Consider the following 57,671-nt stretch of genomic DNA (forward strand, 5'->3'; position numbering starts at 1 on the left):
TATCGATAAGCCCTAAACCCAAAAGCTCAGAGGTCATAATTTTACCAACTTCTCTATGGTATTCTTCCCATATCGTCCCAGGTACAAGCATTTTTGTGGCTTCGTTTTTCACATTTAAAACTGCTTGATAAACCGCTTTTTGACGTGCCGTAAAATGACCACTAACCGGGATAGTTCGCGTCATATCGCTGGAATAATTTGCATATTCTGCACCTACATCCATAAGCAACATATCCCCAGCCATACACTGCTGATTATTTTGAATGTAATGTAAAACACAAGCATTAAACCCTGACCCTATGATAGGAGTATACGCAAAGCCCTTAGATCTGTTTTTAAGAAATTCATGCGCATATTCGGCTTCAATTTCAAACTCCATAACGCCGGGTTTGACAAACCCGAGCACCCTTCTAAAGCCCTTTTCAGTAATGTCACAGGCCTTTTGAATCAATTCAATTTCTTCAAATTCCTTTACCCCGCGAAGAGCCTCAATTATTGGAAAACTGAGGTCCACTTTGTGGTTTGGAAATTTTTCCTTTGCTCGCTTAATGAAGCGATCCTCTCGAGTCTCCATTTCCACTGCTTGACGATAGTGGTTATTATTATTAAAATACAAAGTTTTAACCTCAGCCATAAGTTGTTCAAAAATACCCTCAAATTCATCCAACCAATAAATCGATTGTACGCCAGAAGTCTGTGTAGCTTGTTTTTTGTTGAGCTTTGCACCCTCCCAAATGGCAATATGATCATTGGTTTCTTTTAAAAATAAAATCTCCCGATGGGCTTTATTTGCTGCACTAGGACACAAAACAAGAATACTCTCCTCTTGATCGACTCCACTCAAATAAAAAATATTACGGTGTTGCTGAAAAGGAAGTGTACTGTCAGCCCCAGTTGAAAAAATATCGTTAGAATTAAAAACCGCTATGGAATTGGGGGCCATTTTAGCAGCAAATTTCTTCCTGTTCTTAATGAATAATTGAGCGTCAATTTGCAGGTATTTCATAGACAATTGTTTTTTTCAAATTTAAATATTTTCATATAAATCTACGAAGATTTTAAGCATTTAGAAAAAAAAGAAAATACAAGTCTATTTAAACCAATTCTTAATAAAAAAATTATAGCAAATCTTATTGTCTAAAACCGCTTCGTGTAGTACCTTTGCTTAGTTATAAAATTTTTAATCAGATGAGTGGATTTTTAAAGTCTTCAATTGGGCGAAAAATAGCCATGGCGCTTTCAGCTTTTTTCCTTATGGTGTTTATTTTACAACACTTCGCAATTAACATTTTATCTGTTTTTAACCCAGATCTCTTTAACGAAGCTTCACATTTTATGGGGAACAACCCTTTGGTGCAATTTGTATTACAGCCGGTCCTAATTTTCGGCGTTGTTTTTCATTTTGTGATGGGGTTTGTTTTAGAGTTTAAAAATAAAGCTTCGCGAAATGTTAGTTATGCCGTAAACAACGGGAATGCCAATTCAACTTGGATGAGCCGTAACATGATTTATAGCGGAGGGTTTATTCTAATTTTCCTCGTGATTCATTTTATAGATTTTTGGATTCCAGAAATCAACACAAAATATGTGTTGGGAGATTCTTCTGGTCTTTTAGCCGATGGCAGCGACTACCGCTATTTTGAAGAACTACAACACAAGTTTATCCCTCTTTGGCGAGTGCTTTTATATTGTGCTGGTTTTGTGTTTTTATCGCTCCACCTTTTGCATGGGTTCAGTTCTGCCTTTCAATCTGTTGGGGCAAACAACAAATATACTCAAGCACTGAAAGGATTCGGAAAAGCATATGCGGTACTCATTCCTCTTGGCTTTATAGTAATTGCTTTGTTCCACTTTTTTAATAATTCGCACTAAAACTATACCCTTATGGCTTTAGATTCTAAAATTCCACAAGGCCCATTGGCAGATAAGTGGACCAACCATAAAAATAAAATTGACCTTGTCAATCCAGCCAACAAACGATCTATTGATGTTATTGTTGTTGGGACTGGTTTGGCAGGAGGTTCAGCCGCTGCTACATTGGCTGAATTGGGCTATAATGTTAAAGCCTTTTGCTTTCAAGATTCGCCAAGGCGTGCGCATTCCATAGCAGCGCAAGGAGGCATCAATGCTGCAAAAAATTATCAAGGAGATGGAGACTCAACATACCGCTTATTTTACGATACAGTAAAAGGCGGCGATTATCGCTCGCGTGAAGCCAACGTTTACAGACTGGCCGAAGTATCCACAAATATCATCGACCAGTGTGTGGCTCAAGGAGTGCCTTTTGCCAGAGATTATGGAGGGCTTCTAGACAACCGCTCTTTTGGTGGAGTTCTTGTCTCGCGAACTTTTTACGCCAAAGGACAAACAGGGCAGCAGCTATTGCTGGGTGCCTATTCTGCGATGAACCGACAAATTGGACGAGGAAAAATAAAAATGTATAACCGCCACGAAATGCTGGATGTTGTAATTGTTGATGGGAAAGCGCGTGGAATCATCACTAGAAACCTTATTACTGGAGAAATAGAACGTCACTCCGCACATGCCGTAGTTCTTGGAAGTGGAGGGTATGGCAATGTCTTTTACCTTTCTACCAATGCGATGGGGAGTAATGTTACCGCTGCTTGGAAGGCACACAAAAGAGGTGCATACTTTGCAAATCCATGTTACACTCAAATCCACCCAACTTGCATTCCTGTTTCTGGAGATCATCAATCCAAATTGACACTCATGTCCGAGTCACTACGGAATGACGGCCGTATTTGGGTCCCTAAAAAACTAGAAGACGCTAAGGCTGTACAAAACAAAACATTAAAACCCACAGCAATTGCAGAAGAGGATCGCGATTATTTCTTAGAACGCCGTTATCCTGCTTTTGGAAATTTGGTGCCAAGAGATGTTGCGTCCAGAGCAGCTAAAGAACGTTGCGATGCAGGCTTTGGCGTTAACGCTACAGGAGAGGCTGTTTTTCTTGATTTTGCATCGGCTATCATAAGGTATGGAAAAGAACAAGCCCATGTCAAAGGCCTAGACGAAAATGATGAAAATTTAGTCAATAAATTAGGTAAGGAAGTTGTAAAAAGTAAGTATGGTAACTTATTTCAGATGTACGAAAAAATTGTAGACGAAAATCCTTACGAAACGCCTATGATGATTTATCCAGCGGTGCATTACACCATGGGAGGCATATGGGTAGATTATAACCTTCAAACCACAGTGCCAGGTCTTTATGCTGTTGGAGAAGCCAATTTCTCGGACCATGGTTCAAATAGACTTGGGGCCTCTGCATTGATGCAAGGTCTTGCTGATGGTTATTTTGTGCTGCCCTACACCATTGGTGATTATTTGTCTGATGATATTAGAACAGGACCTATAACTACAGACAGTAAAGAATTTGAAGAAGCTGAAGAAAATGTACGCAAACAAATTGACAGCTTTATCAATAACAAAGGCACAAAACCTGTAGATTATTTCCACAAACGCCTAGGAAAAATTATGTGGAATAAATGCGGAATGGCAAGAAATGAAAAAGAGCTTAAAGAAGCCATTGAAGAAATTTCTGAATTACGCGAGGAATTTTACAAAGAGGTACTTGTTCCAGGAGAGGCTAATGAATTCAATGAAGAATTAGCCAAAGCTGGACGCGTAGCTGATTTCCTAGAGCTCGGCGAACTCTTCGCCAAAGATGCTTTAGTCAGAGAAGAATCGGCAGGGGGTCACTTTCGCGAGGAACACCAAACTAAAGATGGTGAAGCACAACGAAGAAAAGAATTTCAATTTGTCTCTGCCTGGGAGTACAAAGGCGCACCAAAAGATGCGATACTCCATAAAGAAACATTAGAATACGAAAATATAGAAGTTAAAGAACGCTCATACAAATAGAAGTTGCTATGAATTTAACATTAAAAATATGGCGCCAAAAAAACGCCAATTCAAAAGGTGAAATTGTTGAATACCCAATAAGTGATATTTCGCCAGACATGTCTTTTTTAGAAATGCTCGATGTTCTAAATAGTCAACTTATCCCTGCTGGAGAGGAACCTGTAGCGTTCGATCACGACTGTCGTGAAGGGATTTGTGGGTCTTGTTCATTATACATCAATGGTGAGGCGCACGGCCCAGACCGCAGAGTAACGACTTGTCAGTTGCACATGCGTAAATTCAAAGACGGTGATACAATTTTCATTGAACCTTTTAGAGCAAATGCTTTTCCGGTTGTAAAAGATTTAGTAGTTGACCGTTCAGCTTTTGACCGCATTCAACACGCAGGAGGATTTATTTCAGTCAATACATCTGGAAATACTCAAGACGGTAATGCCATTCCAATTTCAAAACACGCAGCCGATGAAGCCATGGATGCAGCTACCTGCATTGGGTGTGGTGCTTGTGTTGCTTCATGCAAAAACTCTTCAGCGATGCTGTTTGTTGGCGCAAAAGTTTCTCAATATGCTTTGCTTCCCCAAGGTCAAGTCGAGGCAGCCGATCGTGTCCAAAATATGGTAGCACAGATGGATTTGGAAGGCTTTGGAAATTGTACCAATACCGGTGCTTGCGAAGTGGAATGCCCTAAGGGAATATCGTTAGAAAATATTGCGCGCATGAATCGCGAATTGGTCAAAGCCAACTTGAAAGGTTAATCGTCCAAAACAAACTCAGCTACTTCATCCCAGTTTGCACGAACTTCCACAGGTTCTTCAGCATAGCTCACCCGCTCTGGTTGGATTTTTTTAAGAAAATTGCCTGAATCGTATTTACCATTTCCATTGGTGTCAAAAACGGCTCTTAGAAAATATATTCCAGGATCAATATTCTTAAAATCAATTGGGCCTGGACCTTTAACAATTTGCTCCTCCTCTACATCCCCATTGCTAGAAACAAATTGAACGATGATTGGGTACTTTGCATTGCGAAGATCAACTCGTATGTTGCCATAATCCGTCAAAAGCTTTGTTCTTGCATTCAAACGTAATGTGTCATTTTCAGCTCCGTAAAAATCCTTAAATGCACCAGGCAAAAATAATATCTCGTAATTATTTGCCTCTGTCACATCAAATTTTAAGTTCGCTATATTGGGCATATAATCATCCATAGACAACACACCCTTTATACCCAATGAGTCTTTGTCCATAATCGATGTTTTAGACTCATCCAACGCGCTCAAAGGAACAGTCGAGCGCAACTGCAGTGCAGTACCTGGCTTTAATGAAAGATTAACAGCTGTCAGCTCTAATGAATCTTTGTCCATTGATTTCATACGCACAGAAACTGTATCTTTTTGAGAAAGGTAAGACACTTGAAAAAGTAAAGAATCCGCCTCAAACTTTGGACGCATCCAATAATTTAAAGTATCTTTTTCAAAAGCTTTTGTTGTAATAGAACTAAATTCTTCTGGAACTTCAGACAAAATCTTTACGCTTAGACTATCTGGGCTACCTTCATAAGCAAAGCCTATTCTATTCTCAGCCAATTGGCGAGCTCTAGAAAATTTAAATTCTGGATCTTGATTAAACAACCTTAGCACATAGGCTGTGTCAGAGGGTACAGTGATAAACTGACTCCTGAAGCCAAATTTATCGTCTTTTGGCTGATAGATATAATTAGTGTTCTCTTCTTTTAATGCGGTCAACAAATAGGTCCCTTCTTTTATGTTTTCTATAGAAAATTGTGATAGACTATCCGTAACCGAAATATATTTTGGTTTCTTCTTAAAGACTATGGAATCGGTATAGGTACTATCGACCTCGTGCAACAAAACCGATACAAGTTCTGGTGTCTCGTACTCAAAGGCTTCTGTAATTAGCCCTTTGACTAAGAGAGAATCTATAACTGGACCGGTAGAAAAAACATATCTGTAAAAAGGATATGGATTCCCTTCGTTATTGTCTTCAATACTTTGCCCGAAATTAAAAGCGTAGGTTGTATTGGGCTGTAAAGTATCCAAAATCTTGATGGAAATATATTTACTTGCTGTACTGATAGGAGTCAGTACAGGCTCAGGATCCATTGGCGGAGACACAATGAGTTGTTTTTGAATATTTTTAAATTTAATGTATTCATCAAAATAAATTCTGATTTCATCAGAATCAAAATTTATTGAAAAATTGGCAGGCTCCTCTTTTATTATAACAGGTGGCGTTTCGTCTCGCTCTCCTCCACTAGCAGTTCCTCGGTTGGCACAGCGAAAAAAAACCAAACTGATAGCAATAAAAAATAAAATATTTGAAAAGGCCTTTGACATATCTGTTTTTTGAGCAATACAAAGAAACAACTTATTTTAATTTTAGCGAAACATAGAAGAGGCTATTGCGATAGTGGCTAAACTCAACTGTTTCGCCTCCGCATTCAGTAATACTACAGCACAAGCTTCTATAGTTGACCCAGTAGTAATTAAGTCATCAACAAGCAATACATGTTTTCCAATGACTAGTGTTTTATTATTAACCTCAAAAGAATATTTTACAGACTTCCAGCGCTCGGCCTTAGTTTGAAAAACTTGAGTTTTTACATGTTTAGTCTTAATCAATACAGAATCTTCAAAAGGAACATCAAAAACATTTGCAATTGCCTTAGCAAAAGGGGAAACTTGATTGTATCCTCTCTCTTTTAATCTTTTTTTATGTAGGGGAACAGAAACAACTAAGTCAATAGAATGAAATCGATTAGAATCCTTCATTTCAAGAGCTAGCCAAGTGCCCAAAGTTATGCCTATAGATTTTTGACGTTTGTACTTGAGTTTATGAAGTAAGGATTGGACGCGACTATTTTTTTCAAAATAAAACAAAGAAGTAGCCGCTTCAAAGTGAATACGTCCAAAAAAAAGACGGGCTAAAGGCTGATCTTTCTGAAAATGATAATTGGTAAGGGGTAGGTGATGACGACAATCCACGCAAATTTCAAGTTCATGATCGCGCAAGACAGACGAACACGCTTGACATTGAGGCGGAAAAAACAAATCGACTATATAATTCATCAAATCTATGGAGATAAGGGATTACAAATTTAACAATAAACTTATATTTTTTAATTTCTCGCTATTTAATTTGTGGGGGTTTTCTATTTTTGTGGCATGAATAACCAAGGAGATCATTTTAAAAACGTTATTTCTCATGCTAAAGAATACGGGTTTGTATTTCAAAGCAGCGAAATCTACGACGGGCTTAGCGCTGTGTACGACTACGGCCAAAACGGTGCAGAATTAAAGAAAAATATACGCGAATACTGGTGGAAAGCCATGGTGCAAATGAATACTAATATTGTTGGCTTAGATGCTTCAATCTTTATGCACCCCACAACATGGAAAGCTTCGGGACACGTTGATGCGTTTAATGACCCCTTGATAGACAACAAAGATTCAAAAAAGCGATACAGAGCTGATGTTCTTGTTGAAGATTATTGTGCTAAGATTGAGCAAAAAATAGAAAAAGAAGTTAAAAAAGCTAAAAAACGTTTTGGTGATGCCTTTGATGAGAATGAATTCTTAAAGACCAATCAACGCGTACTAGCCTATCAAGACAAAATAGAAACCATCCTAAAGCGTATGGCTAGATCCCTTGAAAATGAAGACCTAGCAGATGTCAAAGCTCTTATAGAAGAACTCGAAATTGCTGACCCTGTTAGCGGTAGCCGCAATTGGACAGACGTTAAGCAATTCAACCTCATGTTTGGTACAAAACTGGGGGCCTCTGCTGAAAGTGCAATGGATTTGTATTTACGACCAGAAACCGCACAGGGAATTTTTGTCAACTTCTTAAATGTTCAAAAAACAGGCCGAATGAAAATTCCTTTTGGTATAGCGCAGACGGGGAAAGCATTCAGAAACGAAATTGTAGCACGCCAATTTATCTTCAGAATGCGTGAGTTTGAACAAATGGAAATGCAATTTTTCATCAAACCAGGAACACAAGGAGAGTGGTACAAACATTGGAAAGAAAAACGCCTAAATTGGCATCTTTCTTTGGGTATGGGTGAAGAAAATTACCGTTTTCATGACCATGAAAAATTGGCTCATTATGCCGATGCTGCAGCCGATATCGAGTTTAGATTCCCTTTTGGCTTTAAAGAACTTGAAGGTATTCATTCCAGAACAGATTTTGACCTCAGCCAACATGAAAAACACGCTGGCAAAAAACTTCAATTTTTTGATCCTGAAGAAAATAAAAACTATGTTCCTTATGTCTTAGAAACCTCTATTGGTTTGGACCGTATGTTTTTAGCCGTATTTTCCAACAGCCTAAAAAATGAAGAATTAGAAAACAACTCCACACGCACAGTGCTAAAACTTCCTGCGGTCTTGGCTCCAACAAAAGCGGCGATTTTACCCCTTGTAAAAAAAGATGGGCTTCCAGAAATAGCCAAAGAGATTTTACAAGAACTACAATGGGACTTCAATGTTGCCTATGACGAAAAAGACGCAGTGGGTCGGCGCTACCGCAGACAAGATGCCATTGGAACTCCTTTTTGCATTACCATAGACCATCAAACTATTGAAGACAATACCGTAACAGTTCGCTACAGAGACAGCATGAAACAAGAACGTGTAGCTGTGAAAAATTTAAAAACTCTAATTGAAGATCATGTTTCTATGAAAAATTGGCTGAAAAATTGTTAACTCGATAGCAATTTTACTGCATAATTTAATTAAAAAACTTCCGCTTGGTTTATTTTAAGTAGTGTATAGTAATTGTATTGTTTTTTTTGAATACAGAATCGTTTGCATGTTATAACTTAGGGTCAAAATAATTTAAGCTAAATTTACAATCAATTTATAACAACTTTTCTTTGAAAAATATTCCTCAAAATTGGTTCCCCGTTATCTTACTTTTGTTTTTGACAACAAAGGGGTATACTCAACTTAATGCTGTAATTCTTGGAAATGCTTCTTCAAATGGGAATAATTGTTACACAATTACAGAAGATTTGACAACACAATTAGGAGGAGTGTGGTATAATAATCCTATTGATTTCGATGAAGATTTTACCATTTATTATAAAAATAATTTTGGTTCAAAAGATTTTTATGGAGCCGATGGGATGGCATTGGTCTTCAAGAGAACATCTGCTTTTACAATAAATTCAGCACTAGGGAATTCTGGCGGGGGTGTTGGATATGGTGGAATTGGGGATCTTATTGTAGAATTTGATACTTATAGAAACATTGGCGGAAGTACAGGAGTTGAAGATTACGGAGATCCCGTATATGATCACATTTCAATTATGACCAATGGTAATCCGAATCATAACTCTGCAACAGATAATTTAGCTGGCCCCGTACAACCAACAAGTACAACCACTAATATGGAAGATGGTGTGGATCATAATATTAAAATTGTGTGGACTGCTTCAACACAGACTTTTGAAGTGTTTTTTGATTGTGAGTTACGATTATCGTTAAATAGAGATATAAGAGGAACTATTTTTGGAGGAGACAGCACGGTGTTTTTTGGGTTTGTAGGTTCCACTGGGGGGCTTTCAAATCTTCACCAGGTGTGTTTTAATAGCATCTCTTTTGTAGATAATCTATTGCTGCAACCACAAACTATTTGCAACGGTGAGTCAGCACAAGTTGATGCTGAAATTCCCAGTGGAAACACTTATACTTGGAGTCCTAGTACAGGAGTAAGTGATGTAAATATTCCAAACCCAACTCTTTCGCCTAACACTACAACTACATACACGGTAACAATAGAAGACGAATGTGGCGAAGCTACTATAGAAAGTGTTGAAATAACAGTTACACCACAAAACACAACAACTTTTGACCCAATTGACCCTATTTGTGAGGGCGATTCAAATCCCTTGCCTGCAACAGACATCAATGGCATAACAGGAAGCTGGGCTCCAGACTTCGATGCAACCACGACTACAGATTATAGCTTTACCCCTGATCCTGGACAATGCGCCACAACGCCTGCGCCTGTTCAAGTCGTGGTAAACCCTATTATCACAACAACTTTTGACCCAATTGACCCTATTTGTGAGGGCGATTCAAATCCCTTGCCTGCAACAGACATCAATGGCATAACAGGAAGCTGGGCTCCAGACTTCGATGCAACCACGACTACAGATTATAGCTTTACCCCTGATCCTGGACAATGCGCCACAACGCCTGCGCCTGTTCAAGTCGTGGTAAACCCTATTATCACAACAACTTTTGACCCAATTGACCCTATTTGTGAGGGCGATTCAAATCCCTTGCCTGCAACAGACATCAATGGCATAACAGGAAGCTGGGCTCCAGACTTCGATGCAACCACGACTACAGATTATAGCTTTACCCCTGATCCTGGACAATGCGCCACAACGCCTGCGCCTGTTCAAGTCGTGGTAAACCCTATTATCACAACAACTTTTGACCCAATTGATCCTATTTGTGAGGGCGATTCAAATCCCTTGCCTGCAACAGACATCAATGGCATAACAGGAAGCTGGGCTCCAGACTTCGATGCAACCACGACTACAGATTATAGCTTTACCCCTGATCCTGGACAATGCGCCACAACGCCTGCGCCTGTTCAAGTCGTGGTAAACCCTATTATCACAACAACTTTTGACCCAATTGACCCTATTTGTGAGGGCGATTCAAATCCCTTGCCTGCAACAGACATCAATGGCATAACAGGAAGCTGGGCTCCAGACTTCGATGCAACCACGACTACAGATTATAGCTTTACCCCTGATCCTGGACAATGCGCCACAACGCCTGCGCCTGTTCAAGTCGTGGTGAATCCGATTGTTACTCCAACATTCGATTCAATTGATCCAATTTGTGCTGGCGATAGTATTGCGCCATTACCAACAACTTCCAACAACGGAATTACAGGAACATGGAACCCAGCAACCATTGACAATACAACAACTGACGTATATACCTTTACGCCTGATGCTGGTGTTTGTGTAATTCCTACAACGATTGAAATTACAGTTTTACAACAAATAACGCCTACTTTCCTGATAGATGATATTTGTATTGGAGAAAGTACTGCACAGCTTCCTGTTGTTTCAGAAGAAAATATTTCGGGAAGTTGGTCTCCATCAACGGTGAATAATTTGATAACAACAACATACACATTTACTCCAGACCCTGGACAGTGTGCAAATACAACCACTGAAACCATTAATGTCAATCCAATAAATACGCTTTCAATAGCTACAGAAAACACTTCTGCCCCGTTCGATAGCAATCAAATAATTGAAGTTACAGTAACTGGTGGAAGCGGAAACTACGAATACCAATTGGATGGTGGAATTTGGCAAAACAGTCCAGTGTTTCAAAATGTAATTGGATGTCAAGAGCACATTGTAAAAGTCAGAGACGAGGAGGGCTGTAGTAACGAACCTGAGTCCGTAGTCACTATATTGTCCTATCCGAAATTTTTCACCCCAAATGGTGATGGATATAACGATTTTTGGAACATCGAATGTCTTAAAAACCGTACTGGACTTATTTCAATTTTTGATCGTTTTGGCAAGCTCCTCAAACAATTTAAAACAACAAGCTCAGGATGGAATGGAAGCTACAATAACACTTTAATGCCGACCAGTGATTATTGGTTTATGGTACGTTATTTTGATGAAAATGGGCTTGAAAAGGAATTTAGATCGCATTTTACATTGAGGCGCTAAAGCTATAATATATTAAAAATAAGCTTTCAACTGAACTGTTCCTGAATGAATTGTACGGCTTGTTTCACTTTTTCTGCCAAAGTAACTTAGATTTAAATCTAAAAATTTAGTCAATTTTTTTTGAGCAATTAAATTCCAAGTGAAGTTGATTCCTGGTTGAAGCCCCTCCATCATTTGATAAGCTACAGGGGTGTTAGCATCTCCTTGAAAGAGATTTGAAAAATAATTGAATTCCGCTGTTACAGACGCCTTTTGATTTTTAGTCATCACAGCAGAAAGGCCTAATTTGTGCTGCGTTAATTGTTCTTTTGCGCGAATTAAATTGTCCTTAGTTTGAAATTGATAAAAAATATCAAAACGCTTGTTGTCGTCTAGTAAATAAGAAATTTTTGGATTCAATAAAAACTGATCTAAATCAAAATTCTTTGAAGAATAATTTTCACTCTCAGACTTGTTGTTTTCAAGATTAGTTTGAATATTTAACAACCACTGCTGTCGGATTTTATGGGTGAAATTTACTTGATGCGCAAATCTCTTTTGTGCAATAGTGCCAAATGAGAGTACATTGTTTAGCTCTGATCCAGAAAAACTATAAGAAAAAGTGAAGTGTTGTTTCCCCCTGTTAAAAAATAATTGATTTCGAAAATTGGACTGCAAAGCCAATTGATTGTCTAAATCGGTTTGAAGTGGGTTTAGATTTATACTTTCACCGTCGTTCCGCTGTTTACGATCGATCAAAAATGTAGTTTGATTGTAAAAATGAGCCCAAAAACTTTTAGTTTTGTTCTTAGAACCGCTCCATTGTATAGGGTCAAATGTTAGGGTCTGACTCAAGCGATTTTGATGGGTTCGAATATACAGCTGATTTGGTAAAAGTACGCGGATATAAGTGGCTTGGTCCTGAAACTGAGCTACTTCAAACTCTTCCAATTCTTGAATACCATTGTTGTTGTAATCGAACCATACATAGCTTCCTTGTCCTGGTTCAACCGCTACATAAGTAAAGTCTTGCTGCGGGAGGCGGCCCGAGCTCGTTTCATAAACAGTTTGCCATTGGACTAAATTTTGTGCGAACTTTTGATCATAAGATAATCTAGAATTGAGGGTTTTTTGTTGAGCTCTTTGCTGGTCCTTAGGATGCAATATCCTATAATTCAAATAGGTCCTTAAGTTGGAATTTTGATTTTGAACAATTTGCGCGTTTAAGTAATAAGTATCAGAAGAATTTATGCGTTTGAGGGTGTTGTTTTGAACACTATCATTTAAACGTTTTATGTAGCCTGCTTTTACAAAAACTTTTGTTGAATCACCAACGCCGACAAAAGCTTCATAAGCAGTGAACCGCTGACTTTTCAAATCTAATATATTTGATGGAAGTTGAGTGATTTCGTTTTGCTCAGTAGAAAACTTTACTCCAGGCCAAATCATTTTTGCATCATATTTAAGTTCAGAAAGCGAACGAAAAAAGGTTGATTTAGACTGAGCTCCATCTGTATTCAACAGACTTGTATTTGTTCTAAATTTAAAAGAGTTAAATTCGAGATTAGCATCCAAAATATGGCGATTCCCATTAAACCTTTCAGAAAAATTAAGATGTTGAAATTGGTAGCTAATGTGGTTCATCTGTTCATTGCTGTAGGATGCTCCAGCGGTTACAAAAAGCTGATCTCCTAAATCTGCTATGACCTGATTGCTGGTGGGCAGTTCTAAATTCCAATCTCGATTAAATTCTGGACTATACAGCCCTTCAAGATTTCTAAAGTCTTTTTGTATATAGTCAAGTTCAGAGTCCACACGTATTTGCCATCCCTTCGTGGTTTTAAAAAGTTGTTGCTCCAAGGCATAGCGTGCAGCGATGCCATCATTATCTTCATCTGAAATTCCTGAAAACATGTTCAAGTCATTTTTACTCGCTGCTAATTCAAAATTCAAAGTTGTTTTTTCGCTGGGCTCATAAGTTCCATTGAGCACAGCAAGCTGCAATTGTACTGGCGCAACCAATTGGATAATAGGGGCATAACTCCCTTGTTTTTCTCCTGAGATAGGGGGAACATAGGAATAAATATTAGAAATTGCTGCTGAATTGGATACTATGTAATCTCCTTGTTGTGCTCCAACAAATAAAAAATTGACTTGATATAAATTGTCCTCTGGATTGTTTGAAAATACAAAAACTTCCGTACCCTCTATAATTTCTTTCTTGTATAAAATCCTATTTTCACTAAATTCAGCAGGACTAGCGGATGGGGCAATCATAAGTGAATTGTCATCCCCAGCATTGGCAAGAATACTCACCTGATCTGAATTTAAATTTTGTTGGAGAGGCTGATTCTTTAAATCATTCTCATTATAAAAAGATAAACCAAATTTTAATTTATCGGCATCATACTCAGCACCAGCATAACCTACAAATCGGGTGTAATTGCGTTCGCTATATTGGTAATCAACAGTAATCCGCATTTCTGAAGTAATAGGATAAGTCGGATTGAAAACAAGCTCACCCGCATTGTAATCAATTAAATAATCCTTTGTTGCGCCACGCTCTAGTGGAACGCCATTGACATAAACTGTCTCACTTCCGGAAACTACTAAAACAAATAACTCATTGTTAGGTCCTTTGAGCTTATAAGGGCCCTGATTACCTTCTTGAGCATTAAACTGACTAGTCACAAACTGCCCACGAACTAGCGCTCCAGAAGCATACGCCTTAATCTTGGCTTCTTGATAACTAAATGTGGACGAAACTGAAAGGCCTTGAACTCGCTTAGAAAATGCCCCAAAATAAGAACTATTGTTTTCTAAATCTATATCCCCTGCACGCAATGCCCATTGATCAGTAAAAGCTTCAATAAAAACTTGATCAAACTCATCTAAACGCTGCGAATATCCACTTTGTTGAAGCGGTATATTTGCATCCTGAATAGAAGCTCTTAAAGTTACTTTTTCGCTTATTTTACCACTAATCTGTAAATCCAATTCACTGTTTAAAACTGAGTTTTGGTTGTTGCCAATAGTCACACCCCGCGCGATACTTCCTGAAGTCGAGAGGCCATCAAATGGCGCCACACTTGTCGTATTGTTTGGCGTAGATAATTGATATAAATTTTGCAATACCCCAGTAGAGTTAACAATAACAGATTGATCAATTTGCTTGTAGGTTTTAGTCAAAAAACTGGGGTAATTTAAATAAGAAACTTGTATGGAATCTGTCAGCTTGGGCAGTATATTAAATTTCAGCTGAGCTTTGTTAAAGTCAACTGTATACAATGTAGAATCTATTATTTTGCCATTTTTATCTGCAACATTAAAGTAGGAGGGATTAATACTTAGGCTGTCTAAAACAACAACATTGCTTAGAGCAAATTTTTTAGTTTGAAACAAGCTATTTGCTTCCTGCGCCACAGCAAAAGAAGATGAAAATAGGAGTACAAAAATGAAGAACCTATGCATGTTTAGCTTAAACTAAAAAAAAAGAAAAATATTTTGTTGATACTTTTCTATAAATCTGTAAAAATTATTTAGTGTAAAAGTAAGGCTTTAATTATTTTAGCTGAAATAATCAATTCTATCTATGAAAATTGTTTCTTATAATGTCAATGGGATTAGAGCCGCACTAAAAAAAGGCTTTTTGGAATGGCTGGTGGCAACCGACCCTGATGTGATTTGTTTACAAGAAATAAAAGCCCAAGAAGAACAGTTAGATCTTGGGGTTTTTGAATCTGCTGGATATCCCTATAATTACTGGTTTAGTGCTCAAAAAAAAGGATATAGTGGTGTTGCTATTTTATCCAAAATAAAACCAAAAAACATAGTTTATGGCACTGGAATTGAATCCATGGATTTTGAAGGTCGTAATATTCGCGCTGATTTTTCTGATATTTCTGTCATGAGCATGTACTTGCCTTCAGGAACTAATATTCAGCGCTTAGAACATAAATTTGAATATATGGATCTACTCCAAAATTATGTTGACGAATTAAAAAAAGAATTGCCAAATCTTGTGATATGCGGCGATTACAATATATGCCACGAAGCGATTGATATTCACGATCCCGTTCGCAATAAAAATGTATCTGGATTTTTACCTGAAGAACGAGCATGGATGACAAATTTTTTAAAAAGTGGTTTTATTGATGCGTTTAGAGCCTTGAACAATGCACCCCATCAATACAGTTGGTGGAGCTATAGAGCCAATGCACGTGCCAATAACAAAGGATGGCGCCTGGACTATACATTAGTTTCGACACCTTTAAAAGAAAACATAAAAAGAGCCGTTATACTAACTGAGGCAGTCCACAGTGACCACTGCCCTGTATTATTAGAATTGAATCTATAAAATTAAAATTATGCTTAAAAACCTCATTTTGTTATCCGTATTTGCACTATTAAGTACATCCTGTGTGTCCTCTAAACTATACAAAGAATTAGAAGGCAAATACAGTAATCTTAAATCAGATTATGATGAATTGTCTAGTAGTAATGACCAAGAAATTCTTCAAAAAAAAGAATTAGAACAACAACTCAGCATGCTTCAAGCATCGTTCGAGGACGTACAATCGGAACGCGATCTACTGCTGCAAGAGTTAGCGGCACTTCAAAAAAAATATGACAATTTAGATGCTGCTTACACAGCTTTAGAACAAAACAGTTCAAAGTCAATAGAAGAAAATGCACAAAAAAATAGAGAACTTCTTGCGCAACTTGAGGCCAAAGAACAAGCCCTTGCCGCGGAGAACGAACGCTTAATGCGCTTGGAGGCCGATATGCAAGAACGTGCCCAACGCATCGCAGAACTTGAAGCGTTAATTTCAGCTAAAGACCAAGCCATGACAGCCTTGAAAAATGCCATATCAAATGCTTTAACAGCATTTGAGGGCAAGGGTTTAACAATAGAACAACGTGACGGGAAAGTATACGTATCTATGGAAAACAAACTCCTCTTCAAGTCTGGATCCTGGGCTGTAGGTACTGAGGGTAAAAAAGCAATTCAACAGCTAGGAAAAGTCCTTGGTGAAAACCCAGATATAGCCGTTTTGATTGAAGGACACACAGACAACGTTCCTTATTCATCAGGTGGGCAGGTAGCAAATAATTGGGATTTATCGACCAAAAGAGCCACTTCAATAATTGCTATTCTGAGCCAAAACGAAAATATCAAACTTGAAAATCTGACTGCTGCAGGACGAAGCGAATTTGCACCAATTGCAACCAATGAAACAAAAGAAGGAAAGTCTAAAAATAGACGCATCGAGGTTGTCTTGACTCCAAAACTTGATGAAATTTCAAAATTATTGAATACTAACTAATGGAGTACACCAAATTACCAAATACCAATATTAAAGTCAGTAAAATTTGTCTTGGGACCATGACTTGGGGCAATCAAAATACTGAAGATGAGGGTTTTTCTCAAATGGATTATGCTGTCGAGCATGGGGTTAATTTTATTGATACTGCTGAACTATATCCAGTACCCGCTTCCAAAGAAACGCAAGGACGTACAAGCGAAATTATTGGAAATTGGTTGAGCGCACGAAACAACAGAGATCAGGTCATTATTGCAAGTAAGGTAGCTGGCCCTGGAGATTATACAGCTCATATAAGAACAACAGGCTTCAAGGGTAGTTCCATTGAAGATGCTGTAAATCTAGAACTCAAGCGGCTACAAACCGATTACATCGATTTATACCAATTGCACTGGCCAGAGCGTCAAACCAACACGTTCGGAATTCGGGACTTTACTCCAAACCCAAATGATCCTTGGATAGACAACTTTAATGAAGTCCTCCACAAATTAACTAAATTGGTAAACGCAGGGAAGATAAGAGCTTATGGGCTCTCTAACGAAAAAGGTTGGGGAAGTATGCGCTACCTAGAAGAAGTTAGGAAAGATAATTTACCAAAAATAAGTACTATTCAAAATGCCTATTCATTGCTTAATAGGGTTTTTGAGGGTGACTTGGCAGAAATATCAATCCGTGAAAATATGGGGCTTCTTGCCTATTCCCCTCTAGCATTTGGGGTTCTATCCGGAAAATACATTTTAGGCACAGCAGCAGACAATGCGCGCCTCAAGCTGTTTCCGCGCTTTGCACGTTACAGCAGCGTAGAATCTACAGAGGCCACAAAAGAATATCTAGCTTTAGCTAATGATTTGGGTATTTCACTCACCTCCCTTGCTCTAGCCTTTGTAAACCAACGACCATTTGTCACGAGCAATATTATTGGTGCAACTACATTGAAACAACTCGAAGAAAATATAAACAGTATTGAAATAAAGTTGAGTGAGGAGACTTTAGCAAGGATCAATGAAATTCACTCAAGGATCCCAAACCCTGCCCCTTAGAAGGGCTGATAAAACTAAGCCTTATTTGCCAACTGGCCACAAGCAGCATCAATATCTTTTCCTCTAGATCGACGCACAGTAACTGTAATATTTTTGGCTTCTAACATACTTACGTACTGCTCAATAACTGAAGTTTTGGCTTGCTGAAAAACACCATCATCGATAGGATTATACTCTATTAGATTCACTTTACTTGGGGCAAATTTACAGAAATCTATTAAGGCTAAAATATCTTTAGTAGTATCATTAATACCGTCCCAAACCACATACTCATAAGTAATTCTACGCTTGGTCTTAGCGTACCAAAACTGAAGTGCTGCGCGTAAATCCTCAAGTGGAAATGTTTCGTTAAAAGGCATGATTTTGGTGCGGACCTCATCAATTGCGGAATGTAAAGAAACTGCTAAATTAAATTTAACTTGATCTTCGGCCATCTTTTTTATCATTTTTGGGATTCCAGAAGTAGATACAACAATACGTTTTGGTGACATACCAAGTCCCTCACTTGAAGTGATTTTTTCTATTGCTTTCAGCACATTATTATAGTTCATGAGGGGTTCACCCATACCCATAAAAACAATATTGGTAAGTTTTTTGTTGTGATAAAGGCGGCTTTGCTTATCAATAGCAACCACTTGATCGTAAATTTCATCCGGATTTAAATTACGCATGCGCTTTAGCCTAGAAGTGGCGCAAAACTTACAATCCAAGCTACAGCCCACCTGAGACGAAACACAGGCGGTAGTTCGTTTTGCGGTTGGAATCAAAACAGATTCAACAATAAGTCCATCGTGAAGGCGAACAGCATTTTTCAAGGTTCCGTCCTTACTGCGTTGCATGGTGTCTACCTCAACATGATTGATGCTAAACGACTGCTCCAATAATTGTCGTGTATGTTTAGAAAGGTTGGTCATATCTTCAAATTTATGCACTCCTTTTTTCCAAAGCCATTCGTACACTTGCTTGCCGCGAAACGCCTGATCCCCATTCTCAGAGAAAAAAGACATGAGTTGATCTTTGGACAAAGCGCGAATATCTTTTTTTAAGGTGCTCAATTGAAGAGTTCTTAGGTTAAAAAAAGCCTCAACTGAGGCTTTTTTATATTATAAAATTAGCATGGCATCACCGTAGCTATAAAATTTGTATTGTTCTTTTACCGCTTCCTCGTATGCCTTTTTTACAAAGTCATAACCTCCAAAAGCAGAAGTCATCATCAGTAAGGTAGACTTTGGAGTATGAAAGTTTGTAATCATGCAATTAGCAATTGAAAAATCGTAAGGAGGAAAGATAAACTTATTGGTCCAACCAGAAAATTCATTTAATGTACCACTAGAAGATACCGAGCTTTCAATGGAGCGCATCACTGTAGTTCCAACCGCACATATTCGGCGTTTTTCTTTCAACGCTGTATTAATAGTTTGAGTAGCAGGTCCATCGATTATAATTTCTTCACTATCCATTTTGTGTTTTGAAAGGTCTTCAACTTCTACAGGATTGAAAGTCCCCAAACCAACATGAAGGGTAACTTCGGCAAAGTTAATCCCTTTAATTTCCAAACGTTTTAAAAGATGTTTTGAAAAATGAAGTCCAGCGGTTGGCGCGGCTACAGCACCTTCATTTTTGGCATAAATTGTTTGGTAACGCTCCTCGTCTTCGGGCTCAACATCTCGCCCAATGTATTTTGGAAGTGGTGTTTGCCCAAGGTCATTCAATTTTGATCTGAATTCTTCGTAAGACCCATCGAATAAAAAGCGAAGGGTTCTCCCTCTTGAGGTTGTATTGTCGATAACTTCAGCAACCAAACTCTCATCGTCGCCAAAATAAAGTTTGTTCCCAATCCTAATTTTTCGCGCCGGATCTACCAATACATCCCAAAGGCGCTGCTCGGCATTAAGCTCTCTGAGCAAAAAGACTTCGATACGGGCTCCGGTTTTTTCCTTATTCCCAAAAAGACGAGCTGGGAATACTTTAGTGTTGTTTAGAATCATCACATCTTCTTCGTCAAAATAATCAATAAGATCCTTGAAGTATTTGTGTTCAATAGTTTGTTTTTCTCGATTCAACACCATCAATCGGGCTTCGTCTCTGTTTTCAGAAGGGTATTTAGCCAAAAGACTGTCAGGCAGTTCAAAGTTAAAATGTGATAATTTCATTAATTTTTTATTTTTTACAAGTTGCAAATATACAACCACAGAATAGGCGTTGTCAAGTAATTAGAGGTTTATTTTCTATTTAATTAAGTTCAAAACCAAGCGCTGAGAGGTCAGACCAAAAATCTGGATAAGACTTAGAAACCACTTCGGCATCGTCAATAAAAAGCTGAGTTTTGAGTCCAAGGGGAGCAAATGCCATCGCCATGCGGTGGTCATTATAGGTCGCAATATGTATACTGGAGTTTAATTTATTTGGAGATTTTAGGTGTAAACTATTGTCTGTAATTTCAATTGAAGTCCCTAACTTTTTTATTTCGTTTTGTAGAGCGACTAGACGATCTGTTTCCTTGATTTTTAGCGTATGCAGCCCCGTCAAATTACACCCTATCTCTAGTCCCAAGCAAGTTACAGCGATAGTTTGTGCTATATCTGGTGCATTGGCCAAATCTAAAGTCAATAGTTTTGACTGTGGTTCAGCTAATTTTTTTAAGGACAAGGTAGTTTCATTAAACGAACTTTCTACACCAAGTTCCTTATAAATATTTTTCAACACAGCATCCCCCTGTAAGCTATTAGATTTATAGGCTGAGAGATCAATTTGCGTTCCAATTGGACTTAAGGCAACAATACTGTAAAAATAAGATGCTGAGGACCAATCGGACTCAACTGTAAAGGTCTTATTGATGTTTTCAGCAAATGGAAGAACAGAAATCATTTGTCCATCGAAAGCAGTTTGCACGCCTAATTCTTTAAGTAATGAAAGTGTCATTTTTATGTACGGTACAGATGTTATATTACCTTCTAAATGCAGAGACAACCCTTTTGACAAGGTGGGTGCAATAAGCAACAATGCTGAGATGTACTGACTGCTGACATTAGCCTTTAAATACACCTTGTTGTCCGTGAGGCTTTTACCTTCTATTAGAAGTGGCGGATAACCTTCATTTTTTGTGTAAGTAATAGATGCACCTAAAGAATTAAGGGCCTCAACAAGAATTTTAATCGGCCGCTCTTGCATTCTGCTCGAGCCTGTCAAAGTTGTAGTAGTTCCAGATCGAGTTGCGAAATAAGCAGTAAGAAAACGCATTGCTGTTCCCGCATGGTGGATATCCACAGTTGAACTATCGGAAGCAAGTGCAGCTTGCATTAATTGGCTGTCGTCAGAATTTGATAAATTATTGATTTTGAGACCTTTGTATAGGGCCTGCAACAGCAAAACTCTGTTAGATTCACTTTTTGACCCCGTAATTTTAAGCGAAGAAAAGGGTTTAATTTCTGACTTGTTTATTGAGATTTGCACTTTTATTTCAGTTTTTTATTAGCGTGATGACGATCGTGATCTCGCTTAGTTTTTAGCGCTAATTTATGGTCAAAAGCAGCTTGTAAATTTACGCCTGTCTGATTGGCTAGACAAAACACCACAAACATGACATCCGCCAATTCTTCACCCAAATCTTTATTTTTGTCGCTTTCTTTTTCACTTTGCTCGCCGTATCGCCGGGCAATTATTCGTGCGACCTCACCTACTTCTTCAGAGAGCTGTGCCATATTGGTCAATTCATTGAAATAGCGTACGCCATGCGTTTTGATCCATTGATCGACAGTTTCTTGTGCATTTTGGATGTTCATAATAAGATTTTTTTAAGCTATACTAAAGTACTTAATGTCCATTTTGAAATCAAATAATTTCATATAAATTTATTCACGGTTTTTGGTGTCTATGATAAGAGTTACAGGGCCATCATTTAAAAGCGAAACCTTCATGTCTGCTCCAAAAATACCAGCTTGAATGTCTTGTTCTAAATCGTCTTTTAGTTGATTTAAAAATTGTTCGTAAATCGGCACTGCACGTTCTGGTCGCGCTGCTTTTACATAGCTTGGGCGATTGCCTTTTTTAGTTTTGGCATGAAGTGTAAATTGACTAATGACTAATATCTCGCCTTTTATGTCTTTTAAAGATAAATTCATGACACCTTCATCATCATTAAATACTCTAAGTTGTACAATTTTATTACTCAGCCATTGAATATCTTCCAAGGTGTCTTCACTGACAATACCTAAAAAGACCAATAGCCCTGAAGAAATTTTTCCTTTGATGGTTCCGTCAATCGAGACGTTTGCCTGAGTCACTCTTTGAATTACTGCTTTCATATGGGGTCGTGTACATCAGTTCTATAATTTGCGTCCTCTCCATCCAAAATTTGAATGTACGATTTGTAGCGCGAAGCGGCAATTTCATCAGCCTCAACTGCTTGTTTAACGGCACATTTTGGCTCATGAACATGTTGGCAATTATGAAATTTGCAATTGGATTTTAATTTAAAAAATTCAGGGAAATATTGATCCAGTTCTGCGGCTTCAATGTCAACAACACCAAAGCCTTTGATTCCTGGTGTATCGATAATGCGCGCATCAAAACTTAAATCAAACATCTCTGCAAATGTAGTGGTGTGCTGCCCTTGTTGATGAAGTTCTGATATGGCTTTTGTCTTCAAATTTAATGAAGGTTCAATAGCGTTTACCAGAGTCGATTTACCTATGCCTGAGTGCCCAGAAAACATACTTGTTTTGTTCTTCATTTTTATTTTTATTGGTCCTAGATTATCTGCTTTTTTAGCCGATATTTTTAAACATTCGTAACCAACATTTGAATAAATATGAATCAAATCCTCAACAATATTTTTTGTCTTTTCATCATAAAGGTCCATTTTATTGAACAACAAAATACAGCTTATGCCATAGGCCTCAGCACTTACTAAAAAACGGTCAATAAAACTTGTAAACGTAGGTGGATTATCTATAGTAATGAGTAAAAATACTTGGTCAATATTACTGGCAATAATGTGTGTTTGCTTAGATAAGTTGACTGATTTTCGAACAATATAGTTTTTTCGTGTTTGAATAGTTTTTATCACTCCAGTTTCTTTATTGTTACTGGTTTCTAAGTCAAAATCTACAACATCACCAACCGCAATTGGATTTGTGCTTTTGATTCCTTGCATACGAAATTTGCCCTTGATACGACACTCGTAAAAAGAACCCTCTAAGGATTTGACCGTATACCAACTGCCTGTAGATTTATAAACTGTTCCTGTCATACTATAACCTTCGTTATCAACACAAAGAAACAAATTTCTTTTTATTATGTGTTATAGGATATTTAAGTGTATTAAAAAAGGGTGACTCAACACCCTTTTTTTTATGATTTCAAAATTTGTTTTTGATGATTAATTGATTCTTGATGAATTGCCTTAAATAGTTTTAAAATAAACTCTTCGCTTAAATTGTGTTGTTCGCCCTCTAGAACCATTTTACCTAAGATTTCGTTCCAACGTTTACTTTGCAGCACGGCAACATTTTTTTCTTTTTTCAAGGCGCCAATTGCCTCAGCCACTTTCATTCGTTTTCCTAAAGTATCTAACAATTGGTTGTCAGCTACATCAATTTGCGCTCTAAGATTTTGAAGTTCAGAAGTGTAATCAGCTTCAGTTGTGCTTTCCTTTCTGATTTTCAGGTCTTTGGTGTATTGTATAAGCGTTTTTGGAGTAATCTGTTGAGCAGCATCACTCCATGCATTATCAGGGTCATAATGAGTTTCAATCATTAATCCATCAAAATTCAAGTCCAATGCTGTTTGGCATACATCAAATACCATGTCACGCCTTCCAGTAATATGGGAGGGATCATTTATAAGCGGTAAGTCAGGGAATCTAGTTTGCAGCTCAATTGCCAATTGCCATTCTGGATTATTTCTATATTTCGATTTTTCATATGTCGAAAAACCTCGGTGAATCACCCCTAAATTTTTGATATTAGCAGAAGACAAACGCTCTACTGCACCAAGCCATAAGGCTAGGTCTGGATTTACTGGATTTTTGATCAAAACAACCTTATCTGTTCCTTCCAATGCATCAGCGATTTCCTGAACAATAAAAGGGCTCACTGTAGACCGTGCTCCTATCCACAGTAAATCGATATCGTGTTCTAGTGCTAGCTCAACGTGTGCTCTGTTTGCCACCTCTGTTGCTGTTTTCAAACCAGTTTCAGCCTTAACTTTCTGGAGCCACTTTAAGCCTAAAGCACCTACCCCTTCAAAGTTTCCGGGTCGGGTCCGTGGTTTCCATATGCCCGCACGAAAATAACTGACATCAGAATCCTTTAGTTCGTGTGCTATTTTTAATACTTGTTCTTCAGTTTCTGCACTACATGGCCCAGCAATAACTAGAGGGTGTTCAAGTTTCAAATCATCTAACCATGTGCTTAATTCTTTGCTATTTTCCATAGTATTGGTTTTAAGAAATTCCTTTTAAAATTGTTTTTATATGATTAATACTTCTCATTTCGTTACGGACGGATTCAAAATCATCAGATTCCATTAACGCTTTAAAATGGTTTAAGTTTTGAATGTATTCATTGAGTGTTTCAATGACATTCTCTTTGTTTTGTTCAAAAATAGGAGCCCACATATCAGGAGAACTTTTTGCTAAGCGTACGGTCGACTCGAATCCACTGCCTGCCATATCAAAAATATTAAGTTCATTTTTTTCTTTATCGATTACTGTTTTGCCTAGCATAAATGAACTGATGTGGGATAAATGAGACACATAAGCAATATGCTTGTCGTGTTCGACTGCATCCATATAACGAATACTCATGCCCATAGCTTTGAAAATCTCGATCATCTCTTTAGATCGCTTTGGTTCAGTCTTGTCTAGATCGCAAATAATATTGGTTTTGTTTTTAAACAAACCAACAAAAGCAGCTTTCGGACCAGAAAATTCAGTACCTGCTATTGGGTGATTTGCTAAAAACTGAGCGCGTTTCGGATGTGCATCCGCAACTTGACAAATTGAGGCTTTTGTGGAGCCCATATCGACAACTAGCCCTTGAGGTGGCAATAAATCTAATATTCTTGGCAGTAAATTAAGTGTTGCATTAACAGGGATTGATAAGAGTACTAAATCGGCGTGCTCAATGTCCTCAACTACTGCCTTTTTATGTATTAACCCTAAGTTTAAAGCTTCCGTAAGATGGGCTTCATTGTGATCAATACCATGAATTACAGCTTTGGGTTTAACGGCCTTCAAATTTAAAGCAAGGCTACCTCCGATCAGTCCAGTCCCTATGATGTAAATATTCTTCATGCTGTACGCTTTAGGGCTTCATTAATGTCTTCTATCGGGGCGCAGAGCGAAAAACGTATGTAACCTTCCCCATTTGATCCAAAAATGGTTCCAGGAGCTACAAAAATATTTTTTTCAATAAGTAATGTGTCTATAAACTGTTCTGCATCGATCCCTTGCGAAAGTTTTGCCCAAACAAACATTCCTGCCGTGTCTGGCTCAAATGTACAGCCAAGTTGAGTTGCTAATTCCCAAACTAAAGCGCGGCGCTTTTTGTATACCTCGTTAAGACTAGTAAACCAATCATTAGAAGATTTCAGAGCAGCGATAGCACCTTTTTGAACACCATAGAACATACCTGAATCCATATTGCTTTTAACTTTTATCACATTGTTGATGTGTTGTTCAGCACCTAAAAGCATACCAACACGCCAGCCAGCCATATTAAAACTTTTACTTAACGAATTTAGCTCCAAGCACACCTCTTTTGCTCCCTTAATATTAAAAATACTATTTGGGTTATCGTTCAAGATAAAACTATAAGGGTTATCATTGACAAGCAGAATATTGTGTTTTTTTGCGAATTGAATTAAAGCCGTTAAATGCTGTTCTGAGCCAAGTGTACCTGTAGGCATGTGTGGGTAATTGATCCACATGATTTTCACTCTTGAAAGATCCAATCGTTCTAGTGCTGATATCTGCGGCTGCCAATGATTTTCCGCAGTTAAATCGTAAAAAATAGGGGTTGCACCTACTAACTTTGTAACCGAGCTGTAGGTAGGGTATCCTGGATTTGGGATCAATACAGCATCACCCTCATTGAGATAGGCCATGGAGATATGCATAATACCCTCCTTACTACCCATAAGAGGAAGGATTTCATTTTCAGCATTGATTAGAACATTGTAATTTTTTTCATAAAAACTAGAAATCGCATGTCTAAGTTCAGGTAATCCTTGATAACTTTGGTACTTATGGGCTTGGGGTTCAGACAGGCTATTTTCAAGTGCTGTTAGCACTGAAGGATGTGGCGGTAAATCTGGGCTTCCGATGCCTAGGTTAATTACAGCTGCCCCATTGGAAACGAGTGTACGTACTTCTTTCAGTTTTTTTGAAAAGTAGTATTCTTCAACAGTATCTAAACGACGGGCTACTAGACTCATTGTTTTGCATTTTTATAAGTACCAAGTACTTTAAATTCTTCAGCCATTATTTTCATCACAGCAGTTGCCTTTTCATAATCCTCATAATCATCAAATGTGACATCCACAAAAAATGCATACTTCCAAGGAGTATCAATTTTAGGTAAAGATTGAATTTTAGTCAAGTTAAGTTTGCAATCGCTCATAACATTGAGCATGGCGGCTAAACTCCCACGTTTATGATTCAGCATAAATTTTAATGAGGCTTTATTTATAGTTGAGGAAGGGTTTTCGTTCCGTTCAACGATTACAAAACGAGTTTCATTATGCTTAATGGTTTGAATGCTCTCAGCTAAAATATTCAATTTATATATCTCTGCAGCACTAGAACTGGCAATGGCTGCAACTCCCTTTAATTGTTTCTTGTGAATTCTTTGTGCAACCTCAGCAGTATCACAATCCTCAACTAATTTTATATGTGGATACTTGTCGAAAAAAGATTGACACTGCAACAATGCCATGGGGTGTGAGTAAACCTCTTTAATCTCAAAAATATCCTGACCAGACAGCGCCATTAAATTATGTTGAATATCTAAATAATACTCTCCTGTTATATGTAAATTATTGGCATCGATTAAAGCATAATTGGGAATTATAGAGCCCGCAATTGAATTCTCCAATGCCATTACAGCGGTATCAACTTTTTCTTTAATCAAGCTATCCACTACTTCATTGAATGTCAAGAGGGGTTCGATTTCTACTGGATTTACAAAATAATTTTGTGTAACCAAATGATGAAATGATCCTTTTATCCCTTGTATAGCGACTTTATTTATCATAAAAAAAAATCTCGATATTTACATCGAGACTCAAATTGAAAGTTATAATATTAAATTACACATACAAGACCTCGACTCTTTTTTCAAAAAAGAAATAATACCAGTTGTAGAATGTATAATATATATTGTGCATTGTTACTTATTACAGCGCTAAAGTAAATATTTTTTATTCAAAACAAAATTCAATTTTATGTTTTTTGAAATTAGCCCTCAATTTTGATTAATTCTAAAAAAAATAGCGAATTAATTAAACATTAACTAAAATATCGAGCTTTTACTGAATTGAATTCAATTAATCCAAGAAAATAAGTGTTCCCGTGTAAAGTTGGGTGACATCTACCTCTGCTGGGGTATGTACAGAGATCAAGTTCCCAGTACCGCGTAATTCTCCTTTGAGAGATTGTAAGGGATGTACAACAATATCATGGCTACTGCGGTGTAAAATTATCACATTCTGCGCTAAAAGGTTTGCTCCAAAAAAAGCTGTTGTACCCGAATAGAATCCAACAGAAAGATTATCTACAGCGCCAGATACAATAAATTGCGATAGATTATTTGAAATTACATTTAAGCTTTCAGCTTGTATTATCAAATCAAAGTCACCCAAACTTAATTGATCTTCACGAAAATTTTCAGAGATTAAATTCAAATCTTGAAATGTTAATACCCCTAAAGATTTTATTGTATACTGAGAATTACTTCGGATTTCTGTAAGATTTGGGGTAGTCACTGTGATTTTAGTAGGTCTATAACTACGAATCCAATTGCAAAGATTGTGGTCTGTAAGGGACAGCACATCATCGCTTATGGCATAAGAAATATCTGATATCAAATGGGATCCAGCTTCAATACTTATATGGAAATCAACACCTTCCTTAATAACTAATTCTATGTTTTCATTAACTAAAATTTTACTGAATGGCTCAAGACTATATTCAACACTGGTCCTATGGCCGGATGTTTGTATACAATCTGGGGCTTTATCCTCGGCGCAGGCCAAAACAAGCAGAATAATACTATTTAATAATACCTTTTTCATAACCTTACACCTATACCAAATTCTAATGCTTCCGCTTTAGCACTATGCGCTTTTAATGTTGCCGATATAAACCATTTTTTAGCTATAAAATGTTTCATTCCCAGGCGATTATAATAACGCCCTTCAAAATCAAACGGAGCATAGACATAATAGCCCAAATGAGCAAGTACAGAAAATCGCCCAAATAACAATTCGTACCCTAGGTATAGACCTACACGCTTATAGTCAACGTCATTTTCCACTTGGCTTTCAGGATAAGCTACACTTTGATAGTAAATATATTCTTTCAAAAATTTGGAATTAAAATACTCCGCCCCAATGGAAATTAAGCTTTTTTCATTAATCTGTTTATCGGCAAAAAAAGAAAATACATAAAAAGGAAATTGAGGGCTTCCTACTACGTCACTTTGATTGACCCCAGCTTTGAAGACGGCTCCATAATGGACACTTTGGTCTATTTCTTGACTAATCCCTTGATTTGTTGATGTGGGCTTTAAAAAATCGGGTTTTTCATCTAGGGCAGCCGTTAGACCGAAATTAAAGGCGATGGTATTGATACTGGTATTCGGCGCTTTGATACTTGCGTTAGATAAGTGGAGCAGTGTTATTCCGGCCTGAACCCCAACAGCGCCCAATAATTGGGGGCGTTTGTAATTGAGCATTAAATAAGTGCCACTGAGAAAAGGCGAGCCAAAAGCAATATTTTTTGGGTTTTTGTACTTGTCGTAAGGATTAGTTACTAAAGAGACTCCTTGAGCAATACGCAACATCAAACGACGCTTTAGAAAATAAAAATTATAATGCGCATGAAGTCCATAACCATTACCCAAAGTTGAATTATTAAAATTTTGAATGCTTATAGAGGTGCCGAATTCAGGGTAATTGTAGCGTTTATGCCATGATTTTTCACCGGAAACACGCTTGTTCCATCCCAAGATTAAACCATTTGGATGCGCTTGAATCAGGTGGGTAATATTATCGTTATGACGCGCAATATTACCTGAATACAAATTTAAATCAATGTAGCTAAAGGGCTTGAGCTCTTGTGTGTGCCCCAAAAAGAGCACACCAAAAAAGAAAAATAAAATACCGTGTTTTACCATATCAATTGAGCAGTAAATCTAATTAAATACAATCTCAAATCATATAAGCAGATGAAAGATTTTTTTTTTTCATTAATATCTCTAAATTTGCAGCATTACTAAACGAGGATAAATTTGATCTGATTGCAACCTCAAAAAAAAAAGCTAAAACAGTGCCAATCCCTTTAGCTTGTTGCGCTTATCATACCTCATAAATAACCTATTATGAGTTACTTATTTACTTCCGAAAGTGTTTCTGAAGGACACCCCGATAAAGTAGCAGACCAAATTAGCGATGCAATCATCGACCATTTTTTGGCCTTCGATCCGCAAGCCAAAGTGGCTTGTGAAACATTGGTGACTACCGGGCAAGTTATTTTGGCTGGTGAGGTCAAATCTAAAACCTATTTGGACGTACAACAGATCGCTCGAGACACAATAAATAAAATTGGTTATACCAAAGGCGAATACATGTTTGACGGGAATTCATGCGGAGTTCTCTCAGCCATACACGAACAATCGGAGGACATAAATAGAGGAGTTGATAGAGAAACCCCTGAAGAACAAGGGGCTGGTGACCAAGGTATGATGTTTGGTTACGCCACCAATGAAACCGAAAACTACATGCCTTTAGCATTGGATTTGTCGCACCGTATTTTAAAAGAACTTGCTGCTTTGCGCCACGCAAACAAAGACATCACTTATTTGCGTCCTGACTCTAAAAGTCAGGTCACTATTGAATATGGTGATGACAATGTCCCGTTGCGGATTGATTCTATTGTAATCTCTACACAACATGACGACTTTTCTGATGATGAAAATGAAATGCTTGATACGATCAAAAAAGACATCAAGGCCATTTTGATTCCTAGAGTAATCTCAAAATTACCTAAGGCCATTCAAGCACTTTTTAATGATAATATTACGTATCACATCAATCCAACAGGCAAGTTTGTAATTGGCGGCCCTCACGGAGATACCGGATTGACTGGCCGTAAAATTATAGTAGACACCTACGGCGGAAAAGGCGCACATGGTGGAGGTGCATTTTCGGGAAAAGACCCAAGTAAAGTAGACCGCTCTGCGGCTTATGCCATGCGCCATATTGCCAAAAATATGGTTGCTGCAGGAATATGTTCAGAAATTTTAGTACAAGTCAGTTATGCCATTGGCGTAGCCGAACCTACGGGTGTTTTTGTAGATACTTACGGCACAGCCAATGTGGAACTCAACGATGGTACTGTTGCACAAAAAATAATGGAGCTATTTGACCTGCGACCAGCGGCAATTGAGCAACGACTAAAACTTCGTACCCCAATGTACAGCGAAACTGCTGCTTATGGTCATATGGGGCGTACAAACGAAACTGTTGAAAAAGTATTTTATCTACCCAATGGTGAAAAACAAGTGTTGGATGTAGAACTGTTTACGTGGGAAAAATTAGATTATATAGAAGCAATTAAAACTGCTTTCAAGCTCTAAGTTAAAACTTTGCAAACATAAAAATGCCCGCTGTTGCGGGGCATTTTATTTATTAATTTTTTTGTGTATTTACAACTCATAGCGCACACGAAATGTTATATAACGTGGTTGTATGAAATACTCAGTAGCACTCACCGAAATATTACCTGCATTACTTTGATTTTGCGCACGGGTGTCCAACAAGTTAGTAGCCTTAATTTCATACTCAAATTTCGCATCTTCATTTTTTCTGTAAGACAATGATGCATTCCAAAATTCAAATGTATTAATCGTCCCGTTTTCATCGCTAAAATCATTGTAGGAATAGTCTGTTCTAAATGTAAACGCTTTTAAGATATAGGCATCAAATTCTAGGGTTGGGCTTTTGGTAAAAAACTTAGTGCTGTTTTGCCCTAAATTATTGTCTTGGATAGAATAACGGTAACTTAAATCTAAATTGGGTGCTGTGCGGAAATTCGTTCGTATTTGTGCTCTATATGTTTGTGAAAAATTTTCATTTACAGAACGGCGATTTTGTATAAATTGATTGAATTTTGAATAGTTAAAATTAGCGCGAATTGTTCCACGAATTTTTCCAAATGTACGTTGAAAACGGCCATTTGCACTCACGCTTTCATCCGCAAAAGGAGAATTGAAGGGCGAAGATACCCGAATAACATTACCTGGCTGAAATAGAGACTCTGTTCGTATATTATCTATACTTTTATTATAGTTAATACTCGCAAAAACATTGGTGTAATTAAACATATTAAAACTGTAATAAAATAAGTTCACGTTGTGTGACAAGGCACTTTCTAACGCTGGATTTCCCGTAAAAAGAGCATTGTAATTATTCAAGACCAACCCACTAGCAAAGTTTGAAACATCAGTAAATTGAGTTTGCATTCTGTAAGTAAGGTTCAATGTTTCACTCTTTTTCAATTGGATAATGACATTTAAATCGGGTAAAAATCTGAAGAAATTATCCGTTACTTTTTGGCCAAACTGGGTGTTATTTACATTGTACATATGACCAGAAATACCAGGTGTGATTGTGAAAATACCTGCTTTTAGGCGGTAGTGAAGCCCTAAATAAACATCAGAGAAATTGTAATCTATAGCATTGACATCCGCACCATTGTTATCGGGCGGTGTAACGTCTAGTCGTGAATTGTCATCTAAAAATTGAAAAATATTAGAGTTAAACTTCTGATGGCTTAAGATCGTCCCAAACGTCAAGTTGATATTACTTTTCTTGTTCAATATGTTCCAATAATCCAGTTTTGCATCTAACTGGTTAGATTTTACACGCTTTTCTTGAGCTAAGTTATAATTGCTTTGGTTGTCATCGAGACCTAAGTTAGCTGCTGTACCTCCATAGCTAAGTTTATCTTCGATTATTGCATTGTAAAAAGGATCTTCATCTTTGATCAGGTGCTGGGCTTCAAGAGCAAAAATATTATTTTCATCTAGAGTATAGTAATAATTCAAATTTTGATTTAAGCTAAAAGGAGTGGTTTCTTCCAACTGATCGATATTGTTGTTTATTGATGAAAAGAACCGTTGGTCTTGTTCACTTTTTGACATCTGTCCAAAAACCTCGTACTCCAATTGGTTATTGGCGTTAGGCTGATATTTTGAAGACAACTTCAACATCCCTAGGTTGTTTTCTTGTACCGTGTTACTTTCTGTTTCCTCATCGGGGATACCAAGCTCTGGATCGGTATACTGAACAGAACGATTTTCTTGAAGTTCGTTTCTACTGTTTGATAAAATAGCAAATCCGCCAATATCTAAAGAAGTTTTTGGCGACCAACTGAAGTTTGTGGCTCCAAATTTTGTGTTGATGTCTTTTGCGCGGTTGTTTTGAAGCGTTAAAAACCCGATATCATTGCTGCCCAAATTTATGTTTGTTCCACTACTTAGGCTAGGTCTTTTAAAACCTCCAGTAAAATTAAAATAGTCTCTTCGAGTAAATGCGACCTCACCAATATTATTCAAATCTCCAATAAAGTTAATACTGTAATCTGGGCTGTAGTAGAATAATTTTGGTTGTGCTAAATACAATGTTTCTTGATCTGAATCTCCTGCACCAGCCGTTACATTTCCAAACCAGAAGTTCTTTTTACCTTCTTTTAATTTGATGTTTATAGCTACATTATTTTGATTGTTAGTCACACCACCTAACTGGCTAACTTCAGAATAGTTCTTTAAAACTTGCACCTTATCAACTGCGTTTGAGGGTATGTTTTTTGTGGCCAATTTAGTATCACCGTCAAAAAAATCCTTTCCTTCAACCATGAGTTTTGAAACGACCTTCCCTTCAACCTCAACTTGACCATCCTCATTAATCTCCACACCTGGTAAGTTTTCCAAAACATCCTCTAATTTTCGCTCCGTTCCTTTATTGAAAGAGTCAGCATTATACACCAATGTATCTCCACTAATCGTAACAGGCATTTCATAAGTAAGCTCAACTTCTTCTAGGGCGTTGTCTTCTTGTAGGGTGAAATTTTTATTAACATTCGATTCGCCGGTTTGTATCGCCTGCGTCATCGATTTCATACCAATATAGCTGACTTGTATTGAATACAGTGTGTTTTTTTTCAAATCCAATCTGAATTTCCCCTCATCATTAGTAATTCCGTAGGAATCTAAAGCACTGGTAGCTTTATTTATAGCAATTACATTGGCTAATTCCAATGGATTCCCTATTGAATCTTTCACATATCCTTCCAATTTAACCTGAGAGAAAGTGAGTCCACTAATTGATAATAAAAGGATGCTTATGTAATATTTCATTATTAGAGTTTAAGCTTAATTGATAATTATTTTATTTTCGTTTGTTCTTTCCCCGGCCACGGTACATCTCTCGCATTTCTTTCATTTTTTGCTTGACGGTAGCGTTGTACTCTTTTCTTGAAATTACACGGCCTTTTTCTGGTGCAGAAATTATACTTTTTTGTTCGGGATTTATGATGATTTTAGAACACAGAACAGTGGTCTGGTCCGCATTGATTTCAAGAATGAGACCTGGTAAACCCCAGAATTCTCCAGGCCCTTGATTAACAGGTATCTGAGGGGTATACCAAGCTGTTACCTCTATGGTTTTTGGCACTTCGATATCAGCAGTCACTGAAGTGGTTTTTGTAGAGTCTGTTTCGCTTTTTTTATCTTCTTTTTTGGATGCTTTTCTTCTCATGCTCCGCCAGTCGAATTCATCGACAGTTTTTGTAGCAGTAGCCTTCATACACAAGTATTGCCCAATTTGCTTGGTTTCAGAACCAAACTTCCATTCTAACTGTTGGAGTGAGTCAGTAATTAAAAATTGACGTCCAAAAAACTCTTGGTCTTGAATAAACTTTTTGGTCTTTATATTTTTGTACTGCGGCCCAGCAGAAAAACTACTCCCCCACATTCCAAAGCCACCTTGACCAGGCGCCTCAAGTACTTCTTCTTCTTTGTATATAGAAGCCGATTTATCAAAAGTCAGTATGTAGGTTTTTTCAAACATGCTGCGCATGCGCTCCATTATTTGTTTTTTTTGAACTTCACTCATTTGGCGACCGCCCCAACTATCCATATCGGGATTAGTTTTGGAAACATAATAAGCCTTGCCCTGAAAATCTTGAGAAAAAACAAATAAATTACAGATTAGGAATGTGGAAATAATGATGCGCTTAAAAATCATTTTTGGTTTTATTGAATATTACACAAATTTACATTTAGTTTTATATGGTGACGTTAAATAATTCACAAAAGGAATTAACCCCCAACACGAATCTCTATTCCTTTATCATCAGATCCTCGTCCCCTATACTGTTCGTTCATCTCTTCCATTTTGTTTTCCATAATTTTATCGTATTCCTTTTGGGTTACTTGTTTTCCTTTTTTGGGCTCGGAAATTTCAATTTGTTTTTTGGGATTTATTGTAATTTTACTACAAAGAATCGTCAAATCTCCGTCGTTGACTTCTAAAACAAGACCTGGTAAGCCTTGGTAACTTTCCGGACCATTACTTACAGGAATTTGTGGTGTATACCATGCTGTAACAGTTATTGTTTTTGTTTCAGTAGAAGTTGTAGGCTCTTCGTCATTTTGCTCATCATCACTACTAAATGTCATCATTGACATTTCTTCTATTTCTTTTGTAAACGTTGCCTTATAGCAAGTGTAATTCCCAATATTCTTAGTATCGCTGTGCAATTCCCAATCAATTGGCTGTAAACTATCTTTGATAATGAATTGCTTTCCAAAAGTTTCCTTTTGATTTGTAAATGACTGAAGCTTTAAATCCTTATACAATGCTCCAGAACCACCCATAGAAGAAATGACCATAATAGACCCTCCGGCAGATGGTGGTGCCAATGCTTCGTCTTCTTTATAAATTGAGGTGTTTTTATCAAATGTAAGAATATAGGTTTTTTGAAATTGCTTTTTTAGCATAGCCATAATTTGCTTTTGCATTTCCCCTCCTCCTACTTGCGTACTATCAATTTTAAGCTCTAACTTACGTTGAGTTTTGTACGTAGCTAAACCTTGAAAATCTTGAGCAAATAATGAAAATGTGGAACATAAAATGAATAATACAAGTCGAAAAATTGCGTCCATAAAAAAATTTTAAATTACTCTCTAAACAGTGTTCGATAAAATAGACGACTCATTAAAAGAATTGTAACAGAAAATTAAATTTATTTTTTTGTATTTTTCCAATGATGAAAAAATTAAGCTTTTTAACACTAACTCTTTTTTTATGTACTGTGCAAGCGCAGGATTATCTAGAGGCTAAATTCCTAAAAAAAACAAAAACGGAATGGAATGATTTTGTTGGGGTTGACCGTTTTGACAAGTATTACTTCATACAGGACAACACTCTGTACAACAAGCGCGATGAGAAGATTCAATCGTACAGTAATCTTCAATTAGGCGAAATAAACGAAGTTCAAGTGTTCAATGCGCTCAAAGTTGTGATCCTCCACAAACGCCAAAACACAGTTGTACTTTTGGATAATCGCTTAACAGAATTATTAGAACTTAATTTCAACACAATAAACCCTTATCGATTGGTCAATGGAGTTGCACTTAGCAGTGACACTAGCATTTGGGTATACAACGAGCTGACTCTTCAATTAGAATTATTTGATTACGAAACAAACAAAACAAGACTTAGAACCCTGCCTTTGGATGAGCAAAAAGTCAGTATGAATAGTGATTATAATAATGTGTATGTATTGACAGATTCGCTTTTTTATGAGTTTAATTACACTGGAAGCTTAGTTCGAAAAATAAATCATCCTGGATTTGACAGTTTTAGGGTATTCAATGAAATTTTGTTATTCAAGCGCGATAACACTATTTTTTATAGAGTTAACAATTCTGATGAATTTCAAATTTTAAAAATTCCTAAAAATTTAATTAAACAGTTTTTTGTAATGAATCAAACCTTGTATATTTATGACGGCGAATTTCTTCACCACTACCAACTTATAAAATATTAAATTATGCACATTGCAATTGCAGGTAACATTGGCGCTGGAAAAACAACACTAACCCAGCTGTTAGCAAAACATTATAAATGGGAGGCACAACTAGAAGATGTTGTAGATAACCCTTACTTGGATGACTTTTACAACCAAATGGAGCGTTGGAGTTTCAATTTGCAAGTTTATTTTTTAAACAGCAGATTTCGTCAGGTATTACAAATTCGAAAAAGTGGTAAAGACATTATTCAGGACCGCACCATTTATGAAGACGCCAATATTTTTGCGCCAAATCTACACGCAATGGGGCTGATGACCAACAGGGATTTTGATAATTATAGCTCATTATTTAATTTGATGGAAAGTTTGGTCGAAGCACCAGACTTACTTATTTATTTGCGCAGCTCTATTCCAAATCTAGTAAGTCAAATACATAAGCGGGGGCGGGATTATGAAAACTCCATAAGCATTGATTACCTAAGCCGACTGAACGAACGCTATGAAGCATGGATCCATGGATACAAAAAAGGCCGTCTTCTTATTATTGATGTAGATGATTTAGATTTTGTAGAAAACAAAGAAGATTTAGGCGGGATTATCAGTAAAATTGATGCTGAAATAAACGGCCTTTTTTAGTACAATACAATATTACTCAATAAAAAAAGCACGCTATCCGCGTGCTTTTTTGTATAAGTGATGATGACGAAACTTATTCTTTGGTGGCGTCATTTATTACTTCCTCCAAAAGTTTTTCAACTTCATCCTCAGTTCCGTAATATGATTTTTTTACAATGGTTTCAACACCATTTTGAGTAGTAACACTAGTAATGCTTGCTGTAGCATTTTCTGTACCAACCGCATCAATTGAAACATTGAATTCAACTTCATGAGTTGTCATTGCCGATGATTCTTCTGAATGTCCCCCTAAAATTGGCGCAATTACTAAACCTATCAAACATGTAAGTTTGATTAAAATATTCATTGAAGGTCCAGAAGTGTCTTTGAATGGATCACCTACCGTATCCCCAGTTACTGCTGCTTTGTGCGCATCAGAGCCTTTGAAGGTCATTTCACCATTAATTTCCACCCCTGCTTCAAAAGATTTTTTAGCATTATCCCAAGCGCCTCCGGCATTGTTTTGGAAAATTGCCCAAAGTACACCAGAAACTGTAACACCGGCCATATAGCCTCCAAGCATTTCGGCGATAGCTAATGAATCCATACCGAAAATCATAGGGACAAAAGCTATAATAAGCGGAAAGCCTATTGTCAATAATCCAGGCAACATCATTTCTTTGAGGGAGGCTTGCGTTGAAATCGCAACACATTTGTCATATTCTGGAGTCCCAGTACCTTCCATGATTCCTGCAATTTCTTTGAATTGACGTCTCACTTCTTGTACCATTTCCATAGCCGCTTTTCCAACAGCATTCATCGCAAGAGCAGAGAACACCACAGGCACCATTCCACCAACAAAAAGCATGGCAAGAACAGGAGCCTTAAAAATATTAATCCCGTCGATCCCTGTAAAGGTAACATAGGCCGCAAATAATGCTAAAGAGGTTAACGCTGCCGAAGCAATCGCAAATCCTTTTCCTGTAGCGGCGGTTGTATTTCCTACTGAATCGAGTATGTCTGTGCGCTCACGAACAATTGGATCTTGTTCACTCATTTCAGCAATACCGCCAGCGTTATCAGAAATTGGTCCGAATGCATCGATTGCCAATTGCATAGCTGTAGTTGCCATCATTGCTGAAGCTGCTAAAGCCACTCCGTAAAAACCAGCAAAACCATAAGAGGCCCAAATGGCACCAGCAAACAATAGTACTGATGGAAATGTTGAAATCATACCAGTTGCTAAACCTGCAATGATATTTGTTCCTGCACCGGTACTCGATTGTTGTACAATCTTTAGAATTGGTGCTTTACCAAGTCCTGTGTAATATTCAGTTACTGACGAAATAACCGCGCCAACAATAAGTCCAACTAAAGTTGCATAAAACACACGCATTGATGATATCTCTTGCAAACCTTCGCCAAAAAATTCCATTTGCATGGTTTCAGGCAACATCCATGTTACAAGTCCATAACAAGAAATAGCTACAAGAATAATTGAAGTCCAATTTCCTTTGTTAAGTGCACCCATAACTTGAGCTTCCTTAGCTTCATTACTTTTAATTTTCACTAATAAAGTTCCTATGATAGAGATAATTATTCCAGCGCCTGCAATGGCCATTGGTAATAAAATTGGGCCTATTCCACCAAACTCATCTGAAATACTTCCACCCATGTCGTTGATCACATAGTTACCAAGGACCATCGCCGCAAGAACAGTTGCAACATATGAACCAAATAAATCTGCACCCATACCGGCTACATCACCAACGTTATCACCAACATTATCTGCAATTGTTGCTGGGTTTCTGGGGTCATCTTCAGGAATACCTGCTTCAACTTTACCAACCAAATCAGCGCCCACATCGGCAGCTTTGGTGTAAATACCTCCACCTACTCGAGCAAAGAGTGCAATAGATTCAGCACCAAGTGAAAATCCAGCAAGAGTTTCAAGAACAATAGTCATATCCATTGTACTGGTCCATTGACCATCCATAAAGAAATGGAAGAAAATTATAAAAAATACCGTTAAACCTAAAACAGCAAGACCAGCAACACCAAGACCCATTACCGTTCCGCCACCAAAGGAAATTTTTAGTGCATTAGGAAGACTGGTTTTTGCGGCTTGTGTTGTACGAACATTAGTTTTTGTAGCGATTTTCATTCCAATATTCCCTGCATATGCAGAAAAAATAGCACCAAAAACAAAGGCAACTACTATAAGTATGTGTGTTGTCGGAACGATAAATGATACTGCCGCAAGTGCGATACTTACTACCAAAACAAAAATTGAGAGCAGTCTGTATTCTGCACTTAAAAAGGCTAAAGCACCTTCATAGATGTAGTCAGAAATTTCCTTCATCTTACCATCTCCTGCATCTTGCTTCATTACCCAGGACTGCTTTGTCCACATGTAAACTAATCCTAATACTGCCATCACAATTGGCATGTATATCATCATTGATTCCATAATTTAATTTTAATTTATTTTAAAGGCCACAAATGTAATGAATTGAATAAGAATAGAAAAACCTATTTTTTTACTTTTTCAGGACCCCTATATTTTATTTATAAAGTACTTTTTTTACAGCCTTAACAACATCGTTGCTGTTAGGTAACCACTCCTCCAATAAAACAGGGGAATAAGGCGCAGGTGTATCTGCTGTGTTTATTTTAATGATCGGTGCATCGAGATAGTCAAAAGCTTTTTGCTGCACTTGATATGTAATTTCTGTTGAAACATTTCCAAAGGGCCATGCTTCTTCCAAAATAACAAGTCTATTTGTTTTTTTAACAGATTCCAAAATTGAATTGATATCCAATGGCCGTACAGTTCTTAAGTCAATAACTTCACAAGAAATACCTTCTTTTTCTAAATCCTCTGATGCCTTATAAGCTTCTTTTATAATTTTACCAAATGAAACTACGGTCACATCAGTTCCTGCTCTTTTAATTTCAGCAACTCCAATAGGTAAGACATATTCCCCTTCAGGAACCTCACCTTTATCGCCATACATTTGCTCACTTTCCATAAATATGACTGGATCATCGTCGCGAATTGCTGCTTTAAGTAAACCTTTCGCATCGTATGGGTTAGAAGGTACTATAACTTTAAGCCCTGGACAGTTTGCATACCAACTCTCGAAAGCCTGGGAGTGGGTTGCAGCCAATTGCCCTGCTGAAGCCGTTGGCCCTCTGAATACAATAGGACACTTAAACTGACCTCCAGACATTTGTCTGATTTTAGCAGCGTTATTAATGATTTGGTCTATGCCGACTAATGAGAAATTAAACGTCATAAACTCCACGATTGGTCTATTGCCAGTCATCGTAGACCCTACAGCTATTCCTGCAAAACCAAGCTCTGCAATTGGAGTGTCAATCACACGCTTTTCACCAAATTCATCAAGCATGCCTTTTGATGCTTTGTATGCACCATTGTATTCCGCAACTTCCTCACCCATCAAATATATACTTTCATCACGACGCATTTCTTCGCTCATGGCTTCACAAATTGCTTCTCTAAACTGTATTGTTTTCATTCACTGATTTTTGATGGGGCAAAAATAAGAATAATGTATAATAATAATTACATCATTTGTTTAAAATTTCCTATGCATGCATAGGAAATATGAACTTTTTTTGTACCTTCGCTTAAATATTTAATAGAAACGTTAAAATACCCAAATAATGAAAATATTAGTATGTATAAGCCATGTCCCTGACACCACTTCAAAAATAAATTTTACTAATGACAATACTGCTTTCGACCCCAATGGTGTTCAGTTTGTCATCAACCCTAATGATGAATTTGGTTTGACCAGAGCCATGTGGTTCAAAGAAAAGCAAAACGCGACTGTCGATGTGGTAAATGTTGGTGGTCCAGAAACAGAATCAACCCTTAGAAAGGCCCTAGCCATCGGCGCTGATGCTGCCTTTAGAATAAACACAACGCCTACAGATGGTTATGCAGTTGCTAAAGAACTTTCAAAAGTTGCAAAAGATGGAAATTACGACTTAATCATAGCGGGTCGCGAATCCATTGATTACAACGGCGGAATGGTTCCTGGGATGATGGCTGCCGAACTAGGTGCCAGCTTTGTCAACAACTGTATTTCATTAGAAATTGACGGAACTAATGCAACCGCAGTACGAGAAATTGACGGCGGAAAAGAAACACTATCAAGCACTTTACCCTTGGTCATAGGAGGTCAAAAAGGCTTAGTTGAAGAAAGTGACCTGAAAATTCCAAACATGCGTGGAATCATGATGGCCAGAAAGAAACCATTAACGGTTTTGGAACCCGCACAGCAACAAACATGTACATCATCCGTAAAATTTGAAAAACCTACTCCCAAAGGAGCAATCAAAATGGTTGATGCCGATAATATTGATGAACTTATTGATCTTTTGCATAACGAAGCGAAAGTCATCTAAACTTTTAAAAATATGCCTGTACTTGTATATATAGAATCTGAAAATAAGATGTTTAAAAAAGCAGCTTTAGAAGTTGCTTCATATGGCAGAGCTGTAGCGAACACTCTAAACACCAGTCTGAGTGCTGTGGTTTTCAATACTGAAGACTGCTCGCAATTGGCTGACTATGGAGTTGATAAGGTATTGACGGTCAATCACTCAAATGGCTTTAATGCAAAAGTGTATGCCGATATTATTGCTCAAGCTGCTCTTAAAGAAAGTGCCAATGTAATTATTTTAAGTAGTAGCGCTGATAGTCGATACCTAGCTCCAATTTTGGCAGTAGGCCTGAAAGCAGGATACGCACCAAATGTTGTAGAGCTTCCCAAGACGCAACCCTTTTCAGTCAAAAGGACAGCATTTAGTAATAAAGCATTTTGTGAAACAGAAATCACAACAGAAGTTAAAATCATTGGGTTATCCAACAACGCTTTTGGCCTTATTGAGCACCCTATTTCCTTACAATCAGAACCATTTTCTCCAGAAATTACCTCATCAGACATAAGTGTCGAAAAGGTAGATAAAGCAACAGACAAAGTTTCTATTGCAGACGCAGAAACTGTAGTTTCAGCAGGCAGGGGGTTGAAAGGCCCTGAAAATTGGAATATGATCGAGGAACTTGCGGAAGTACTTGGCGCTGCTACGGCTTGTTCAAAACCTGTTTCAGACTTAGGCTGGAGACCACACAGTGAACACGTTGGTCAAACAGGGAAACCTGTTGCTAGCAACCTTTACATTGCCATAGGAATTTCTGGAGCTATTCAGCATTTGGCAGGAATAAACTCATCTAAAGTAAAAGTGGTGATAAATACAGACCCTGAGGCGCCATTTTTTAAAGCTGCTGATTATGGCATTGTAGGAGATGCCTTTGAGGTTGTGCCCGAATTGATTGAAAAACTTAAAACATTTAAAGCGCAAAACAGTTAATCTGTTTCACATTCAATTATTTATAATTTACTTTTTAGTCCGATTTATTAAAACTTAGATAGTTAAGTTTGGTATTTTAGGAATTAAAACTGTTATTTGTTAGTACAAATAATGAGCTTAGTCCGTTTAAATATAAAGGGTATATCGTACAGTCAAACGCAAAGCGGTGCTTATGCACTGATTCTCAGCGAGGTAGATGGTGAACGAAAACTCCCAATTGTCATTGGTGCATTTGAAGCACAGTCCATCGCAATAGCTCTAGAGAAAGATATTCGACCACCAAGACCTTTGACACACGATTTGTTCAAAAATTTTTCAGACCGGTTCGATATTGTAGTCAAGCAAGTTATTATTCATAAGCTTGTCGATGGTGTATTTTATGCTTCCCTTATTTGCGAACGTGACACCAAAGAAGAAGTTATTGATGCGCGTACAAGCGACGCCATAGCGCTTGCCTTACGCTTTTCTGCACCTATTTTCACCTATAAAAACATTCTCGAAAAAGCAGGTATTATTTTGAAAATTAACCCTGACGATCCAGAAAAATCTGATGACACTCTTGTTTTTGAAGAAGCATCAATGGACACTTCTTCTGAAGATTTAGAAAAAGAAGATTCTTATAAAAACCTTTCCCTAGCTGAACTTGAAGACCTACTTCAAAAAGCTGTTTCTGATGAAAATTATGAAGTTGCAGCAAAAATAAGAGACGAAATTTCAAAACGCTAAGAACAACTCACATGAATAAAGTCATTGCAGTATTTTTCACCATCAGCAGCCACACGCTTTTTGCACAAGATGGTGTATCTCAAATAATTGAAAATCAAGGATTTAGTTTAGATAGTTTCCTTAGAGGTATTCTTGGAATGGTCGTTCTTTTAGGTATTTGTATTGCTTTAAGCACCAACAGAAAAGCAATTAATTGGAGAACCGTAGGGTTTGGCTTAGGGATCCAATTGCTCTTAGCCTTGGCTGTCTTGAAGGTTGAATTTGTTCAGAAAATATTCAAAGGAATAGGATCTATTTTTTTAGCGGTACTTGACTTTACTCAAAAAGGAACAGAATTTTTATTTGCAGCATTTTCTACTGGAGAAATTGAAGCACCATTAAATACTTTTGCAATTTCAATTCTTCCTACTATTATTTTCTTTTCGGCCCTAACTTCTGTTTTATTTTATTTGGGTATTATACAGAAAGTTGTGAAAATATTTGCTTGGCTATTAACAAAATTACTTCAAGTTTCTGGAGCGGAGAGTCTAAGTGTAGCGGGGAATATTTTTTTAGGACAAACTGAAGCACCGCTGATGATAAAAGCTTATTTAGAAAAAATGAACCGTTCCGAAATTCTATTGGTGATGATTGGTGGAATGGCAACTGTTGCAGGGGGTGTACTTGCCGCATATATTGGGTTTCTGGGGGGCGAAGACGAAATTCTTAGACAGTATTATGCAAAACACCTTCTAACAGCATCTGTTATGGCAGCACCAGGGGCAATTGTAATCTCAAAAATTTTATACCCTCAAACTGAAGCCATCAATAACGATCTTGTCGTTTCGCAAGAAAAAGTAGGAACCAATATCCTCGATGCAATCGCTAATGGAACCACCGAAGGGCTTAAACTTGCCTTCAATATAGGCGCCATGCTTCTGGTTTTTCTAGCATTTATAGCTATGCTCAACGGGATCTTGGGATGGTTAGGAGATTTTGGAGGCTTAAATGAATGGGTGCAGACAAACACTCCATACCAACAGTTTTCGCTAGAACTGATACTTGGCTATGCTTTTGCTCCGCTAATGTGGCTAATCGGTATTGCAAAAGAAGATGTCGCACTGATGGGACAACTGCTCGGGATTAAACTCGCTGCAAGTGAGTTTGTAGGCTACATCCAACTTGCAGATCTTAAAGATCCTATGGCTTTAGTTCATCTTAAATATGAAAAATCAATTATCATGGCAACCTACATGCTTTGCGGCTTTGCTAATTTCGCATCGATTGGAATTCAAGTTGGGGGAATTGGCTCATTAGCACCAGGGCAAAGAAAAACACTTTCTGAATTGGGAATGAAGGCTCTTATAGGGGGAACCATTGCGTCCCTACTATCTGCCACAATTGCTGGACTTATCATAGGGTAATAAAGCCGTTAATAACTTTTCAAATTAATTCCAAAACACACTTTATAATCTTCTTAGCATTAATTATTTTTAAATTGTAATAATTAACCCTTTTTATGAAGCAATATTTGGACTTAGTAAACCATGTTTTGGAACATGGGAATGAAAAAAGCGACCGTACGGGTACGGGAACAAAAAGTGTTTTTGGATACCAAATGCGTTTTGATCTAAGTAAAGGCTTTCCTATGGTGACAACAAAAAAACTTCACCTAAAATCTATTGTTTATGAACTATTGTGGTTTCTAAAAGGAGATACTAATACAAAATACCTTACCGACAATGGCGTACGGATTTGGAATGAATGGGCAGACGATAATGGCGATTTAGGCCCCGTTTATGGCCACCAATGGCGTAACTGGAACAGTGATGAAATCGATCAAATTAAATCTGTTATAGACACCCTGAAAACAAACCCAAACAGCAGGAGAATGTTGGTTTCAGCATGGAACCCATCCGTTTTGCCAGACACCTCTAAATCTTTTTCAGAAAATGTAGCAAATGGAAAAGCAGCACTCCCGCCTTGCCATGCCTTTTTTCAATTTTATGTTCATCAAGGCAAGTTGTCTTGTCAGCTTTACCAGCGTAGTGCTGATATCTTTTTAGGAGTACCCTTCAACATTGCTTCTTATGCTTTATTTACCATGATGATGGCTCAGGTTTGTGGATACGAAGCAGGAGATTTTGTTCATACTTTTGGTGATGCACATATCTATAGCAATCACTTAGAGCAGCTAGAATTGCAACGCTCAAGAGAACCACATCCCTTACCAAAAATGATCCTTAATCCTGAGGTAAAAGATATATTTGACTTTACTTTTGAAGACTTTACACTACTCGATTACAATCATCACCCTCACATCAAAGGCAAAGTTGCTGTATAATTTCAACTGAAAACGCTATTTTTGCGGACTAAGTTTAATCTATTGAACAAAGTAAAACATCAAATACTGACTATAATTGTTGCTGTATCAGAAAATCAAGTGATTGGCAAAGACAATGATTTGATTTGGAAATTGAGTTTGGACCTCAAACGCTTCAAATCATTAACTTCAGGGCATCATATAATAATGGGGCGAAAAACATTTGAAAGTTTTCCAAAACCGCTGCCCAACAGAACACATGTGGTGATCACACGGCAAAAGGATTATAAAGCCCCGGAAGGTGTTATCGTTGTAAATTCATTAGAAAAAGCAATTCAGGCCTCAAAATCAGATTCATCCCCATATATTATTGGAGGTGGAGAAATTTATAAACAAGCTTTAGCAATCGCAGACCGTGTTGAACTTACACGAGTTCATGCCCATTTTGAAGGAGATACCTTTTTTCCTGATTTGGATTTGAGTCAATGGAAAGAGAGCAATAATAAATTCATTCACAAGGATGAGAATCATGCCTTTGACTTTAGTTTTATAACATACAAAAGGCAATAATTTTTAAATTAATATAATATCAGAAGATGAACGCATATATTTTTCCTGGTCAAGGCGCACAATTCTCAGGGATGGGACAAGAGCTATACGAACACTCTTCATTAGCTAAAAACATGTTTGAAGAAGCCAATTCGATTTTAGGTTTCGACATTACCAAAACCATGTTTGAAGGAAGTGCAGAGGACCTGAAACAAACAAATGTGACACAACCTGCTATCTTTATCCACTCCGTGGTTTTAGCCAAAAGCATGGGAGGTCGTTTCAAGCCTGAAATGGTTGCAGGACATTCCCTAGGTGAATTTTCAGCACTAGTTGCCAATAATACTTTAAGTTTTGAACACGGGTTAAAACTTGTGGCGCAACGTGCCGATGCCATGCAAAAAGCATGTGATTCAACAGAAGGGACTATGGCTGCTGTTTTAGGACTAGAAAATGAAGTAGTAGAATCTGTATGTAAAGGTATAGAAGGGATTGTTGTTGCAGCCAACTACAATTGCCCTGGTCAATTGGTGATTTCAGGTGCAATTGAGCCGATTCATACTGCTTGTGAGCTATTGAAAGAAAAAGGAGCGCGTCGTGCATTGGTTCTGCCAGTTGGCGGTGCATTTCATTCACCATTGATGGAGCCTGCTCGTGAACAGTTAGCTTCAGCTATTGAACAAACAACATTTAGCACACCAAGCTGTCCTATTTATCAAAATGTTACAGCAAATGCAGTTGATGATACTGCGGAAATCAAGACTAATTTGATTGCGCAACTCACCTCACCTGTACGTTGGACCCAGTCCGTAGAGCAAATGATTGCAGACGGTGCTCAACACTTTATTGAGGTTGGCCCTGGTAAAGTGTTACAAGGATTGGTAAGAAAAATAAATAGAGAATCAAACACAAGCGCAGCAGAGTTAGAATAATAAGAATATGAACAAAAGAGTTGGATTTATCCTTTTTTTAGTCCTATTGAACATTGGCCTAGATCAGATTACTAAACACATTGTAAGAGCTGAGGTTGTCCCTGGGTCTAGAACTGAGGTTGTTGGTGAGCTACTACAACTGATGAACGTCGAAAATTCTGGAGCCTTTTTGGGTATGGGGAGTGAATCTCACCCTACGATAAAGCTTATTTTTCTTTTGATTCTTCCCGTCATCGTATTGGGAGTTGTACTTTATTATCTATTCACTAATACTGAGCTCGATAAGTTCTCAATAGTTGGGTTTAGTGCTGTAGCAGGAGGCGGTATTGCCAATCTTTATGATCGATTCATGTTCGGATCTGTTACAGATTTCTTGTTTATGGATTTTGGATTTGTTCAAACCGGGATTTTCAATGTCGCAGATTTATCAGTGACAACAGGTATGATATTGCTCATTGTTGCTTCATACAAGCAAAAAAAGGAAACAACACTAGACAGCTAATTTCTATTTTTTGTAAATCTTCCCCGCTTTCATTACAAAATCTACGCGTTCCATAGCAGAAATATCGTCTACAGGGTTAGAATCAGTGGCTACAATATCAGCTATATAATCAGTTTTGATTTGACCTAATTGATTGGCTAAACCCAAGACTTTAGCGTTAGTTATAGTTGCCGACTGAATCGCTTCCATTTCTGGCATCCCCACTTCAACCATATACCCAAACTCTTTAGCATTGAGACCATGAGGAAAAACTCCGGCATCGGTTCCAAAAGCGATAGGCACACCACGCTTGTATGCTTTGGCGAAAGTACTTTGGATTTTGGGCCCTATCTCTAAGGCTTTTGGAATAATAATTTCAGGGTAAAATCCTTCAATTTTTGCATTTTCAGCAACAGCTTTACCAGCTGTAATTGTGGGTACAAAATAAGTGCCATACTCTTTCATTAAGTCCATGGTTTTCGTGCTCATTTTTGTCCCATGTTCAATAGTTGTAACGCCACCAATTACCGCACGCTGCATTCCCTCATCACCATGCGCATGGGCCGCTATAATCATTCCATAATCTTTAGCAGTTGCGCAAATTGCTTTTACTTCTTCAATTGTAAACTGGGGATTTTGACCATTTTTCGCAACGCTCAGCACACCACCTGTAGCAGTAATTTTAATATTATCCGCGCCATTTTTGTAACGTTGCCGCACGGCCTTACGTGCTTCATCAGGGCTGTTAATTACGCCTTGCTCAGGCCCTGGGTCACCCATCAAAAGTTTGTTTCTACCATTAGTTGGGTCAGCATGACCTCCTGTAGTCGCAATAGCCTTGCCTGCAGTAAAAATTCTAGGCCCTACAATCGTATTGTTATTAATGGCATTTCTCAGTGCTATATTAACCCCCGTACCGCCGAGATCCCGTACAGTAGTAAACCCGGCCAAAAGAGTAATTTCTGCATAATTAACCGATTTAAAAGCAACATCAGCTTCATTTGCGGTAAACTGGTCCATGTAACGTGCAGGATTATATTCATTTTCCATATGCACATGCATATCGATGAGCCCTGGCATTACAGTTTTAGATTTTAAATCTACAAGTACATCTTTAGGATTTTCAGGAACTACAAAACCGTTTTTAATGGCTTTTATTTTTTCACCTGAAACAATAACTGTTTTTTTGGTCAATACCACACCCTTTTCGGTATCAATAAGTTGGCCACAATGCAAATATATGTTTTGAGCAGCACTCAAATTCATTTGCAATACACATAAGATTAAAATTAGCTTTTTCATGATTTTTGTTTTTAGGTTAAGTATGCCAAAACTGAGCTCGTAATAAATTCTATTTGTTCGTCGTCAAGTTCAGTATGCATTGGGAGTGAAATTACTTCATTGGATAGTTGGTTAGTGATTTGGAAATCATTATCGTCGTAACGATCGTCTTGATATGCTTTTTGGTTGTGCAATGGAATAGGATAATACACACCGCATGGGATACCTTTTGCATTAAGGTGGTCTACCAAACCATCTCGATCCACATTTTTAAGTTTTAAGGTGTACTGATGAAAAACGTGACAATCGCAGTTATCACATAGTGTAACACATCCATTCCCCGCTTTAGGCGTTATAATATTGGGGTGATCTTTAAATGCCAAATTATATTTTCGAGCGGTATTCTGACGCGCTTTATTATAGGAATCTAAATGCGGTAATTTAGCATCTAAAACAGCTGCCTGAATTGAATCTAACCTAGAATTCACCCCTACCACATCATGATGATAGCGTTTGTACATTCCGTGATTTACAATTCCACGGATGGTATGGGCTAAATCATCGTCGTTAGTGAAAATGGCACCGCCATCTCCATAGCATCCCAAATTTTTAGATGGAAAGAAGGAAGTTGAAGCGATATGACCAATAGTGCCAGCCTTGGCTTTGGTTCCATTTTTTGAAGTGTAGGTAGCCCCTATTGCCTGAGCATTGTCTTCTATAACGTATAATTGGTGTGCTTTGGCAAGTTCCATAATTTCGTCCATATGAGCACACTGGCCGAATAAGTGTACTGGCACTATGGCTTTTGTCTTTGGGGTAATTGCCTTTTTAATTGCTTCAATATCGATGTTGAAATTTTCAGAATCAACATCGACCAATACAGGAGTTAAGCCTAAAAGAGCAATAACTTCGACGGTTGCAGCAAATGTGAAATCGGCTGTAATAACCTCATCACCTGGCTTCAACCCAAGGCCCATCATGGCAATTTGCAATGCATCGGTGCCATTGGCACAAGGAATTACATGCTTTACGCCTAGATAATCTTCAAGGTTTTTTTGAAACGCTTTAACTTTTGGACCATTGATGAATGAAGTTGTATTAATCACCTCTTGTATAGAGGAGTTGACCTGGTCTTTTATAGGAGCGTATTGACCTTTCAGATCAACCATTTGAATTTTTTTCATAGTGCTATTTTAATGAACAAATCTGCGAATTTGTGCGTTACAAAAATACAAAAATAGCATTGGGCAAATGCTAAAATTAAGATAAAGAATGTATTTTTGTTTTAAACTAAAGCACTTTGATGGCTGTCTATAATCTTATAATTAAATTGACTCGAACCTTGCTTCCAATACTCGGAGGTATGAGTAAAAAACTAAAAAAAGGGATTGATGGCCGTAAAAACACCTTCAAAATTCTTCAAGAAAACATCCATAAAGATGATCAGGTCTTTTGGTTTCATTGTGCCTCACTTGGAGAATATGAACAGGGGCTACCGGTCTTCGAACTATTAAAATCTAAATATCCAAAGTCAAAAATAGTACTCTCTTTTTTTTCGCCATCTGGATACGAGATTCGCAAGCAAAATCCAATTACGTCAATCGTAGTGTATTTGCCCTTAGACACTAGAAAACAGGTTCAACGCTTTTTGGCATTGACCCATCCAAAACTAGTAGTCTTTGTGAAATATGAATTCTGGCCAAACTACCTTAAAGCGTTAAAAAATCATAACGCAAAAGTTATTTTAATTTCAGCATTGTTGCGCCCTGATCAGCATTTCTTTAAGTTTTATGGGAAACAATGGCAAAAGCTGTTTTTTAGTTTTGATCATATTTTTACACAAAATATCGAGTCTAAAGAATTACTCCAAGGAATTGGATACACTAACGCTACAGTTGCGAAAGACAATAGATTTGACCGTGTTTCAAATCAATTAAAAGAAAACAACTCACTTTCATTTATAAACGAATTTGTAGACGAAAAGTTTTGTGTTGTTGCAGGAAGCACATGGAAAGAGGACGAAGATATTTTAGTTCCATACGTTCAAAATGCAGATCAAAAAATGAAATTTATCATCGTCCCTCATTCTATTGAGGAACAGGGCGTCCGAAGATTGAAAAAATATTTTGGCGGTAAAGCAGTCTTATATTCAGAATACAAACACGAAGAGCTGTCGGAAAAACAAGTTTTTATTGTTGACACTGTAGGATTACTCTCTAAGATCTACAACTATGCTGATATAGCTTATGTTGGCGGTGGTATGGGCTCAAGCGGACTACACAATATACTGGAACCAGCCGTATTTGCTGTGCCTATAATTATAGGTAAAAATTTCCATAAATTTCCAGAGGCTAAAGAACTGATTAGTTTAGGAGGGCTAATTAGTATTGACAGTGCTGCAAGCTTTAGTAGTGCGCTGGATACATATATCGAAGACATGGAGTTACGTAAAAAAAGCGGGGAGAAAAATAAAGCATACATAGAAAAAAATACAGGTGCTTCTTCCGCTATTTTAAAGGCAATTGGTCTATTGCTTAAAGATTAATGTCTTTATAAACCTTAATATAATCAATGATGAATTCTTGCGGAAAAATAGTATCATCTACTTCAAAACCTCCAAAGTAACCCCCAACAGCTAAATTAAGAATTAAGTAAAATGGCTTATCAAAAGGCCAAATTTCAGCTGTTTTTTCATTAGGAGCAAAAGTGTATATTTCTTGATCATCAATAGAAAATTTAATTTGGCTTTCGTTCCAATGCATTTTATATACATGAAATCCATTTTCTACATCGTTTATGGTTGATATCTTGGTGTTTTTAGACACTCCGTAACTGTCTTTTGTATGCAGGGTTGTATGGATTTTACCGGGCATCCTTCCAACATATTCCATGATATCAATTTCACCACAGTTAGGCCAAATATTTTCATCAATATCGTGCCCCAACATCCAGATTGCTGGCCAAACACCTAACCCTATTGGCAGTTTTGCTTTAACCTCGACTGTTCCGTATTGAAACTCCATTTTGTCTTTGGTGGTAATTCGACCCGAAAAATACTGATCTCCTATCTTAGTCGCTTTGATTACAAGTTTCTCATCGCGAACAAATACATTTTCTTTAGTATAATGTTGGTATTCTTTATTGCCCCAGCCACAAAGCTCTGGACAACCATCGCCCAACTCATAGTTCCAATAATCTAAATCCAAAAAAGATTGATCAAAATCTTCGTTATAAATGATGCGCTTCCCTGGATTATCACTCGTTTTTTGAATTAGAGCAAAAGATAATATGATTAAAATTCTGATCAGTATCATAAATTGAATTTAGTGGTTAAATTTGCCGTTGAATCGCCGCCTACATATATCGAAAACTCACCAGGCTGAACAGTAAAATTGCCGTCATCATCATAGAATCCTAAAGCATCTTCTGTCAATGTGAAACGCACTGTTTTTGTTTGATTTGGTTTCAAATCGATCAATTCAAACCTTTTCAGGCTTTTAACTGGCTGTGCTGGCTGAGCAAAGTGATCTTGAACATATAACTGAACAACTTCTTTACCTGGAAACTTACCGCTGTTGGTTACTGCTACACTTAGTTCTATTGTGGTACCAGATTGACTAATAATTTCAAGATCTGAATACTCAAAAGTAGTATAGCTTAACCCGTATCCAAAAGGGTAAAGTGGCGCATTAGTTTCGTCTTGATAATGCGTCCAAAAAACCTCATCTGGTGAGGGTAAATTAGGCCTTCCTGAAGTTTTAAAATTGTAGTAAATAGGTACTTGCCCAACAGATTTAGGGAAAGTCATTGGAAGTTTTCCGCTGGGGTTGTAATCGCCGTACAGAACCTGTGCAATTGCATTTCCACTTTGCGACCCCAATTGCCAAGCCTCTACAATCGCAGGGATATGTTTATGAGCCCAATTCAGTGCTAACGGCCTTCCGTTGTTGAGTACGAGAACAATATTTTTATTGACCTTGTAAACAGCTTCTAGAAGCTCTTGTTGTAAACCTGGTAATCCTATATTTGTTCTGCTTCGCCCTTCGCCACTTTGAAAACCATGCTCGCCTAAAACCATAACAACCACATCAGCTGTTTTAGCAGTTTTTAGAGCAGCAGCAAAATCACTTTTATCTGTAGTATTTATTTTTAATTCTTTCGCAAATTCTAAGGGGCCAATATTCAATTTAGCACCAACAGAAAATTCAATATTATTTCCTTCATATGCCTTCATTCCTTCAAGAACTGACACCGCTGAATTATTTTCTGCTGCTAAAATCCAATTACCAAGTGGACTTGTTTTATCGTCTGCAAGATCACCAATAAGGGCTATATCAAGCCCTTTCTTTTTTAGTGGCAATAGTTGATTTTGATTTTTTAAAAGCACTATTGACTTTTTGGCCATTTCTAAAGTGGCTTCTTGAAATTTTTCATGACCAATGGTCGCCTTTTCACGCTCAATGTTACAGTATTTATAAGGATCATCAAAAAGCCCAAGCTCGAACTTTACACGCAATATTCTTCGCGCAGCGTCTTCAATAAGTTGCTCATCAACAATATCTGATCTAACCAAATCAGCAAGGTGCTCTACATATGCAAAAGACTGCATATCCATATCCGAGCCCGCTTCTACTGCTATATGTGCTGCATGTTTTACATTTTCAGCATAACCATGTTCAACCATCTCTTCAATGGAACTCCAATCGGATACCACAAAACCATCAAAATTCCATTTTTCTTTTAGAAGCGTACGCTGTAAATATTTACTCCCTGTAGCAGGAACTCCGTTGAGTTGACTAAATGAATTCATAAAAGTTCGAACACCAGCATCTATGGTTGCCTTGAATGGAGGCATAACCATATTGTGCAAGGTTTGAGCTCCTATATCAACTGTATTGTATTCTTTGCCGGCTTCGGGAAAGCCATAACCAGCAAAGTGTTTGGCACAAGCGGCTATGGTTGTTGGGGCTGAAAGATCATCTCCTTGAAAGCCTTTAACTCTTGCATGTGCAATTTTAGAACCTAGATAAGGATCTTCTCCTGCGCCTTCCATAACACGCCCCCAGCGGGCATCTCTTGAAATATCGACCATTGGTGCAAAAGTCCAATTGATTCCTGCAGCAGAGGCTTCTAAAGCTGCATTTTTAGCCGATAATTCTATAGCTTCTAAGTCCCAACTTGCAGCTTCTGCTAGAGGGATTGGGCTAATGGTTTTAAAGCCATGAATTACATCAAAACCAAATATTAAGGGGATTCCTAAACGCGTTTCTTCTACTGCAATTTGTTGTAATTTTCGAACATTTTCAACTCCGTGAACATTGAGCATGGACCCTACAAGTCCATTTTTAAGTTGCTCAAATTGTTTGGCTGTTGAGCCTTCTTTTGGAGCAGGTCCTGTGACATCCCAAAAGCTAGAATATTGATTCATTTGACCAATTTTCTCTTCAAGCGTCATTTTAGACAATAAGGAATTTAAACGATCGTCAACAGATTGTTCATTGGATTCTGAAGCACATGAATTGAACACAAAAAAACAAATTGATGTGAAAAAGATGTGTTTAGCTATTGTCATGTTATTGATACAACCTAATGTAATCTACTTCCATCACATCTTGTGTGAAATTTGGATCGATTTCGCCGCCTAAAGTACCGCCCATTGCGAGATTAAAAATAAGAAAGAAGTTTTCATTGAAGGGGAAATAAGGTCCAACTCCTGAATCTACTGTGTTCATGGAAAAATATTCAACTCCATCTAAATATGATTTGATACTTGTTGGGGTCCAATCGATGGAGTAAATATGCCAATCAGAAGATGTATTGTTAGCCGTTTCGAGGCCGTATTCTCCACGCTCACCATCGGAGAGCTTCCAGTGTAACGTTGATTTCACTCTATTCTTATCTTGAAATTGCTCCATGATATCAATTTCACCACATTGAGGCCATCCAACTTCTGGGAAATTTGCCCCAAGCATCCAAAGCGCTGGCCAAGTTCCTTGTGCAGATGGTAACTTAGCACGAATTTCTATGAGCCCATATTTAAATTCGAATTTATCTTGTGTTTTAATGCGAGCAGATGTGTATGCCCCGTTGGATTCTTTTATTGCTGTGATTTTTAAAACTCCACCCTCTTTTTTTATGTTACTAGAACTTGATGTGTAGTTTTGAACTTCTTGGTTCCCCCATCCATCAGAACCATTACCAAGCTCATAAGTCCATATGTTAGGATTTATTACTCCATTTCCATCAAATTCGTCTGACCAAACAAGAACATCATTGTCTCCAGAACCCCCACTACCTAAAACATAAACGGTTAGATTCGTTATTTTACTGATACGGTCGTCAGTACTGGAGTATGCATAAACATATAAAGGAAACTGATTAGTTCCTAAATCTGTAACTGTATGTGAAAATAATCCGGTGGTGTTTTGTGTTTCCGTACCACTATTTCCTACTTTAAAACCATATCTTACAGTGTTTGTAGCTGTAGCTGTAACCGAGAACTGTCCAGAGCCATCGCCATTTGGATTTTGGTCGTCTTGGCCTTCTATTGTAACATTGACCACGAGATTAGAAGGTATAACTTGCTGAGATCCGCCGCCGCCATTGTTACCACCACCACCTCCAGAAGATCCGCTATCGCCTCCGGATGAGCATGAAAAAGTTAGTGCTGACAAGCTGAAAAGGATACTAAGAATAGATAATAGGGAATTGTTTTTCATCTTAAAAAGAGATAAAGAGGCAGATAAAACAATCTGCCTCGTATATTTTAAATAAATTATTCAGATTTATATCTAGCATACCATGCAAAGCCGCCTCCTTCTTGTATACAACGTACATGAAGCGTATTTGCAGTAATGGATATGATGTCATATTCTACATCACCAACATACCAACCCATGAATCCACCGTCAGATATTTTGAAGGTAGTTTGTCGGTACGGTGCATCGTTGTAACTTCCCTCCAAGGCTGCTTTGGATGTAGATGGCGAGAATGATACGTTCTTTACCCCAAACATTGTTGTCGCTACTGTTTCGTCGTGACAGGTATCCCCAGTAACGCCAATAATATCAGCATAAGCACCAGGCACAAAAGCAGGGCCTTCAGTTTGTTCAAAAGTCATACCATTATCTGTTTTTGTAAATACAAATTCATTAGTATACATGCATGATTTTTCGGCATCATTAGCTTGTATAGTATTCCACCATCCTTCATAAGCAAATTCTCCATTGCCGTAATCATCGGTTACAGGACCTAAACCGACAAATAAATCAATGTCTGAAGCCCATACCCATGTTTTGCTGTCGCCCTCATTAGCTCCAGCTAAAAATGTTTCAGCTTCTGCATCTTGAAAAGAACTAAAAACTTCAACGTCAAATGTTGTGCTTGATAATACCCCTGCAGTCCCTACAGCACTCACTATGACAGTGTAGGAATTTACTCCTACTTGAGTATACCTATGGGTATAAATCCCTGAAGAATTTGTTGTTGAATTACCATCACCAAATTCAAATTGATAGGCTAAAGCGTTATCGGCAGTTGCTGTAAAAGATACAAATCCATCGCCATTTCCATAAGGGTTATCTGCGTCTAAGCCGATAATCTCTGCATTGACACCTACACTTGTCGGTGTAATAATCGCTCCAAACTCATGATCGTCTTCTTCACATGCTGTAACCATAAGCAGTGAAAGAAAAAGCACTGATAAATATTTTAAATTTTTCATAATTTCTTAAAATTAATTTATTGTTATATCGTCTAAATAAATAGTGTAATTCTCAGATCCATCTCCCGCAGTTCCATTGTCCATAATAAGAACCATGTTATACCAATCGATGCTTTCACTAATCCCTGAATGATCGAACGTTAAGGTTTGCCATTGATTAGCCACCGTTGTTGTTGCTGTAATTTCAGCTGAACCTGTATTATTTGGCCATGGGACATTATCTTCAAATTTCATGAGAAGATTTAACCCAACTCTTGGAGACCATACTTTAACTGTAACAGTAGATGATGCGCTTAGGCTATAAGGTGTTGAAACAGTTATTTTTGAACCGCCCCAAGTCTGTCCTGATCCTTTTACCATTTGTGCGACCATTGTAGAAGGGTTGCCAATAGAGTCTGGATTAGCAATAACTGAAATGTCACCACCATCAAAAGAACTCATTTCAGAAAATTGCGGTTCAAAATCAAGTACAGGCGAAGATGTAAAATCATCTAAGTAAATAGTGTAATTCTCAGATCCATCTCCCGCAGTTCCATTGTCCATAATAAGAACCATGTTATACCAATCGATGCTTTCACTAATCCCTGAATGATCGAACGTTAAGGTTTGCCATTGATTAGCCACCGTTGTTGTTGCTGTAATTTCAGCTGAACCTGTATTATTTGGCCATGGAACATTATCTTCAAATTTCATGAGAAGATTTAACCCAACTCTTGGAGACCATATTTTAACTGTAACAATTGGATTTGATAAATCAAATGGATCGTCTAAGGTAATTTTTGAACCACCCCAAGTCTGTCCTGATCCTTTTACCAATTGTGCTACGCTAGTAGAGGTATTGCCGTTTGAATCTGGATTAGCAATGACTGAAATATCACCACCATCAAATGAGCTTAATGTGTACCCTCCCTCAAAATCGATAACCTGAGCAGTTGAATTTGATGGTTGTTTATAAAAATAAAGATTATCTATATAGACAATTGGAGTTCCAGAGCCCATTGAATCAAACAAAAGTTGAGTTACACCAGATAAATCGGTAGTGTAATCCTCTAGAGGAATTTCAACACTCCTCCACTCACCAAGAACTATATCATCAACAATTTCTATATCCTCTTTCAGAGGGTCACCATCTGCATAAGATGTATTGACAATCTTTAAACCTAATTGTGTTGCGTCTGGAGTCCAATAATCAAAATGCACAAATTCTTTTGCAGATAAATCTGTTGGATTACCATAATCTGTAACTATTCCTGTATAACTTAAGTCACTGTAAAACCAAGTATTGTTACCCTCAACCTGAACTTCAGTCAAAACAGTCGACTGTCCTCCCCAGTTAGGGTTTAATTCAGATAGTGTTATGTTAGTGTATGCGTCA

48 protein-coding genes (2 of these 48 only partly in view) are annotated in these 57,671 nt (G+C 37.6%); 20 read left to right on the forward strand and 28 right to left on the reverse strand.

Translation table 11 applies throughout. The features are described from left to right. A protein-coding gene (locus FORMA_RS04410) for an aminopeptidase P family protein (RefSeq protein WP_069674512.1) crosses the window boundary here: on the reverse strand, nucleotides 1-1,006 show its 5' portion. Its footprint begins 287 nt before the window's first position; 1,006 of the gene's 1,293 nt are visible here — the first part of the coding sequence; the start codon lies at nucleotides 1,004-1,006; its stop codon lies off the left edge, out of view. Nucleotides 1,007-1,188: 182 nt separating this feature from the next. Between FORMA_RS04410 and FORMA_RS04415 the strand changes: the two genes are divergently transcribed. Genes FORMA_RS04415 through FORMA_RS04425 form a run of 3 tightly spaced genes read left to right on the forward strand, consistent with a single transcriptional unit; the run spans nucleotide 1,189 to nucleotide 4,637 of the window. Further along, nucleotides 1,189-1,872, forward strand: coding sequence for a succinate dehydrogenase cytochrome b subunit (locus FORMA_RS04415; protein ID WP_069674513.1), 684 nt, complete (start codon nucleotides 1,189-1,191; stop codon nucleotides 1,870-1,872). 12 nt (nucleotides 1,873-1,884) lie between these two features. Beyond that, on the forward strand, nucleotides 1,885-3,882 hold the full coding sequence (locus tag FORMA_RS04420; protein WP_069674514.1) for a fumarate reductase/succinate dehydrogenase flavoprotein subunit: 1,998 nt from the start codon (nucleotides 1,885-1,887) through the stop codon (nucleotides 3,880-3,882). A gap of 8 nt (nucleotides 3,883-3,890) precedes the next feature. Next, a complete protein-coding gene (locus tag FORMA_RS04425) occupies nucleotides 3,891-4,637 on the forward strand; it encodes a succinate dehydrogenase/fumarate reductase iron-sulfur subunit (RefSeq protein WP_069674515.1) in 747 nt (248 codons plus the stop codon). Here FORMA_RS04425 and FORMA_RS04430 read toward each other — a convergent pair. Both FORMA_RS04430 and FORMA_RS04435 read right to left on the reverse strand, forming a co-directional pair. Beyond that, on the reverse strand, nucleotides 4,634-6,238 hold the full coding sequence (locus FORMA_RS04430) for an Ig-like domain-containing protein (protein WP_069674516.1): 1,605 nt from the start codon (nucleotides 6,236-6,238) through the stop codon (nucleotides 4,634-4,636). The two genes, FORMA_RS04425 and FORMA_RS04430, sit on opposite strands and share 4 nt — an antisense overlap. A 42-nt stretch (nucleotides 6,239-6,280) precedes the next feature. After that, the gene (locus FORMA_RS04435; protein ID WP_069674517.1) at nucleotides 6,281-6,970 is read right to left on the reverse strand and encodes a ComF family protein; all 690 of its coding nucleotides are present in this window, start codon (nucleotides 6,968-6,970) and stop codon (nucleotides 6,281-6,283) included. Nucleotides 6,971-7,066: 96 nt separating this feature from the next. On the opposite strand from FORMA_RS04435, the gene FORMA_RS04440 reads away from it, so the two are divergent. Both FORMA_RS04440 and FORMA_RS04445 read left to right on the forward strand, forming a co-directional pair. Continuing rightward, nucleotides 7,067-8,608, forward strand: coding sequence for a glycine--tRNA ligase (locus FORMA_RS04440; RefSeq protein WP_069674518.1), 1,542 nt, complete (start codon nucleotides 7,067-7,069; stop codon nucleotides 8,606-8,608). A gap of 170 nt (nucleotides 8,609-8,778) precedes the next feature. Beyond that, nucleotides 8,779-11,622: a lectin-like domain-containing protein gene (locus FORMA_RS04445; protein WP_069674519.1), complete on the forward strand. Its 2,844-nt coding sequence runs from the start codon at nucleotides 8,779-8,781 to the stop codon at nucleotides 11,620-11,622. Nucleotides 11,623-11,634: 12 nt separating this feature from the next. Here FORMA_RS04445 and FORMA_RS04450 read toward each other — a convergent pair whose 3' ends face one another. Then, nucleotides 11,635-15,072 (reverse strand): hypothetical protein, encoded by a 3,438-nt coding sequence (locus FORMA_RS04450; protein ID WP_069674520.1) that lies wholly within the window; start codon nucleotides 15,070-15,072, stop codon nucleotides 11,635-11,637. Between the two features lie 121 nt (nucleotides 15,073-15,193). On the opposite strand from FORMA_RS04450, the gene FORMA_RS04455 reads away from it, so the two are divergent. Genes FORMA_RS04455 through FORMA_RS04465 form a run of 3 tightly spaced genes read left to right on the forward strand, consistent with a single transcriptional unit; the run spans nucleotide 15,194 to nucleotide 17,965 of the window. Then, on the forward strand, nucleotides 15,194-15,958 hold the full coding sequence (locus FORMA_RS04455; protein WP_069674521.1) for an exodeoxyribonuclease III: 765 nt from the start codon (nucleotides 15,194-15,196) through the stop codon (nucleotides 15,956-15,958). A gap of 10 nt (nucleotides 15,959-15,968) precedes the next feature. Then, the gene (locus FORMA_RS04460; protein WP_069674522.1) at nucleotides 15,969-16,928 is read left to right on the forward strand and encodes an OmpA family protein; all 960 of its coding nucleotides are present in this window, start codon (nucleotides 15,969-15,971) and stop codon (nucleotides 16,926-16,928) included. After that, nucleotides 16,928-17,965 (forward strand): aldo/keto reductase, encoded by a 1,038-nt coding sequence (locus tag FORMA_RS04465; RefSeq protein WP_069674523.1) that lies wholly within the window; start codon nucleotides 16,928-16,930, stop codon nucleotides 17,963-17,965. The genes FORMA_RS04460 and FORMA_RS04465 overlap by 1 nt, the downstream gene beginning before the upstream one ends. A gap of 14 nt (nucleotides 17,966-17,979) precedes the next feature. Here FORMA_RS04465 and rlmN read toward each other — a convergent pair whose 3' ends face one another. From rlmN to FORMA_RS04525, 12 genes are all read right to left on the reverse strand, one after another. Beyond that, nucleotides 17,980-19,020, reverse strand: coding sequence for a 23S rRNA (adenine(2503)-C(2))-methyltransferase RlmN (rlmN, locus tag FORMA_RS04470; RefSeq protein ID WP_083236555.1), 1,041 nt, complete (start codon nucleotides 19,018-19,020; stop codon nucleotides 17,980-17,982). Nucleotides 19,021-19,068: 48 nt separating this feature from the next. Next, nucleotides 19,069-20,118, reverse strand: coding sequence for a tRNA preQ1(34) S-adenosylmethionine ribosyltransferase-isomerase QueA (gene queA / locus FORMA_RS04475; RefSeq protein WP_069674524.1), 1,050 nt, complete (start codon nucleotides 20,116-20,118; stop codon nucleotides 19,069-19,071). 79 nt (nucleotides 20,119-20,197) lie between these two features. Beyond that, complete coding sequence (locus FORMA_RS04480) at nucleotides 20,198-21,418, reverse strand: 3-phosphoshikimate 1-carboxyvinyltransferase (RefSeq protein ID WP_083236556.1); 1,221 nt, start codon at nucleotides 21,416-21,418, stop codon at nucleotides 20,198-20,200. Between the two features lie 2 nt (nucleotides 21,419-21,420). After that, the gene (locus tag FORMA_RS04485; protein WP_069674526.1) at nucleotides 21,421-21,747 is read right to left on the reverse strand and encodes a nucleotide pyrophosphohydrolase; all 327 of its coding nucleotides are present in this window, start codon (nucleotides 21,745-21,747) and stop codon (nucleotides 21,421-21,423) included. 69 nt (nucleotides 21,748-21,816) lie between these two features. Further along, on the reverse strand, nucleotides 21,817-22,269 hold the full coding sequence (gene dtd, locus FORMA_RS04490) for a D-aminoacyl-tRNA deacylase (RefSeq protein WP_069674527.1): 453 nt from the start codon (nucleotides 22,267-22,269) through the stop codon (nucleotides 21,817-21,819). Then, nucleotides 22,266-23,216: a ribosome small subunit-dependent GTPase A gene (rsgA, locus tag FORMA_RS04495; protein WP_069674528.1), complete on the reverse strand. Its 951-nt coding sequence runs from the start codon at nucleotides 23,214-23,216 to the stop codon at nucleotides 22,266-22,268. The genes dtd and rsgA overlap by 4 nt, the downstream gene beginning before the upstream one ends. Before the next feature lie 101 nt (nucleotides 23,217-23,317). Continuing rightward, on the reverse strand, nucleotides 23,318-24,400 hold the full coding sequence (locus FORMA_RS04500) for a bifunctional 3-deoxy-7-phosphoheptulonate synthase/chorismate mutase type II (RefSeq protein ID WP_069674529.1): 1,083 nt from the start codon (nucleotides 24,398-24,400) through the stop codon (nucleotides 23,318-23,320). A 10-nt stretch (nucleotides 24,401-24,410) separates the two neighbouring features. Continuing rightward, complete coding sequence (locus tag FORMA_RS04505; protein ID WP_069674530.1) at nucleotides 24,411-25,262, reverse strand: prephenate dehydrogenase; 852 nt, start codon at nucleotides 25,260-25,262, stop codon at nucleotides 24,411-24,413. Beyond that, a complete protein-coding gene (locus tag FORMA_RS04510; protein ID WP_069674531.1) occupies nucleotides 25,259-26,404 on the reverse strand; it encodes a pyridoxal phosphate-dependent aminotransferase in 1,146 nt (381 codons plus the stop codon). Before FORMA_RS04510 ends, FORMA_RS04505 begins: the two co-directional genes overlap by 4 nt. Beyond that, a complete protein-coding gene (locus tag FORMA_RS04515) occupies nucleotides 26,401-27,222 on the reverse strand; it encodes a prephenate dehydratase (RefSeq protein WP_069674532.1) in 822 nt (273 codons plus the stop codon). Before FORMA_RS04515 ends, FORMA_RS04510 begins: the two co-directional genes overlap by 4 nt. Nucleotides 27,223-27,514: 292 nt before the next feature. Beyond that, entirely contained in the window at nucleotides 27,515-28,261 is a 747-nt protein-coding gene (locus FORMA_RS04520) for a head GIN domain-containing protein (protein ID WP_069674533.1), read from the reverse strand. Further along, nucleotides 28,258-29,364, reverse strand: a complete 1,107-nt coding sequence (locus FORMA_RS04525; protein WP_069674534.1) for an acyloxyacyl hydrolase — start codon at nucleotides 29,362-29,364, stop codon at nucleotides 28,258-28,260. Before FORMA_RS04525 ends, FORMA_RS04520 begins: the two co-directional genes overlap by 4 nt. A gap of 204 nt (nucleotides 29,365-29,568) precedes the next feature. Here FORMA_RS04525 and metK point away from each other — a divergent pair, with 204 nt between their 5' ends. Beyond that, nucleotides 29,569-30,825, forward strand: a complete 1,257-nt coding sequence (gene metK / locus FORMA_RS04530) for a methionine adenosyltransferase (protein WP_069674535.1) — start codon at nucleotides 29,569-29,571, stop codon at nucleotides 30,823-30,825. Nucleotides 30,826-30,894: 69 nt separating this feature from the next. Here the strand turns inward: metK and FORMA_RS04535 are convergent, their stop codons facing one another. From FORMA_RS04535 to FORMA_RS04545, 3 genes are all read right to left on the reverse strand, one after another. Further along, on the reverse strand, nucleotides 30,895-33,606 hold the full coding sequence (locus FORMA_RS04535; protein WP_069674536.1) for a carboxypeptidase regulatory-like domain-containing protein: 2,712 nt from the start codon (nucleotides 33,604-33,606) through the stop codon (nucleotides 30,895-30,897). A gap of 31 nt (nucleotides 33,607-33,637) precedes the next feature. Further along, complete coding sequence (locus tag FORMA_RS04540; protein WP_069674537.1) at nucleotides 33,638-34,495, reverse strand: GLPGLI family protein; 858 nt, start codon at nucleotides 34,493-34,495, stop codon at nucleotides 33,638-33,640. A 74-nt stretch (nucleotides 34,496-34,569) separates the two neighbouring features. Further along, a complete protein-coding gene (locus FORMA_RS04545) occupies nucleotides 34,570-35,415 on the reverse strand; it encodes a GLPGLI family protein (protein ID WP_069674538.1) in 846 nt (281 codons plus the stop codon). Between the two features lie 101 nt (nucleotides 35,416-35,516). Between FORMA_RS04545 and FORMA_RS04550 the strand changes: the two genes are divergently transcribed. Together FORMA_RS04550 and FORMA_RS04555 are read left to right on the forward strand one after the other, a co-directional pair. Beyond that, a complete protein-coding gene (locus tag FORMA_RS04550) occupies nucleotides 35,517-36,302 on the forward strand; it encodes a hypothetical protein (RefSeq protein ID WP_157506026.1) in 786 nt (261 codons plus the stop codon). 3 nt (nucleotides 36,303-36,305) lie between these two features. Then, on the forward strand, nucleotides 36,306-36,920 hold the full coding sequence (locus tag FORMA_RS04555) for a deoxynucleoside kinase (protein WP_069674540.1): 615 nt from the start codon (nucleotides 36,306-36,308) through the stop codon (nucleotides 36,918-36,920). 73 nt (nucleotides 36,921-36,993) lie between these two features. Here the strand turns inward: FORMA_RS04555 and FORMA_RS04560 are convergent, their stop codons facing one another. Then, nucleotides 36,994-39,369, reverse strand: a complete 2,376-nt coding sequence (locus tag FORMA_RS04560; protein WP_069674541.1) for a sodium-translocating pyrophosphatase — start codon at nucleotides 39,367-39,369, stop codon at nucleotides 36,994-36,996. Nucleotides 39,370-39,463: 94 nt separating this feature from the next. Next, a complete protein-coding gene (locus FORMA_RS04565) occupies nucleotides 39,464-40,441 on the reverse strand; it encodes a pyruvate dehydrogenase complex E1 component subunit beta (protein WP_069674542.1) in 978 nt (325 codons plus the stop codon). A 148-nt stretch (nucleotides 40,442-40,589) separates the two neighbouring features. Here FORMA_RS04565 and FORMA_RS04570 point away from each other — a divergent pair, with 148 nt between their 5' ends. The 8 genes from FORMA_RS04570 to lspA all read left to right on the forward strand — a co-directional run bounded on the left by FORMA_RS04570 (nucleotide 40,590) and on the right by lspA (nucleotide 47,313). Then, nucleotides 40,590-41,336 (forward strand): electron transfer flavoprotein subunit beta/FixA family protein, encoded by a 747-nt coding sequence (locus FORMA_RS04570; RefSeq protein ID WP_069674543.1) that lies wholly within the window; start codon nucleotides 40,590-40,592, stop codon nucleotides 41,334-41,336. A gap of 12 nt (nucleotides 41,337-41,348) precedes the next feature. Continuing rightward, nucleotides 41,349-42,302 (forward strand): electron transfer flavoprotein subunit alpha/FixB family protein, encoded by a 954-nt coding sequence (locus FORMA_RS04575; protein ID WP_069674544.1) that lies wholly within the window; start codon nucleotides 41,349-41,351, stop codon nucleotides 42,300-42,302. Between the two features lie 111 nt (nucleotides 42,303-42,413). Next, a complete protein-coding gene (locus FORMA_RS04580) occupies nucleotides 42,414-43,028 on the forward strand; it encodes a bifunctional nuclease family protein (RefSeq protein ID WP_069674545.1) in 615 nt (204 codons plus the stop codon). Nucleotides 43,029-43,039: 11 nt separating this feature from the next. After that, entirely contained in the window at nucleotides 43,040-44,431 is a 1,392-nt protein-coding gene (locus tag FORMA_RS04585) for a NupC/NupG family nucleoside CNT transporter (RefSeq protein ID WP_069674546.1), read from the forward strand. A 95-nt stretch (nucleotides 44,432-44,526) separates the two neighbouring features. Next, on the forward strand, nucleotides 44,527-45,351 hold the full coding sequence (locus FORMA_RS04590; protein ID WP_069674547.1) for a thymidylate synthase: 825 nt from the start codon (nucleotides 44,527-44,529) through the stop codon (nucleotides 45,349-45,351). Between the two features lie 42 nt (nucleotides 45,352-45,393). Further along, entirely contained in the window at nucleotides 45,394-45,900 is a 507-nt protein-coding gene (locus tag FORMA_RS04595; RefSeq protein WP_069674548.1) for a dihydrofolate reductase, read from the forward strand. A gap of 26 nt (nucleotides 45,901-45,926) precedes the next feature. Continuing rightward, the gene (gene fabD / locus FORMA_RS04600; RefSeq protein WP_069674549.1) at nucleotides 45,927-46,811 is read left to right on the forward strand and encodes an ACP S-malonyltransferase; all 885 of its coding nucleotides are present in this window, start codon (nucleotides 45,927-45,929) and stop codon (nucleotides 46,809-46,811) included. 7 nt (nucleotides 46,812-46,818) lie between these two features. Next, complete coding sequence (gene lspA, locus FORMA_RS04605; RefSeq protein ID WP_069674550.1) at nucleotides 46,819-47,313, forward strand: signal peptidase II; 495 nt, start codon at nucleotides 46,819-46,821, stop codon at nucleotides 47,311-47,313. Between the two features lie 3 nt (nucleotides 47,314-47,316). Here the strand turns inward: lspA and FORMA_RS04610 are convergent, their stop codons facing one another. Continuing rightward, nucleotides 47,317-48,594 carry a metal-dependent hydrolase family protein gene (locus FORMA_RS04610; protein WP_069674551.1) on the reverse strand — a complete coding sequence of 426 codons (1,278 nt, stop codon included), beginning with the start codon at nucleotides 48,592-48,594 and terminating at the stop codon, nucleotides 47,317-47,319. An 11-nt stretch (nucleotides 48,595-48,605) separates the two neighbouring features. After that, the gene (locus tag FORMA_RS04615; protein ID WP_069674552.1) at nucleotides 48,606-49,757 is read right to left on the reverse strand and encodes a DegT/DnrJ/EryC1/StrS family aminotransferase; all 1,152 of its coding nucleotides are present in this window, start codon (nucleotides 49,755-49,757) and stop codon (nucleotides 48,606-48,608) included. Nucleotides 49,758-49,936: 179 nt separating this feature from the next. On the opposite strand from FORMA_RS04615, the gene FORMA_RS04620 reads away from it, so the two are divergent. Further along, complete coding sequence (locus FORMA_RS04620) at nucleotides 49,937-51,118, forward strand: 3-deoxy-D-manno-octulosonic acid transferase (protein WP_231924964.1); 1,182 nt, start codon at nucleotides 49,937-49,939, stop codon at nucleotides 51,116-51,118. Here FORMA_RS04620 and FORMA_RS04625 read toward each other — a convergent pair. The 5 genes in view from FORMA_RS04625 to FORMA_RS04645 are tightly spaced (at most 56 nt apart) and all read right to left on the reverse strand, a layout consistent with a single transcriptional unit that may run on beyond the window. Continuing rightward, nucleotides 51,108-51,887 (reverse strand): glycoside hydrolase family 16 protein, encoded by a 780-nt coding sequence (locus FORMA_RS04625; RefSeq protein WP_069674554.1) that lies wholly within the window; start codon nucleotides 51,885-51,887, stop codon nucleotides 51,108-51,110. The genes FORMA_RS04620 and FORMA_RS04625 overlap by 11 nt on opposite strands. Continuing rightward, nucleotides 51,884-54,145 carry a beta-glucosidase BglX gene (gene bglX / locus FORMA_RS04630; RefSeq protein ID WP_069674555.1) on the reverse strand — a complete coding sequence of 754 codons (2,262 nt, stop codon included), beginning with the start codon at nucleotides 54,143-54,145 and terminating at the stop codon, nucleotides 51,884-51,886. The genes FORMA_RS04625 and bglX overlap by 4 nt, the downstream gene beginning before the upstream one ends. 1 nt (nucleotide 54,146) lies before the next feature. Then, nucleotides 54,147-55,292, reverse strand: coding sequence for a glycoside hydrolase family 16 protein (locus FORMA_RS04635; protein ID WP_069674556.1), 1,146 nt, complete (start codon nucleotides 55,290-55,292; stop codon nucleotides 54,147-54,149). A gap of 56 nt (nucleotides 55,293-55,348) precedes the next feature. Further along, nucleotides 55,349-56,296, reverse strand: a complete 948-nt coding sequence (locus FORMA_RS04640; protein WP_069674557.1) for a PKD domain-containing protein — start codon at nucleotides 56,294-56,296, stop codon at nucleotides 55,349-55,351. Between the two features lie 12 nt (nucleotides 56,297-56,308). After that, nucleotides 56,309-57,671 carry the 3' portion of a hypothetical protein gene (locus FORMA_RS04645; RefSeq protein ID WP_157506028.1) on the reverse strand. 689 nt of this gene lie beyond the right edge of the window, so the window shows 1,363 of its 2,052 coding nt (coding positions 690-2,052); its start codon lies beyond the right edge, outside the window; its stop codon occupies nucleotides 56,309-56,311.

It is taken from the genome of Formosa sp. Hel3_A1_48 (assembly GCF_001735715.1).
GTDB lineage: Bacteria > Bacteroidota > Bacteroidia > Flavobacteriales > Flavobacteriaceae > UBA3537.

Bases quoted from the DNA above. Each gene is read 5' to 3' on its own strand.
- FORMA_RS04565 (WP_069674542.1), bottom strand. From the start codon at position 40,441: ATGAAAACAATACAGTTTAGAGAAGCAATTTGTGAAGCCATGAGCGAA.
- FORMA_RS04640 (WP_069674557.1), bottom strand. From the start codon at position 56,296: ATGAAAAATTTAAAATATTTATCAGTGCTTTTTCTTTCACTGCTTATG.
- FORMA_RS04500 (WP_069674529.1), bottom strand. From the start codon at position 24,400: ATGGAAAATAGCAAAGAATTAAGCACATGGTTAGATGATTTGAAACTT.
- FORMA_RS04415 (WP_069674513.1), top strand. From the start codon at position 1,189: ATGAGTGGATTTTTAAAGTCTTCAATTGGGCGAAAAATAGCCATGGCG.
- FORMA_RS04625 (WP_069674554.1), bottom strand. From the start codon at position 51,887: ATGATACTGATCAGAATTTTAATCATATTATCTTTTGCTCTAATTCAA.
- bglX (WP_069674555.1), bottom strand. From the start codon at position 54,145: ATGACAATAGCTAAACACATCTTTTTCACATCAATTTGTTTTTTTGTG.
- FORMA_RS04550 (WP_157506026.1), top strand. From the start codon at position 35,517: ATGATGAAAAAATTAAGCTTTTTAACACTAACTCTTTTTTTATGTACT.
- FORMA_RS04465 (WP_069674523.1), top strand. From the start codon at position 16,928: ATGGAGTACACCAAATTACCAAATACCAATATTAAAGTCAGTAAAATT.
- FORMA_RS04545 (WP_069674538.1), bottom strand. From the start codon at position 35,415: ATGGACGCAATTTTTCGACTTGTATTATTCATTTTATGTTCCACATTT.
- FORMA_RS04610 (WP_069674551.1), bottom strand. From the start codon at position 48,594: ATGAAAAAGCTAATTTTAATCTTATGTGTATTGCAAATGAATTTGAGT.
- metK (WP_069674535.1), top strand. From the start codon at position 29,569: ATGAGTTACTTATTTACTTCCGAAAGTGTTTCTGAAGGACACCCCGAT.
- FORMA_RS04455 (WP_069674521.1), top strand. From the start codon at position 15,194: ATGAAAATTGTTTCTTATAATGTCAATGGGATTAGAGCCGCACTAAAA.
- FORMA_RS04540 (WP_069674537.1), bottom strand. From the start codon at position 34,495: ATGATTTTTAAGCGCATCATTATTTCCACATTCCTAATCTGTAATTTA.
- FORMA_RS04635 (WP_069674556.1), bottom strand. From the start codon at position 55,292: ATGAAAAACAATTCCCTATTATCTATTCTTAGTATCCTTTTCAGCTTG.
- rsgA (WP_069674528.1), bottom strand. From the start codon at position 23,216: ATGACAGGAACAGTTTATAAATCTACAGGCAGTTGGTATACGGTCAAA.
- FORMA_RS04570 (WP_069674543.1), top strand. From the start codon at position 40,590: ATGAAAATATTAGTATGTATAAGCCATGTCCCTGACACCACTTCAAAA.
- FORMA_RS04430 (WP_069674516.1), bottom strand. From the start codon at position 6,238: ATGTCAAAGGCCTTTTCAAATATTTTATTTTTTATTGCTATCAGTTTG.
- fabD (WP_069674549.1), top strand. From the start codon at position 45,927: ATGAACGCATATATTTTTCCTGGTCAAGGCGCACAATTCTCAGGGATG.
- FORMA_RS04560 (WP_069674541.1), bottom strand. From the start codon at position 39,369: ATGGAATCAATGATGATATACATGCCAATTGTGATGGCAGTATTAGGA.
- FORMA_RS04450 (WP_069674520.1), bottom strand. From the start codon at position 15,072: ATGCATAGGTTCTTCATTTTTGTACTCCTATTTTCATCTTCTTTTGCT.
- FORMA_RS04575 (WP_069674544.1), top strand. From the start codon at position 41,349: ATGCCTGTACTTGTATATATAGAATCTGAAAATAAGATGTTTAAAAAA.
- FORMA_RS04440 (WP_069674518.1), top strand. From the start codon at position 7,067: ATGAATAACCAAGGAGATCATTTTAAAAACGTTATTTCTCATGCTAAA.
- FORMA_RS04460 (WP_069674522.1), top strand. From the start codon at position 15,969: ATGCTTAAAAACCTCATTTTGTTATCCGTATTTGCACTATTAAGTACA.
- FORMA_RS04515 (WP_069674532.1), bottom strand. From the start codon at position 27,222: ATGATAAATAAAGTCGCTATACAAGGGATAAAAGGATCATTTCATCAT.
- lspA (WP_069674550.1), top strand. From the start codon at position 46,819: ATGAACAAAAGAGTTGGATTTATCCTTTTTTTAGTCCTATTGAACATT.
- FORMA_RS04590 (WP_069674547.1), top strand. From the start codon at position 44,527: ATGAAGCAATATTTGGACTTAGTAAACCATGTTTTGGAACATGGGAAT.
- FORMA_RS04580 (WP_069674545.1), top strand. From the start codon at position 42,414: ATGAGCTTAGTCCGTTTAAATATAAAGGGTATATCGTACAGTCAAACG.
- FORMA_RS04555 (WP_069674540.1), top strand. From the start codon at position 36,306: ATGCACATTGCAATTGCAGGTAACATTGGCGCTGGAAAAACAACACTA.
- FORMA_RS04520 (WP_069674533.1), bottom strand. From the start codon at position 28,261: ATGAAAAAGGTATTATTAAATAGTATTATTCTGCTTGTTTTGGCCTGC.
- FORMA_RS04510 (WP_069674531.1), bottom strand. From the start codon at position 26,404: ATGAGTCTAGTAGCCCGTCGTTTAGATACTGTTGAAGAATACTACTTT.
- queA (WP_069674524.1), bottom strand. From the start codon at position 20,118: ATGAAATTATCACATTTTAACTTTGAACTGCCTGACAGTCTTTTGGCT.
- FORMA_RS04535 (WP_069674536.1), bottom strand. From the start codon at position 33,606: ATGAAATATTACATAAGCATCCTTTTATTATCAATTAGTGGACTCACT.
- FORMA_RS04435 (WP_069674517.1), bottom strand. From the start codon at position 6,970: ATGAATTATATAGTCGATTTGTTTTTTCCGCCTCAATGTCAAGCGTGT.
- FORMA_RS04585 (WP_069674546.1), top strand. From the start codon at position 43,040: ATGAATAAAGTCATTGCAGTATTTTTCACCATCAGCAGCCACACGCTT.
- FORMA_RS04615 (WP_069674552.1), bottom strand. From the start codon at position 49,757: ATGAAAAAAATTCAAATGGTTGATCTGAAAGGTCAATACGCTCCTATA.
- FORMA_RS04425 (WP_069674515.1), top strand. From the start codon at position 3,891: ATGAATTTAACATTAAAAATATGGCGCCAAAAAAACGCCAATTCAAAA.
- FORMA_RS04420 (WP_069674514.1), top strand. From the start codon at position 1,885: ATGGCTTTAGATTCTAAAATTCCACAAGGCCCATTGGCAGATAAGTGG.
- FORMA_RS04620 (WP_231924964.1), top strand. From the start codon at position 49,937: ATGAGTAAAAAACTAAAAAAAGGGATTGATGGCCGTAAAAACACCTTC.
- dtd (WP_069674527.1), bottom strand. From the start codon at position 22,269: ATGAAAGCAGTAATTCAAAGAGTGACTCAGGCAAACGTCTCGATTGAC.
- FORMA_RS04505 (WP_069674530.1), bottom strand. From the start codon at position 25,262: ATGAAGAATATTTACATCATAGGGACTGGACTGATCGGAGGTAGCCTT.
- FORMA_RS04525 (WP_069674534.1), bottom strand. From the start codon at position 29,364: ATGGTAAAACACGGTATTTTATTTTTCTTTTTTGGTGTGCTCTTTTTG.
- FORMA_RS04485 (WP_069674526.1), bottom strand. From the start codon at position 21,747: ATGAACATCCAAAATGCACAAGAAACTGTCGATCAATGGATCAAAACG.